The sequence below is a fragment of the Compostibacter hankyongensis genome (assembly GCF_039541075.1).
Taxonomy (GTDB): domain Bacteria; phylum Bacteroidota; class Bacteroidia; order Chitinophagales; family Chitinophagaceae; genus Compostibacter; species Compostibacter hankyongensis.
Window position 1 is genome coordinate 865071 of record NZ_BAABFN010000001.1, and the last position, 57671, is coordinate 922741.

A 57671-nucleotide genomic window follows, 5' to 3' on the forward strand; every position below is an offset into this window, starting at 1 on the left:
CCCATTATCCGGCTTGCGGACCTGTATCTCTATTATGCCGAAGCGCTCAACGAAGTGAACGGACCTACCGCCGAAACGTTGAAGTGGATCGATCTGGTGCGGGAAAGGGCGGGTATACCCACGGTAGAGGATGCCTGGACCAACTATGCCAAAAATCCTGGTGCATACCAGTCCAAGGATGGATTCAGAAAAATCATCCACCAGGAACGGCTGATTGAAATGGCGTTTGAAGGAAATCGTTACTGGGATCTGCGGAGGTGGAAGGAAGCCGAACGGGTGATGAGCCAGCCCGTCAAGGGGTGGAACGTATCTCAGCAGGACCCGCTTTATTATTACCAGGTCACTTCTCTGTTTAACCAGACCTTCAAAAAGCGAGATTACTTCTGGCCGATCGAGGAAAAGAGCACTATTGTAAATACCAACCTTGTTCAGAATCCCGGATGGTAATCTTCGGGAGTACAAAAAACATACGCATGAATATACTTAAACATAAAAATATCGTTTGCCGGTGTCGGGTGGCCGTTGTAATGGTTGGCTTGGCCCTGGTCTTGTTGCCGGCCTGTAAGCAGGATAGCCCCAGAGGATTTCTGGAGCACGACAATACGGTACCGGGCGCGGTCAGTAACGTCAGTATAGTGCCGCTCAGCGGAGCCGCAAAGATCAGCTACGATCTGCCGGAAGACCTGGATCTACTGTATGTGGAGGCTAATTATGAGATCCGCCCGGGAGTAAAGGAGCAGGTAAAGGCTTCCTTTTTTGATCACTCCCTGACGGTCCAGGGATTCGGGGATACCATTGAATATCCCGTAGCGCTTTATGCCGTAGACCGGAGCGGAAACAAGTCACAACCGGTGACGGTTAATGTAAAGCCGCTTCTTTCCGCAGTACAACAGACTTCTGACTCCTTGTCGTTTTCGGAGGACTTTGGCGGTATATACGCGACTTTCCAGAATAAATCCATGTCCAATATTGTCATTACCCTGTCCATAAAAGACAGCCTGGGTGATTGGATGGATTATGATAAATATTATACAAGCCTGTCCGGTGGCAGCTTCTCTATGCGTGGATTGCCGCCCGTTCCGACCACGTTCGGCATGTTTGTCCAGGACCGGTGGGACAATTATTCAGATACGCTTATCAAACAGCTTACCCCCCTTTTTGAAAAGGAGCTTGAAAAATCCAAGTTCAAGAATCTTATGTTGCCGGGAGATGCTGAAAATATATGGGACTGGGCCAAGCTCTGGGACAACAAGATGGGACCGACAGACCGGAGCGGCTGGCGCTCGGATGCAAAAGACGGTCTTCCTGTGTCCTTTACCATGGACCTTGGCGTTACTGCCCGTCTGAGCCGTTTCCGGATATGGCAAGTGCATGACGGCAGGGAATACACCTCAAGTAATTTTAAACAGTTTGAAATATGGGGAAGCGCTACTCCGCCCAGCGGAGACGGGAGTTGGGACGGATGGACCCTGCTTAAGGAATGCGAGGTGAAGAAGCCTTCCGGTCCCGGTCCGGATCTCACAGACGATGATATCGCCACAGCAGCGGCCGGAGATGAATTTGTGCTGCCCCTGGATGTTCCGGCAGCAAGGTACATACGGTTTAAGGTCATTTCCACCTTTGCATCGCCTCCCAATTCCGAGAATGCGGGGGCCTGGGTGACCGAGGTTTCTTTCTGGGGACAGGACCAACCTTAATCTGCGATTTTTAAAGCACAATAACCATTAGCTTACAAAAAAGATGATAATGACAACTTCAATATATCGCAGATTATTTCCGCTCCTCGCTGCGCTAATCTGCGGGCTATCCGCTTGCAGCAAAATGGACGCTACCTATGAAGGATTTCTCAAGGGCGGTGAGCATATTTACCGGGAATTGCCAGACTCTATACAGGTATTCCCGGGGCATAACCGTATAAAGATATCCTGGCAGCTATTGGCGAATCCGGCTATTGTAAAAGGGAAGATATTCTGGAACAATGGTAAGGATTCCGTCGAGGTACCGGTAAGTCAGGCTTCCGGAAAGATGAAACTTAGCGCGGTTATCAACAGTCTGGATGAAGGCTCTTATACCTTTGAGATCTATACTTATGATAAAGCCGGAAATGCCTCCATACCTGTAGACACTACGGGAAATGTTTATGGCGACGCCTATATCAGCTCGCTTGCCAACCGCTTGATACAGAACGCCTCTATTGTGGGGGATAAGGTGAAGATACTCTGGTATAAAGCACCGGAGGGAAGGGTGCTGGGCACGGAACTGTCTTTCACAGACCAGGACGGGGATACCCACCTCATGGAAGTGCCGACAGATAGCGATACTACCACGTTCAATATTCATCCGCAAGGAGATTCGTTGAAGTACCGGACCCTTTATATTCCAGATTCCCTTGCAATAGATACATTTTATACTGCTTATCAATCATTGAAGCTGGAGCCGCCAATTCCATTGGAGCTGAACAAGAGCGGGTTCAGCGAATTCCCGCTTCCTACCGACGCTGCTTTGTACAGCGCCACAACTGTAATGCCCAATCTTTGGGATAATGATCCGGCTACTTTTTATGAAACCAAAAAAGGTTCGGGTAGCCCCCACTGGTTCACCTTTGATATGGGGGTAACCGCTTCGCTGGACCACTATACTTTATGGCAGCGGGGAAATCCGACAAGCTTGTTTTATGCCAATTCGAGCCCGAGAAAATGGGAGATATGGGGCAGTAACGATCCTAACCCCGATGGGAGCTGGGATGATTCCTGGACGCTGCTGGGTAGCTTTGAATCTGTGAAGCCATCCGGCCAGCCTTTGAATACAAATACCGATGAGGATATTGCGCAGGCCCAGGCGGGAGATGCATTTGCTTTTCCTGCTCCTACGAAGCCTGTGCGATATCTACGTATCAAGATATTGCAAACATGGGATCCCGGCGGTTCCGATCATGCATTCATTTCAGACATTACGCTTTACGGAACAGCAGAATAGACCGAAAAGAGGAATGATGGACCATAAAAACAGAAATATAAAAAGTGTTATACTGCTAACCTGCACGCTAAGTCTGGTGTTGACGATCTCCGGTATGGCAGTATCGGCGGTTGCAGAACAAGCGAATAATACAATAGTCTTGTCGAAGGATGTTCAACATAATAGGACGGATAGCGTTAAGCCCATAGACTGGTCCCGTTTTAAGAAGGATACCACGCAGGACGGCGCGTCGCTGCGGTTGAAGCATATTCTTCTGAATGCCATCCGGTACAACTTCACCGTATGGTATGCGGAGAAGTTTGCCTCGCAGACCGGCGAGTACCTCGATCTGGGAGGGATCAGGCCTCCGGTATGCGCCGCATTGGCTTTGGCCACGGCGGTCCGGTTCGGGATATATGACGCTTCGGTAGCGGGTCTAACCGAAAAGGAAGCGGTAAAAAGGGCCGTCAGGATCATCGCATCAGCAGCATATTCCCATAAAGCAAACACTCCCAAAGGGTGGGGGAACGACTGGCAGACAGCCATGTGGGCCAATCTGGCCGGCACTGCCGCCTGGCTGCTGTGGGATGAGCTTTCTGCCACCGATCGGGAATTAGTCCGGAAAATGGTGGAATATGAAGCCGATCGTTTTCTGACCTATGAAGTGCCCTATTGCGTGGACGACTCCGGTAATATAAAATATCGTGGAGATACCAAAGCGGAAGAGAATGCCTGGAATTCAGGCGTCCTGCAGCTGGCCACCGCCATGATGCCGGATCATGTAAACCGGAATGTCTGGATGGACAAGAACATCGAGCTCATGATCTCGGCCTATGCCAGGCCCGATGATCTTGCCAGTACGAAAATGCTGCACGGCCGGCAGGTGAAAGACTGGCTTAAAGGATCCAATGCGTATGATGAAGGTACGGTGGTCAATCATTCCATCATCCATCCGGATTATATGACTTCCATAGGGCAGGTAGTGAACGCCCCCTTTCCGTACACCCTTGCCGGGATGACTACCCCTGCAGCGGCGCTTTTCAATGCGGACTATGTGTATAAGTCACTGGTTGACCTGAACTTCAAAAGCCCTCCTTACCGCGCCCCGGGAGGGACCATATATCAGGATGGTTCCCCGGATATCTATTATCCCCAGGGGAATGACTGGGGTACCCACAGGAGGATGAATTTTGCCATGATAGATGTATATGCGGATGTGCTGGGATTTGACAATCTCGTTACGCAAAAAGGGGCTTACTGGGAACGCTATCATGACCAGATGGTCCTGGATATGCAAAGCCGGCATGCTGACGGCAGAACGTATTCAGCGCGTTCGGAAGATACCAATGCCGGAAGGGAGCAATGGGTAGCCCTGCTGGCAGCAAGGGCCTATGAGGCGATGTGGCTGAAACATCAGCATAAAATGACATTCTCCAATGAACCTTATACCTGTTTGTGGCCCGCTGGATGGAAGGGGGAATCCATAGGCGGCGCGGCTGGCTCCTGCCGTTATTCGGGTAATCGTTTTAAAATCGAAGGAGCCGGAAGTATCAAAGGCGCCGCTGATAAGGTGAAATATATTTACCGTCAGATACGCGGAGATGCGACGATCAGCGTGAGGATTGACTCGATGGAAGGGGCGGATGAAAAAGCCATTGCCGGTATTATGTTCAGAGCGGACCTCGATGACGATGCACAGGAAATATGCATCGGCTATACCGCTGCGGGCCGGATCAGCATAAGCTATCGTAGTAAAAAAGGAGAAGATACGCACAGGGAGGAGATACCGATAGCGGCCGGCCATCATTTGCCGGTCCGGCTTAAGCTCGAGAGGCGCGGAGGTGAGATAAAGGGATATTATGCTCCGGACGGTGTGCAATGGAAGCTTGTCGCCACCCGGGTTATTACAGCAGATCCGGTTGATGAGGGAAACAGCATGGGGCTGATGACCGTACCTGATCAGGCAAATACTTCCCAGGACAGGAGAACGATCAGATATACGGATCCTTATGAACCATCCCGGATATCCGGAGCAGTGTTCAGCTTTGTGCATATCAATGATTAGAAAGGTTATCCGGAAATATCGCCGGCCCTTGCCCTTGGAAAAAAATAAATGCTATTCTAAATCACATAATGTCTTGCTTATGAAATGCCGCATGATGAATTTTATTGGGATCTTTGTTTTATCTCTGACCAGCCTTTTATGTATTGCCCCGCATGCATACGGCAGGCATCCCGCTGAGGACTCTCTCGTCCTGATCCGGAAGGAAAATTATACCATCCGGGTGGTCAAAAAGGGATTCCGGTATGCCCTGCTCAAACCCGATGGTACTGTGCTGCTGCAGGCCCACGACCAGTCGGGTCTGACCCTGCTTCATTCGCAGGTCTTGGATACCCGTCTGCTCAGCCAGGACGACCGCCAGGCCTCTTTTATGGTGACCAATGATATCGGTGTACAGGCGCGCGTGCAGTTTACCTTGTTTGATCATTATTTCAAACTGTCGGTGCATTATACCGGAGACGTTCCTGTCACCGGCAGCATCGTAGCCAGGACGCAGGGTCTTTCCCCGGCTTACGGGCTGGCCGACCATGCCGGTTTCCGTACGCCCTACAGCACGGAAATAACCGGATATAAGAGCCGTTATTTCGGGGCGGGATCGGATCATGGGGAAAGGCTGGTCAGCAATTTTGTGATCTTTCCCCGGCAGGGGGTTGCCTGCATCAACCTGGAGCCGCACAAAAAGATCATCAGCGTGAGCCCGAAGGAACTGGCCCAGGGAGATGTCTATGCCAGCGAGATGCCCGCGCTCTATTATTTTACCGGAAGCGTGAAGCAGATCTATGCGGATTATCTCAAAGTGAGAAACGAAGAAGGTTATAAGGTATATCTTCCCAAGTACGCCTGGTTTGGAGTGGGCTGGGAGGCCTTTGGCGCACTTGGTTGGAACACGAACCATGAAACGGTAACATCCGACGTGGACCGTTATCTCAAGGCGGGCTTTCCCCTGACCTGGATGGTAGTAGGCTCCGGCTTCTGGCCCAATGATCAGCCGTCCTATTTTGCTACCACGAGCTTCGGCTTCTGGGACAAGCAGCGCTATCCCGACCCGAAGTCATTTATCGCACATTTTCATCAGGAAGGATTGAAGTTTATCCTGGGCCTGAGGATCGCATTTATCCCGAACGGTCCCTTTACCGCGGAAGGGCTTGCAAAAGGATATTTTATAAAGAAGGAGGGCCAATCCCGTCTCTTTAGGGTGGGGTTCCCCAAAACGGAATGTTATTTCCTGGATGCGACAAATCCTGAAGCGGTGAAGTGGTATGTCCGCCTCTGCGACAAATGGAAGCAGTATGGTGTGGACGGATATAAGGAAGATCTCTACGGATACGAAATAGACGGCTTCCGGGACGATAAGCTGGACCCCGTGAACGAGCTGCTCATGGATGAAGGGGTTTATGTGATGGGTCGGAACGGCTATGTCGGTTCCCCAGCTGATATACACCGGTTCAATGATTTTAACTACAACCAGAATCAGGATCGCGGACCTGTCAACGGACTTGCTTTTGCCTACAGCGGCTTCCCCTATGTGTATCCGGATATCATCGGGGGGACCGGCCTGACCAATAAGCAGTTTGGGGGTATGCAGCAGGAGAAGCTGGGCAAATACCTCATGCGCGAGGCGCAGTATGCCGCCCTCAATCCTTCGCTGTCTTTCGGATATGGCCCCTGGAATCTGGACGATAAACAGGTGATGGAGGTATGTCTTGCGGCTGCCCAGCTGCACGACAGGCTGCTTCCCTATATCTACAGCGCGGCCATCGCTACCTATCATACCGGTTTTCCCTATACGATGACGCCGCTGCCGCTGGCTTACCCGGATGACAGCGCCACCTATTACCGGGAAAACGACCGCGTAAGAGGCTACGAATGGCTGATCGGCACCGCATTGCTAGCTACGCCGGTGTATGGAAACGACTATGCCACGGCTACCGGCCGCGACGTTTACCTGCCCGCAGGAAAATGGATGGACTACGACAGCGGTAAGCTTTTTGAAGGACCCAAGATGCTGAAGGATTATCCGTTGCCGGTGGGTAAGACGCCTCTTTTTGTCGGCGGCACGGGCATTGTGGTGGAAAAGGAAAACGGACGTCTGGTAGCACGGATCTATCCGGTAACAGACAGCAGCAGCCTGGATTTCTACGGCTCGGACAGCAAGCAGGCCAACCATATAGCAGTAGATCATCCGGACTGGAAGCGCGTACGGGTCATCGACAAGCAAACCGGGAAAAGAGTAAAAGTAGCGCTGAAGCGGTATGCCTGGGAATTTGTACTTGAGAACGGCCATGACTATACGGTGAAATAAACGGAATAACAAACATCATCTAAAAACGCATGCATATGGTTTCACGCAGAAAGTTTTTCGGAAATTTCGGACTGACCTTTGTCGGCGGCCTTTTGGGATGGCCGGTCCGGGCGGCAACAGCAGCGGCCGCAGCCGGTAGTACAACATCCGGTGGCATTCTGCCGGACGATAACACCCTGGAAGCGCACTACGATTTGGTAGTGGTCGGCGGGGGGATCTCCGGGGTCAGCGCCGCCATCAGCGCGGCGCGTAACGGGCTGAAGGTGGCCCTGGTCCATAACCGGGCCATGTTCGGCGGCAACTCCTCCTCCGAGGTGAAGCTGTTCCCGGAGAACAACAGTGGAACGCAGCCCTGGATCAAAGAAGGCGGTCTCAATGATGAGTTCCATACCGAAGAACGGGTCCGTAACCATGCGCCCTATATGGAGGGGACCATGAATGCGCATTGGGACCTGGTATTGTACGAGTGGGTGATCCGGGAAAAGAACATTACCCATTACCTGAATACCCATATGCACAAGGTATTCATGAAAGATAAGTCGCGTATTGCATCAGTATTTGCCATACAGCTGGGTACCGAAAAATCATTCACCCTTTCTGCGCCGCTTTTTGTGGATGCCACGGGCGACGGGGTGCTGGGCGGACTGGCCAAGGCGGATCACCGATGGGGAAGGGAAGCCAGAGCGGAGTATAACGAATCGCTGGCGCCCGCAAAAGCGGATGAAACGGTAATGGGGAACACCCTGTTTTTTCAGGCCAAGGACATGGGGACACCCGTACCGTTCAAGGCTCCGGATTGGGCGGTAAAATATACGGACGATGCCAGCTTTTCCGGAAGAGGGCATAGTTATTTCGAGGGCGGATACTGGTGGATCGAAGTGGGGATGCCCTACCATCCCATCAAAGACAATAACGAAACCCGGCATGAAGCGCTTCGCCAGCTGCTGGGGGTATGGGATCATATCAAGAACGGTCCGTGCAAAATGGTGGATCGTAAAAAAGCAGCAAATTACGGCCTCGAGTTCGTGGGTTTCTGGCCTTATAAACGGGCTTCCCGCAGGATCATCGGGGATTATGTGCTGACCCAGCGTGATGTGCAGGATCCCAAGTCCCTCCCGGATGCGGTAGCTTACGGCGCCTGGCATATCGACGTGCATGTGCCGGGCGGTATCCTGGCCGCCGATAAGGAATCTTATCCCCCGCCGGGGAAAGAAGCCAACTGGCAGGACCTGTGCACCATGGCCTACAGCATACCGATACGTTCGCTTTATTCCCGGAATGTGGAGAACCTGATGATGGCCGGCCGGCCCATCAGCTGCTCTTACCTGGCTTTCGCCTCTTCCCGCGTGCTCTCCACAGGTTCTATCTGCGGACAGGCAGTGGGCGTGGTGGCTGCACTGGCAAAGAGATACCATACCCTCCCGCGGGAAATAGCCCGCTCCCATGCATCCGAAACACAGCAGCTTATCCTGCGGCAGGACGGACATATACCGGGCGTGGAAAATACGGATGCGGCGGACCTGGCCAGAAAGGCAAAGGTGACGGCGGAGAGCCATGCCGCATTGAGCTTTCCCGAGCCCAACGGCGAGCGGGACCTTTCGCTGCCGCATGCCCAGCTGTTTCCCGTTTCTGCCGGACAGATAGAAAAGGTAGCGCTACTGCTGAGATCCACCCGCAATACACCCACCCGCATCCGGGTGGGACTCAGGCCGGCTCCCGACGTGGGGGATTTCCGCGCCGAAGAAGATTTGGGCACGGCGGAAGTCGTTGTGCCGGCGCATCACGACGGATGGGTGCAGGCGGATTTTGGCGTGCATGTGGAACCCGGGAAGCTCTATTACATCCATACAGACAAGCAGCCCGGTATCTTCTGGAAAGCATTCCGGGAAAAAGAAGGAGATCCCAACCGGCTGCCTCCGGCTACTACCGCGGCCTTCCTGCCGGAAAAAACAGGATTCGGAGATAAATCTTCCGCTTTCCGCGAGCTTTTCCCCGATGTGGAGCTGAAAGATATCCCCGGTGCCGGCAAAGCCGGCCACTGGAGGCCCCTCACCATGGGTTATGGCCTTTGTATGCGTCTCACGCCGGACAGCCATCCCTACGGCCCGGAAAACGTCGCCCGCGGTGCTAACCGGCCGGATAAATGGTCCAATATATGGGTCTCCGACCCCTCCCGGCGGCTGCCGGCCTCACTGCAGCTTAGCTGGCCCTCGCCGGTGGCATGCAACACGGTGCAGCTGACCTTTGACACGGATCAGAACAGAAGGGTGACCCTGCCGCTTTTCCGGTATCCGGATTGTGTAAAAGATTACAGCGTGGAGTACCACGACGGCAGCGGGTGGAAACAGCTCCTGAAAGAAGAAGGCAATTATATGCGCCGGCGGGTACATCGCTTCGATGAGATCAGGACCGACCGGCTGCGCATCAATATCCTGGCTACCAACGGCGGGCCAAGCGCCCGGGTGTATGAGGTCAGGGTATATAACGACAAGGAAGTATGACAGCCGGTAGGACGATAACGGGCTTCCTGCCGGTAAGCATCTTTGTTTTGCTGGTCCTGCTGACAGCCGGCACCCGTCTGTCGGCACAGGGCGGCCATGCCATGCCCGTGGGTGGTCCTTTTGTCAACCAGGCCGGATACAATCTGCATGAAGCCAAACGTTTTACGGCGCCGGGCGTGGCAGATGGAACGCCTTTCCTTATCTACTATGCGAAAGATACCCTTGACCCACAGCGAAAAGCGCTTTATACGGGCAGGGTGAAGGACTATGCCGGCGAGTTTTCAGCCTTTGATCCGCAGGCAGCAGACCGGCAATATGTGATCGAAGTGGAAGGATGTGGTCGTTCGGTGCCTTTCTGGATCGCGGATCACCTGATGGAAAAGCTGTCTTCCCGTCTTGCCTATCAGTTCTTTATTGATGTCAGGGGATCGATGGACGATCGCCTGAGCCCGGCCAACGCCACCGGTGGCGGTCCTTCCCGGGACGGGGGCGGGCAGACCCTGGAAGCCGTGTTCGAAGGGTTGCTTTATGCTTCCAACCCGGCGCTGTATGACCGCTGGACCCATGAATTGTATCATCCGTTTGGTAACCGGGATATCCTTGTCGCCGATTTTCCGACGGATACCCTGAATAACTACCTTACCTATACGGTTACCAACGACAGTACGGTGACGGACCCCGCCCGGGTGCCTGATCTGATCAAGCTAATGCTCTGGCATGCCGCCTTCTGCTATCATAACCTGTCCTATCATGGAACTGCCGGCGGCGGCTTTTCCTCCTGGCTCAGCTATAATCAGGTAAGGATGTTCGGGTACAAGGGAGATACGCTGCAAAGCTTCGATTATCAGAACATGCTGGACCAGCTTGCGGCTGTCTGTGCATTCTACCACGCTTTTCTGAAGCCTTACCTCGATAAGGAAACGTATGAAAAATACCGGCAGGCCTGTCTCGATCACTGGGAGGCTTACGACCGTCAGCAGGAAGTAAGATACTGGGTAAAAAGCTTCAAATGGATCGATAAAGGATACCGTGAATTTAACGAGCAGGGAAACGCCTACGGGCAAGGTCTGCTGCGCAATATGCTGATGTATTGCTGCGAGCTGCACGAACCGGACGGCCATCCCGAAAAATTCCTGCGTTATGCCGTGCAATGTGCAGAAGATATTGTGCAGCACTGGGATTTCAATAATCCCTGGCACATGTGGGCCATGCGGAATGCCGAACATATCACGCCCCAGGCGCTCGCGCTGTTCTACCTCATGTTCCCGGACAAGGCGCCCGCCGGCACACTGGCCAAGCTGAAAGCCTACCGGGACTATGCATTGAAAAGAACGGCCAATCTGTGGCAGTACCGCACCCACGACGACGACGAATGGGCAAACCCGCGAAGCAAGGAGATCGGTACCGTATGCGGACTTGGCGGATGTTTTTTTGCTGTCGGGCATATCCTGCAGGATAAACAGCTGAGGGAGGTGGGCTGGTCGCAGGTCAATTTTGTATTCGGTTGCAATCCCGCGGGGGCATGCCTCAGCAATAAAAGCCGGCAGAGAACGGCGCTCGGGGGATACTGGGAGGGGGTTGAATACGGCTGGCCCCATGCCTTCGAATTCGGAACGGGGGAGCTGGGTCCCTGCAGGGGAACCATGGACGGCTCGCCTACGGACCAGGCCTTTCCCTATCATCCGGATTCCGCGGCCCTGGCCGATTCACCCGGCATTTACGGCACCGAGGGCTGGGCGATCAGTAACCGCGCCTGGATGAGCACCGTCACTTTTTCGCTACTGGGTACACAGAAAGTATCCTTTAAGAATGAGCAGGGCGCGGTCATCACCCGGACAGCCGCAGGCGACAGCATCACGGTGGAGCTGAAAGCAGCGCTGAACATGGACTGGCACACGGCTGAAAAGGGATGGGTCATCCTGAAAGCCGGAGATAAAACAGAGAAGCTGCTGCTGACCGAAACGGGACCCGACACCGGAGTTTTCCGTGCGCGCTACCGGGTTCCCGCAGGGACCGACCGGCTGACCGGCTCTTACGGTTACCTGGCGTTTGAAACCAAGACAAGTATATCTGTAAAATGATCAATCTATTAAATCCAATATTATGCAATCCTTAAAAATCACTCCGGAACAAGTGAAGGCTTTTCAGGAAGACGGATACCTGTTCATCAGATCGCTCTTTACCGGAGAAGAGATCCGGCTTATCTATGAAACCTCTACGGAGGATGAAGCCATCCGGCAGCATAGCTATGATCTGCTGGACCGGCAGGGCAACAAAACAAAACTGGCCATGTGGTATACGCCGGGAGACGATGTGTTTGGCATGCTGTCCCGCTGCAGTCGTATGGCCGATACCGTAGAAGCGCTGCTCGGCGGACCGGTAGCTCATTTTCATTCCAAGGTCATGCAGAAGGAGCCTCGCGTAGGCGGAGCCTGGGAATGGCATCAGGATTATGGTTACTGGTACAAAAACGGATTTTTGTTTCCCGATATGCTCAGCGTATACGTGGCGCTTACGCCCGCAACGAAAGAAAACGGTTGTCTGCAGGTGATCAAGGGTTCCCATAAGATGGGACGTATCGGTCACGGCAACTCCGGTGAGCAGGTGGGCGCCGACATGGAAAGGGTGGAGCAATGCCTGGCGATCCGGGAAAAGATCTATTGTGAGATGCAGCCGGGGGATGCCCTTTTCTTTCATTCCAACCTGCTGCATACCTCGGCGGCCAACCATTCGGAACATCCGAGATGGTCTATTATATCGGCCTACAATCTGCTCGCCAATGTACCCTACAAGGAAAATCAGCCCTCCTGTACGCAACCCCTGCAAAAAGTACCGGATGAGATGATTCTCAAAACCGGGAAGAAAGGACTGGATACCGAGGTAAACCAGATGTCGCAGAAAAAGAATACTTCTAAATTACAGAGCAACTGACCTATCCTATTATCCGATCCGTTTACGGAAAAAAACAGAAAAGAAAATGAGGAAAAAAAACGCAGTTCTTTTAAGCGCCGCGATGGCGTTAGGCATGCTTATCTTACAGACCGGCCTGTGCCCGGCACAAAGCACGGGACGTCTGGAAAATGACGCTTACCGGATCACAGTCTTGCCGGATAATGCCATTTCGCTGATGGTGAAAGGAACCACCTCCACCCATCGCTTCGCACCCGTCTTTATGGTCATGCACCGGGATGATGATCCGCATCTGGTCATCGGCTCGGCAAAAGGCTTGGCCTTCAAAGTACCGGCCTGGAAGCTCCTGACGGGGAAAGGAAACACCATGGATTTTTTTAGTATTTCCGATACCGTTAGTGTAAGCGCGACAAGGTCTTCTGTTTCCGGTAACCGCCTCAGGTGGAACTTTCCGCAACGTCCCGGCTTCAGTCTGGAAGCAGAGCTGTATCTCCCGCCAGGAAAGGAAGATCCCGTTATCCAATACCGGATGAAGGCGAACCAATCCGGATGGTATTCGGTGGGCTATACCGGGGCGCCGCAAACGGATACCGGACAGGTGAATGCGATCTGGCAGCCGCTTATCTGGCAGGAACGCCGGTTCCCATATATGCCCTTCCTTTCTATGGAATTTATGTGCAGCATACCGGGAACGCTGGTAAACAGTAACGGATATACGACAGGTGTAGTGGCCGATCCCTCGGAAATACCCTTCCGTTTCTCAAACATCAAAAACTCCCGTTTCGGAGTATTGGTGAGAAATCCGGCAGGTGAAGCGCAGCCCATGCTTTTTGCGCCGGTGCCGGGCGGTGACGCCTCTCATCTGCAGCCGGGAGATACGGCCGGTTTCCGGTTCAGGATCATCGTCAGGAAGGATGACCTCTTTGATGCCTACAAATATGTAGCCCAGCATGTAATGGGCTTCCGCGACTACCGGCAAAATGCCACCTGCTCCCTCAACGAGACGCTGGAGAACATGATCGATTATGCCATGAATGATGAATACAGCGGCTGGAACAAGGAACTTAAAGCCCCCGATTATGCAACGGACGTTCCGGGTACGGTAAAGGCTGTGTCGGCGCTGCACCCCCTGTCTATTGCGATGATCACGGACAACAAGCAAGTCTATACCCGGCGTGCCCTGCCCTCTATCGAGTATCTGATATCGAGAGAGAAATATCTTTATTCGGAAGATACCGCCATAAAGAGACAGAGCCCTTCGCATTATCTGAAAGGTCCGGCTGCGGAAGTATCTGAGCTGGCGGCACTGTATGAGATGTCCGGCGACCGGAGCCCGGTATTTAAACATTATGCTGAAGATCTGTACGGGAAGCCCCGCGTGCTGAACCTGAAGATGGTCAGCAAGGGAGAGAGCTGGCAGAATGCCCTGGCGCTTTACCGGATGAACGGTAAGCAGGAATACCTGGATAAAGCCAAAGCCGGTGCGGATGAATATATACAGCAACGCATTACCACCCCGCAAACGGATTTCAGCGATGTGCATATCGAGACGGGCGGTCAGTTCTGGACCGACTTTGCCCCCAAGTGGATCGATCTGCTGGAATTGTATGAGGCCACAAAAGAAAAGCGTTATCTCGATGCCGCCACGAAGGGAGCGCAGCTGTTTGTACAATACATCTGGATGGAGCCCACCCCGCCCGCCGGGGATGTGCTGATCAATAAGGAGGGAAACGTAGGAATGTATGCTCATCAGAACCGGCTGAATCCGGACCCTCAGCCGATGAAGGCTCCGGAACAGCGGGTGCCGGCCTGGCGTGTGGCGCAGACCGGGCTTGTATCCGAGGCTGCCACCACCTATACAGCCAACCGGGCCGTATTCCTGGCCCATCATGCCGCCTATCTGCTGCGGCTGGCTTATTATACCGGGGACACCTACTTCCGGGATATCGCCCGCGCCGCCATCGTCGGCCGCTATGCCAATTTCCCGGGATACAGCATCATGGGAGAGTACACCACCTTGTATGGCCGGCCGGACTATCCCCTGCATTCTCTGCGGGAGATCACCTACAACAATATTTACTACAACCATATCTGGCCGCAGATCACATTGCTCATGGATTATCTTCTTTCCGACGTCCTCACATCCTCCAAAGGAAAGATCGATTTTCCGGATCATTATGCCCAGGGATATGCCTATCTGCAAAGCAAGGTATACGGCGATCGTCCCGGTACATTCTACGGCGACCGGAACGTCCGTTTGTGGATGCCGGCAAAGCTGATCAGGATGGACAATATACAGGCCAACTATGTCGCCGGTTACGGCAATGGCAATCTCTATATTGCGCTCATGAACCAGTCCGCCGAACCGCAGCAGGTAACGCTCCGGCTCAATCCGGACCTGGTGCCGCTGGATCCGGCCCGTAGCTATAAGGTGCGGATATGGCAGGAAAATAAGTCCGCTGCGCCTGCCGTGCTGCGACAGGGGGCGGTCACGGTTTCTCTCAAGCCGCATGGCATCACTGCTCTTGCCATAGATGGCCTCCGGGTAACACCGGAGTTTACGGGGACGGAACAGGCAAATACTGCTCTTCCGGAACAAAGCTATGCCATCAGCGAAACGCCCCTCGGAAAAGTAACGGGTATGATCCTTACCATGGGTGCCAGCATGACGAATGCCTACATCTGGCTGCAGGCTACCGAGAAAGAGCTGAAGGAAGTGAGCCTGCATTATCTGAAGGAGGGGAAATGGGAAACGGTAACGGATACAGCCTATCCTTACGAATTCAGCATTCCGCTGACCGGTGATGACGCTGATTTCTCTTACCGGCTGGAAGGGATAGATGTAAAAGGTGCACCGCTAAAAACAGAGACCGTACGCCTTCGGTTGAAATAATGCGCATGAAGCGGATGCTGCCTGTAATATCGCGGATTATGGTCTTTTGCGGGATGACGTTGGCCGCCGGTTCCTGCTCGGCCCAGTCCGGCGGTATCGGCGGAGCGGATGCCGTTACGGACAGCCTTATTGCGGCCAGCCAGGCGGGCGCCATGCCGGTGTTTTTTGACCCGGGCAGCCCGCAGACTTCCCTGGTTGCACCGGGCAGCTTCAAGGATGACGGGGAGTGCAGGGTACGCGGAGGGCTATCCGGTTTTTTTGATAAGGCGGAGGCGGGGAAGCCCCTCACCATCGGTTTTATCGGCGGCAGCATCACCCGGGCGGACGGTATGTACCGCAACCAGGCGGCGAAGTTTATACAGCATTTGTACCCCGCTGTAAAAATAAAGGCCGTCAATGCAGGAATTGCCGGCACCGGCACCGATTTGGGCGCCTGCCGTATCCGGGAGCAGCTGTTAAAATATCATCCCGATCTTGTCTTTATTGAGTTCGCGGTGAACGGCGCTTTCCGTCCCGGCATGGAAGGAATCATTCGGCAGATCAGGAAGTGCGATCCGAATACGGACATCTGTCTCCTATATACGATTGCGGGAGAACAGAGCAGGATATACGCGCGCGGACAGATACCTCCGAACATCCGGGGGCTCGAAGAGATCGCCGCCTATTATCACCTGCCCTCCGTGCATATGGGCATGGAAGCCGCCATGCTGCAAAAGCAGGGGAAGCTCCTGTGGAAAGCGGACACATCCGTCCCCGGGAAGATCGTATTTTCAAAAGACGGTACCCATCCCCTGGAGACAGGGGGCGACCTGTATGCGAAAGCCATCGCCCGCGCCCTGCTCAAGATAAGGCAGGCGGGTATCCCGCAAAAGCAGGCTCATCCGCTGCCTCCTCCGCTACTCGACGACAACTGGGAGGATGCCTGCATGCTGGATCCCCGGGAAGCGGCCACATTCAGCAGCGGATGGAAAGCCGTGGACCCGGCGGGTGTCCCGCTTTTGCAGAGCTTCAAGCCCTGGTTCCCCTATATCATGGCAGCGGATACTCCCGGCGCTTCCTTCACCTTCCGGTTCAGGGGAACCATGGTCGGCGTCTTTGATATCGGCGGACCCGGATCGGGGCAGCTGTTGCTGACGGTCGACGGTAAAACGGTGAAGCAGATCAACCGCTTTAACCGTTATTGTAACAACCGTTACCGGGGACAATGCGAGTTTATCACCCTTCCCCCGGGTCTGCATACGGTCCGTTTCAGCATCTCGCCGGTGAAGGCAGACAAGGCGGCTATCCTGGGACCCGGGCAGCAGCAGGACATTACCCGGCACCCGGAGAAATATGACCGTACGGCCGAGCTGCTGGGAAAGCTGCTGATCCGGGGAACGGTGGTCGTGTCTGATGCCTTATAGTACGGCGGCCACCAGGATGATAAAAGCGATCAGGGCAAGACCGGCATGTGCGCCGATGACCAGCGGGGGCAGCCGGTTCTTCTTTGTCCCGGAAAAGTACAGCACAAAACCCATCAATACCGCCGGTGCAAAATTTACCAGGCTGAAAAGCTGCATATAGTGTCTCCCCTGCAGGTGCTGCAGGATATCTACCCCCAATACGATACAGGCGCTTATCGCAAAGGCCCCGTGGGCGTATACCGCCGCTTTCGGAAGACTTTTCTTTCGCGTTATCCGGTAGATAAAGCCAAGGCCGAGAAGGATAGCCAGTGAGAACAATATAATAGCCACATAGATCATGATAGTACCTACCTGTAGAGACGGGTGGCACAAGAGCCGTGCCATCGTCTGCCTGCGGCAATCGCATTTTCGGGAGCGGCCTCCCGTATGCTGCTGCTGCCGGTGCGGCGCCGGCATATGCATTGTCTCACGGTGATGGAATATTTCTTCCCGTATCCGGAGCGATGGGGATTTATTTCAGCAGTCCCTTGATCTCGCTGAGCTTGAGCAGGGCCTCCACGGGCGTAAGCCGGTCGATGTCGATGTCGGCGAGCAGCCTGCGGATATCCTGGAAGGTTTCGGTATGTGCATCGAAGATGTTGAGCTGGTATTCCGGCGTCCGGGTAGCGGCCTTCTTTAGCTTTTGTGCGGCCGGATCGGCAAGATGCTTGTCTTCCAGCTGTTCCAGCAAAGCGTTGGCCCGTTCCAGCAAAGCCGGCGGCATACCGGCCATGCGGGCCACATGTAGTCCGAAGCTGTGGCGGCTGCCGCCCGGCGCCAGCTTTCGCAGGAAGATGATCTTGTTGCCGGCTTCCCGGTTGGCAATATGAAAATTACGTACCCGGTCCAGCTTATTCTCCAGCTCGTTCAGCTCATGATAATGCGTGGCAAAAAGCGTCTTGGGACGGTGCGGCGTATAGTCGTGCAGGTATTCCACGATGCTCCAGGCGATGGATATGCCGTCGTATGTGCTGGTGCCCCGGCCGATCTCGTCGAGCAGGATCAGGCTGCGGGGGGTGATGTTATTGATGATGCTGGCTGTTTCGTTCATCTCCACCATAAACGTGGATTCCCCGCCGCTCAGGTTGTCCGAGGCGCCCACGCGGGTGAATATCCGGTCGGTCAGTCCCACCTTTGCCGCCGCTGCCGGTACATAGCTGCCCATATGGGCCATCAGGGTGATCAGCGCGGTCTGCCGCAGCAAGGCCGATTTCCCGCTCATGTTCGGTCCGGTGAGGATAATGATCTGCTGGGTGTCGGGGTCCAGCTGCAGATCGTTGGCGACATAAGCCTCTCCGGGCGGAAGGGCGGATTCGATGACGGGGTGGCGACCCGCTCTGATTTCCAGACCCCGGCCTTCGTCGAGCTCCGGCCGGTGATAATCCGATTGCCGTGCATTGCCGGCAAAGCAGAGCAGGCAGTCCAGCCGGGCCAGCACCTGGGCATTCGTTTGAAGCGGAGTAATATAGGCCTGCAGCGCTTCCAGCAGCTGCTCGAACAGGCGCACCTCCAGCGCGAGTATCCGTTCTTCGGCGCCCGTTATCTTTTCTTCATAGGTCTTGATCTCCGGGGTAATATACCGTTCCGCATTGGTGAGGGTCTGTTTGCGGATCCAGGTCTCGGGAACCTTTTCCTTGTGCGCATGGGTTACCTCCAGGTAGTAGCCGAATACGTTGTTAAAGCCGATCTTCAGGGAGGAAATACCCGTGGCGGCGGCTTCCTTTTGCTGGAGCTCGGTGAGATAGGCCTTTCCGTTATGGGCCATTTTCCTGAGCTCATCCAGCTCTTCGTTTACCCCTTCCCGTATCACCCCTCCCTTGTTGACCTGCACGGGCGGATCTTCCGCAAGTCGCTGCAATATGCTTTCCAGGATAGGGGTGCAGGGCTGCAGCTGTTTCAGGAGCGCTGTCAGTCCTTTGTCGTCTGCGCCGGCGCCGGCTTCCTGTATGGCGGCTACCTGCTGCAGTCCTTTAGCCAGCTGCATGACCTCGCGCGGCGAGATCTTCCGCAACGGGACCTTGGAGACGAGCCGTTCCACATCCCCGGTTTGCTTAAGGGCGTGGAGCAGCTGTTGCGAGAGGTCCGGGTGGGCGATAAAGAAGGTCACCAGGTCCAGCCTTTCGTTGATGCGGGCGGCGTCTTTCAGCGGGAAGACGGTCCAGCGGCGCAGCAGACGGGCGCCCATGGGGGATACGGTATGGTCCAGCACATCAAGGAGACAGCGCCCGTTTTCCGTGGCCGGCTGCAGCAGCTCCAGGTTGCGGATGGTAAACCGGTCCATCCACAGAAAATCTTCCCGGCCGATGCGCTGCAGGGCGGTGATGTGCTGCAGCTGGGCATGTTCGGTATCCTTCAGGTAATGCAGGGCCGCGCCCGCGGCGATGATGCCCTGCCGCATCTCCTCGGTGCCGAATCCCTTCAGGGAATGGGTGCCGAACTGCCGGAGCAGGATTTCGAGGGCATAGGTTTGGGTGAAGATCCATTCATCCAGCGCATAAGTATAAAAACGGCTGCCGAAAAGCTGGCGGAATATTTTTTGCTTGCTGCGCTGAAAGATCACCTCTGCAGGCTGAAAGCTCTGCAGCAGCTTGTCGGTATATTCGTCGTTGCCTTCGGCAATAAAAAATTCTCCCGTGGAAATATCCAGGAAGGCCATGCCGTTGCCGGCAGGATCCAGGTACAAAGCGGCCAGGAAGTTGTTGGATTTGTTCTCCAGCAGCTTTTCGTGGGTAGCCACCCCGGGTGTGACCATCTCGGTAACGCCCCGCTTTACCACGCCCTTGGCCGTCTTCGGGTCTTCCAGCTGATCGCATACTGCTACCCGGTAACCAGCCTTCACCAGTTTGTGGAGATAGGTATCCAGCGCATGGTGCGGAAAACCGGCGAGGTCCATGTGAGCGGCCGCGCCGTTGGCCCGTTTGGTCAGCACAATGCCCAGGACCCGGGATGCGATGACGGCATCTTCGTTGAACGTTTCATAAAAGTCACCTACCCGGAACAGCAGTACTGCATCGGGATATTTTGCTTTGATCGTCTTATGCTGCTGCATCAGCGGGGTTTCCGCGGATGTGGGTCGGGATTTGGCCATTTTTTGCTGAAAAACACAAACCTACAGGAAAAATCTTGCACGGCCGGAGATACCGGGAAAACCTTCTCCCTTTGTTCGATCGTGTCCGTCCGCTGCGCACCTAAAATTAACGTTTTTCAGCCGGCATCAAAGTCGATCTCCACTTCGGGCGTTTCGGGTATGCCCACGCAGGTCAGCACCAGGCCCGCTTCCAGATCTTTATCGGTGAGCACCTCGTTGACCAGCAGGTGTACCTTTCCGCTGCGACAACGGGCGACGCAGGTGCTGCACATGCCGCCCCGGCAGCTGTAGGGGAGGGGGATGCCCTGGTCCAGCGCAGCCTGCAGGATATTCTCCCCGGCAGGTACAGCCACCCGGTAGGTTTTCCCCCGTTGGTGCAGGATCGCCAGGGATTCCACGGCGGCCCGCGCATGATAATGTCTTAACGGGGTCGTCACCACCGGGCTGGTAAAGATCTCCCGCCGGAGCTGCTGCTCGGAGAATCCCATAAAAAGCAGCGTCAGCTGCGCCATGCGCATGAGGCTGCCCGGCCCGCAGAGGTAGAAAAGCGCTTTTTCTCCCGGGTAATGAAGACTGCTCCTGATGATTTCTTCAAAAAGCGCATTGTGGAGACGCTGCGGGGGATAACGCTGCCGGTCACGGGGAGCGCTGAAGAAGTACCGGCAGGAAAACCGGCCGGCATGTTCCTCCCGTAATGCATTCAGCGCTTCGAAATAGATGCACCGGTCTTCGCTGTGGCTCGCATACAGCAGGGTGATGCGGGTCTCCGGGGCGTATTTCAAAAAATGCCGCAGCAGCCCAAACAGGGGGGTAATGCCGCTGCCCCCGCCGACCATCAGAATATCCCGGGGACCTTCGTCTATCGGCGGCGGAATAAACCGGCCTGCCGGATACAGGGATTCCAGCAGGTCGCCTTCTGTCAGGTGGTCGAACAGATAACGGGATACCTCTCCGTTCTCGATCCGCCGGATGGTGATCGCCAGGTCGGGGTCCAGGCCGGCCACCGAGCTCAGGGAATAGGAGCGCCGCAGGGGGCGTCCGCCCATGTTCAACAGCAGGGTAAGAAACTGCCCCGGCCGGTAATCGATTGCCGTTCCCGCAGTATTTTCAAGGAATACCGTAATGGCATCCGGGGTCTCGCGGATGATCTTTTTTACCCGCAGGCTGAGCAGCGTTTCCATCGGCATAAATATCCGAAGTATCGCGGAGCTAAAAAAGGCCGGGCGGGGATAGAGAAACATTTTGCTTATTTTGTGCGATAATAGCTATACTGGACGTACTGATAACTGATGAACATGAATAAAACCTGGTTACTCTTTTTGCTGCTCCTCGGGAGCCTGACCTCGCGCGCCCAGATGCCCGAAGCACCGGCCTATCCGCTGATCACGCACGACCCTTATTTTAGCATCTGGTCTTTTACGGACAGCCTGCCGGCCTCCACGACCCGTCACTGGACGGGAGCCGACCGGTCCCTGGTCGGGATATTACGGGTAGACGGACAGCTCTACCGGTTTTTGGGAATGGCCCAGCCCACCTATAAAACCGTATTGCCGGCCGCAGATGAAGAAAGCTACAGCTGCCGGTATACCGAGCAGCAGCCGGCGGGCGACTGGATGAAAGCGGGTTTTAACGATCGCGGCTGGAAGGCCGGTATCGCGCCTTTCGGGGACAACCGCAGGGCAAAGACCGCCTGGAAAAGCAAGGATATCTGGATGAGGAGAACGTTTAAGGGCGGCAAAGCCGATCTCCATAAGCTGTTGCTCAAGATCAACCACGACGATAATGTGGAAGTATATCTGAACGGACGGCAGGTGTATACCAAGACCGGCTGGCTGAACAAATACGGCTATTTTGCCATCGACGGCAATCCCGGGGAGCTCCTCCGCCGCGGCACCAACGTGCTGGCGATCCACTGTGCCAATACGGCCGGCGGCGCCTGGCTGGATGCCGGTATCGTGGATGAGCAGCCGGCAAAGACAGCCGGAACGGTACTGACGGCGGTTCAGAAAAAAGTGGAGGTAAGCGCCACCCAGACCCGCTACTGGTTCAGCTGCGGCAAGGTCGATCTCACCCTGACCTTTACCTCCCCGCTGCTGGCGGATTCGCTGGCCCTGCTGGCCCGCCCCGTATCCTATGTCACCTTTGCGGTACAGTCCGCCGATGGCGCAGCACATGATGTGAAGGCTTATCTCGGCGCCTCTACGGACCTTGCGGTGAACGAGCCTTTCCAGGAGGTGACGGCCAAGACCTATACTTCCGGCTCCCTCTCCATCCTGAAAGCCGGCACCCGCGAGCAGCCGGTGCTCCAGAAGAAGGGGGACGACCTGCGGATCGACTGGGGTTACCTGTACATGGCCGTCCCCCGCTCGGGCCAGGCGATGCAGTATGTTTCGCCGGCAGCCGGCAGCCTGAGCCGGCTATCGGGAAATATTGTTGCCGACGAAGTCGCATCCACAGCGGGAAAATCCCTCATGCTGAATACGGTATTGACCTTTGGGAAGGTTGAAAAAACGCCGAAGAGCGCCTTTGTCATGCTGGGCTACGATGAGCTGTTCTCTATCCAGTATTTTCATCAGAACCTGAAGCCCTGGTGGAAGACGGAAGGTAATATGCCGACCATTGAAGCGCAGCTGGAAGCTGCGGCCCGGGATTACAAGACAGTGTTGCAGGAATGTGATGCCTTTGATAAAAAATTATACGACGAGGCCCTCGCGGCCGGCGGGGAAAAATACGCCAGGCTCTGCGCGCTGGTGTACCGGCAGAGTCTGGCTGCCCACAAGCTCGTCAAAAGCCCGCAGGGCGAGCTGCTGTTTCTCTCCAAGGAAAACTTCAGCAACGGGTCCATCAATACGGTGGATATCACCTATCCTTCCGCTCCGCTCTACCTGCGGTACAACCCGGAGCTGCTGAAGGGCATGATGAATGGGATCTTTTATTACAGCGAGTCCGGTAAATGGGCCAAGCCTTTTGCCGCGCATGACCTGGGTACCTATCCGATCGCCAACGGGCAAACCTACGGCGAGGATATGCCGGTGGAAGAGTCCGGCAATATGGTCATTCTATCCGCAGCTCTTGCCAAAGCGGAAGGGAATACGGATTATGCGAAAAAGCACTGGAAAACGCTGACCACCTGGGCGGAATACCTGGCCAAAGCAGGATTCGATCCCGTGAATCAATTGTGCACGGACGACTTTGCCGGACACCTGGCCCGTAACGCCAACCTTTCTATAAAGGCCATTGTAGCGCTGGGTTGCTATGCCGCCATGGCAAAGGACCTGGGCGAACAGGCCACTGCGGATAAATACCGGCAGCTGGCGAAAGGAATGGTGCAGCAGTGGATGCAGCTGGCCGACGACGGCGATCATTATGCCCTTACCTTTAATGACAAGGGCACCTGGAGTCAGAAGTATAACCTGGTATGGGATAAGGTGCTGGGGCTGGATCTGTTTCCGCAGGAGGTGTACGACAAAGAGATAAAATATTACCTGACCAAGCAAAACGCCTTCGGACTGCCGCTGGACAGCCGGAAGACCTATACCAAATCGGACTGGATCATGTGGACCGCCGTGCTGGCCAAGGATCAACAGGACTTCCTGGCCCTCACCGATCCTATCTATAAGTATGCAACGGAAACGCCTACACGCGTGCCGCTGAGCGACTGGCACGAGACCACCGACGGCAAGCAGGTGGGCTTCCAGGCCCGCAGCGTGGTGGGCGGTTATTTCATGAAGGTACTGATGCAGTATTTTTCCCGCTCCCGCAGCTTTAAGAATCCGTTGCTTTCTTCCGGCCCCGATCCCTGGGCGATCTATCACAACGGCTACTATTATTATATGCATACCACCGGGCATGACCTGCGGCTCTGGAAGGCGCGGCGGATCACCGACCTGAGACATGCCGAGAAAAAGATCATCTGGACGCCCCCTGCATCCGGCGAACATTCGAAGGAGGTCTGGGCCCCCGAGATCCATCTGATGGATGGTAAATGGTATGTGTATTTCACGGCAGACGGAGGCAGGAATGCAGGCCACCGCATCTGGGTGCTGGAGAACGCCTCCCCCGATCCGATGCAAGGCAGCTGGGTAATGAAAGGGAAGGTCAGCGACCCTACGGATCAGTGGGCTATCGACGCCTCTGTTTTTCAGGAAGGCAAGCAATGGTATATGATCTGGTCCGGCTGGGAAAAGCGGGTTCCTCATGAAGAAATGCAAAACATTTATATCGCCCGGCTGAAAAATCCCTGGACGGTGGACGGCAAAAGAGTAAAGCTCTCTTCGCCGGAACTTCCCTGGGAACGGATATGGGATGCAGGCTCTGCCAACCGTCCCGATCACCCGGTATATGTGAATGAAGGGCCGGAGTTGCTGAAACACGGCAACAAGCTTTTCCTGGTTTATTCGGCCAGTGGCTGCTGGACGAACAGCTATGCCCTCGGGATGCTTACGGCTTCCGCCGGCAGCGACCTGCTGGATCCGGCTTCCTGGAAAAAATCCCGGACACCGGTTTTCAGCCAGTCGCCCGAAAACGGGGTGTACGGACCGGGCCACAACAGCTTTTTTCCTTCACCGGATGGCAAGGAGACCTGGATCCTGTATCATGCCAACCCGGCTCCGGACCAGGGCTGCGGCGGACACCGCTCCCCACGGGCGCAGCTGGTGCACTGGCAGCCGGACGGGACGCCTGATTTCGGAACTCCCGTTGCCGCAGGAACCCCCTTGCCGCTGCCTTCCGGAACATAGACTGGAGGGGTGATTTCCCGTCCGTATGCTATGATGAAGGTGTAAACAGAAAAACAAAATCGTTTTAGCTATGAACCATTCCCGCAGAAACTTCATCCGTACCACAGCCGCGCTGGCTGCGGGTACCGGCCTGGCAGGAGGCCTCCCTGCCTCGCTTTACGCCTCCCATGGTAAAGTTGCCCCTTCCGACCGCATCCGGGTCGGCGCCATCGGTATCAACGGCATGGGCTGGGCCGATCTGAGCGCGATGCTGAAAAATCCTCAGGCACAGTGCGTGGCCCTGTGCGATGTGGACAAGAACGTGCTGGAGAAACGAACCGCCGAGCTGGCAAAGCAGGACATCAAAGTAAAAACTTACGGCGACTACCGGAAGCTGCTGGAGGATAAAGATATCGACGCTGTGATCATCGGCACGCCGGATCACTGGCATTGTCTGGTGATGACCGATGCCTGCGCGGCGGGCAAGGACGTATACGTGGAGAAGCCCATCGGTAACTCTATTGCCGAATGCCGCGCCATGGTGGCGGCGCAGCAGCGCTACGGGCGCATGGTGCAGGTAGGGCAGTGGCAGCGCAGCCAGCAGCACTTCAAGGATGCGGTGGATTTCGTGCATTCCGGGAAGCTGGGCAAGATCAGGCTGGTCAAGGCCTGGGCCTACCAGGGCTGGATGAAGTCGATTCCCAAAAAGCCGGACAGCGCGCCGCCGCCCGGGGTGGATTATACCATGTGGCTGGGCCCGGCCCGGCAGCGGCCCTTTAACCCGAACCGTTTTCACTTTAACTTCCGCTGGTTCTGGGATTATGCCGGCGGGCTGATGACCGACTGGGGCGTACACCTGCTGGATTATGCCCTGCTGGGCATGCAGGCGGAAATGCCGTTGTCCGTAATGGCCTCCGGTGGTAAATTTGCTTATCCCGACGATGCAGCCGAAACACCGGATACCCTGACTACTGTATACGCTTTTGACGGCTTCAATATCCAGTGGGAGCATGCCAACGGCATAGACGGCGGACCTTACCGGCGCGATCACGGCATTGCCTTTATCGGCAACAACGGCACCCTCGTGCTGGACCGCGGCGGCTGGGAAGTGCTGCCCGAAGGAGATAAGATGGAAGCTGTTCCCCGGCGCAAATCGGTGGACAACGGCGTGGAACAGCATACCAAAAATTTCCTGGAAGTGGTACGGTCACGCCGTGCTGCGGACCTGCATGCACCCATACAGGCCGGCGCACATATCGCCGTCTTTGCCCAGATGGGGGATATCGCCTACCGTACCGGTCAGAAGCTTTACTGGGAAGCGGACAAGGACAGGTTTAAGGAAGCGGAAGCCAACCATTACCTGGCCGCCACCTATCACAACGGCTATCATCTGCCGAAGGCATAAAGTGCTTTCCGCATTTTTGTATTTATCTTAAATTGTAACATGGTATACACGATCCGGTCATTCCTATCCTGCATGGCGCTGCCGGTAACAGCGGCCCTGCTCCTTGCGGGATGTCAGCGCAAGCCTGCCGTCGTTACCCTTGTCCGCGCAGACACTGCTGCAAGAAACGATTATTATATTTCCAACCGGGCGCCTCTGGTGCCCTCGCAGTTTGTCAAGCTGCCCGCGGGCAGCATCGTTCCCGGCGGCTGGATACGGAAATACCTCGAACTCCAGCGCGACGGCCTCACCGGTCATCTCGGCGAGATCAGCGCCTGGCTGGAAAAGAAAGACAATGCCTGGTTCAGCGGCGACGGTACCGGCGACCATGGCTGGGAAGAAGTGCCTTACTGGCTGAAAGGCTACGGCGATCTCGGCTATGAGCTCGGGGATAAAAAAATTATTGCGGAAACAAAACGCTGGCTGGAAAAGGTCTTCGAAAGCCAGCGTCCGGACGGCTATTTCGGTCCGGCCGTCATTCCGGACAAGGCCAAGGATTCCATACCGGACCTCTGGCCCAATATGATCATGCTGTGGTGTATGCAGACCTATTATGAATACAGCCGCGACCCCCGCGTGATCCCCTTTATGACCGCTTATTTCAAATGGGAAAACACCATTCCCGAAGACAAGCTGCTGACCCTTTACTGGGAAAACAGCCGCGGGGGCGACAACCTGTACAGCATCTACTGGCTGTATAACCGTACCGGTGAAAAATGGCTCCTGGACCTGGCCGCCAAGGTCCACCGTCATACGGCCGACTGGATGCAGAACGGCAACCTCCCCAACTGGCATAACGTAAATGTGGCGCAATGCTTCCGGGAGCCCGCCACCTATTATATGCAAACGGGCGACAGCAGCGCCTTAAAAGCCACCTATGCCGATTTTCACCTGATCCGCAACCTGTACGGGCAGGTGCCCGGCGGGATGTTCGGCGCCGATGAGAATGCGCGGCCCGGCTACAGCGATCCCCGGCAGGCCGTGGAAACCTGCGGCATGGTGGAGCAGATGGCCAGCGACGAGCTGCTGCTGGGGATCACCGGCGATCCTTTCTGGGCCGACCATGCCGAAAAAGTAGCCTTCAATACTTACCCTGCCGCGGTGATGCCGGATTTCAGGGGACTGCGTTATCTCACCGCCCCCAATATGATCGTCAGCGACAGCAAAAATCATTCTCCCGGCATTCAGAACGACGGGCCTTTTCTGATGATGAACCCTTTCAGCAGCCGCTGCTGCCAGCATAACCATGCGCAGGGATGGCCTTATTATGCCGAGCACCTGTGGATGGCTACGCCGGACAACGGCCTGGCTGCCATGCTGTACAACAGCTGCAAGGTTACCGCCCGTGTGGGCAAAGGCGACTCGGTAACGCTGGAAGAAAGCACCCATTATCCGTTTGATGAAAAAGTAAAAATAACGGTGCACAGCGCAGGAGCGAACGAATTTCCGGTCTATCTCCGTATTCCCGGCTGGTGCAAGGGAGCAAAGATATATGTGAACGGCAAGGCGCTGGAACACAGCAATACGCCCGCCTCCTATACGCGGATATCCCGCACCTGGCAGGATAAGGACGAGATAACGCTGGAGCTGCCCATGCAGGTATCGGTGCGCCGCTGGGCCGAAAACAAACAGAGCGCCAGCGTCAACTACGGCCCCCTGACCTTTTCGCTGCAGATCAAGGAGCACTATGAGCAGGCAGACAGCAGGACCTCCGCCATCGGCGACAGCAAATGGCAGAAAGATGCGGATGCGACAAAATGGCCCGCTTTTGAGATCTACCCGGACAGCAAATGGAACTACGGGCTGGAGCTGGACCAGGCCGACCCGGCAAAAGCATTTACCGTGGTGAAGAAAAGCTGGCCGGCGGATGATTTCCCCTTCAGCCAGCAGCACGTGCCCCTGCTGATAAAAACGAAGGGGAGGGAGATACCTTCCTGGACCATCGACCAATACGGGCTCTGCGATACGCTGCCGCCCAGTCCGGTGGCCGTGAGCACGCCCGAAGAGTCGCTGACCCTGATACCGATGGGTGCGGCCCGGCTCAGGATATCGGCCTTCCCGGTGGTAAAAGGTCAGTCGCAGTAAACCATATGATAATTAAAAACCGGAGCCGCAGCTCCGGAGCCGTATAAACATACCTAACCCGATAAACATTCAATCTATGAAAATACATCAGCGGTCACTCACCTTTACCTCTTCCTTTGCCCTGGCTTTCTTCGCCGGCATTCTGCTCCTGGCATCCTGCCAGCCCGGCGCTCCTTCGGGAGAAGCGCAGGGCGGGGACAGCGCAGCAGCCGGATCAGCCCTCATCCCGGATGCCGCCGGCTTCCGCGACACGATAAACGGCAAGGCTACCAACCTCTATGTTTTAAAAAACCACAGCGGCATGCAGGCCGCCGTTACCAACTACGGGGGAAGGCTGGTGAGCCTGGTGGTGCCGGATAAAAACGGGACCCCCACCGATGTGGTGGCCGGGTTTGATAACGTGGAAGGCTATGTGAAATCTACGGAGCCGTATTTCGGCGCTACCATCGGCCGCTATGGCAACCGGATCGCCAAAGGTAAGTTCAGCCTGGACGGTAAGTCCTATACGCTGTTTATCAATAACCCGCCCAATGCCCTCCATGGCGGAAAGCCCGGGTTCCAGGAGGTGGTATGGGATGCCAGCCAGCTCAATGATTCCACGCTGGAGCTGCGCTACCTCGCCAAGGATATGGAGGCGGGCTTTCCCGGCAACCTGCAGGTGAAGGTCACCTACGCCCTTACGGCAGACAATGCCCTCAAGCTGGATTATGAGGCGGTCACCGACAAAAAGACCGTGGTCAACCTGACCAACCATGCCTTCTTTAACCTGAACGGCTGGGGCAGCGGCACCATCCTTAACCATCTTTTATGGGTTAACGCCGACCGTTATACACCGATCGATTCCACTTTTATTCCTGCCGGCAAGCTGGCTTCCGTGGAAGGAACCCCCTTTGATTTCCGGAAAGCCACCGCCATCGGCGCCCGTATCGGGGAGGACAATGAGCAGCTGAAGAACGGTCGCGGCTACGACCATAATTTTGTGCTGAACGAAGACAAGGGTTCGGGGCTCAACCATGCGGCCACCGTAACCGGCGATCAGTCCGGCATCGTCATGGATGTATATACCCGGGAGCCCGGTCTGCAATTTTACAGCGGTAATTTTATGGAAAGCAAGAATGCCATGAGCGGCGGTCACAAGGATGATCCGCGCACCGCGTTTGCGATGGAGACCCAGCATTTTCCGGATTCCCCCAACCGGCCGGACTTTCCTTCCACTGTGCTGAAGCCGGGAGATACCTACCGGACCGAATCGCTGTACAAATTTTCGGTGAAGCCATGACGGGAGACGCCGGCAATGGTACAGCCGGCCGGAGGCCGCCGGAAAGATGCCGGGGGCCGCTGCCGGGCTTTTTCGGTTATCTTTGCCCCCTTGTACACGAATCTTTCAAAGTGATGCGGTCATAGCTATGGAACAAAAAGTGCGGTTTGCCGTAATCGGCTGCGGGCATATCGGGAAAAGACATGCCGAGATGATATCCCGGAATCCGGAAAGCGAGCTGGTGGCGCTGGCCGACGTCAGGCCCCGGGAAGCCCTGGGGCTCGATAAGTTCTCCGTTCCCTTTTTTCCTTCGCTGGAAGCCTTCCTGCTGGAAGGTCCGGAGGCGGATGTGATCAACATCACTACGCCCAACGGCTTTCATGCGGAGCAGGCCATGCATAGCCTGGAAGCCGGGCGGCATGTGGTGATCGAAAAGCCGCTGGCCCTTACGCGGCAGGATGCCGAAAAAGTGATCTTTAAGGCCCTGCAGGTGCACCGGCATGTATTTGCCGTGATGCAGAACCGGTATTCGCCGCCCTCGGTATGGATCAAGGAGCTGGTAACGTCCGGAAAGCTGGGCCGCATCTATATGGTGCAGCTGAATTGCTACTGGAACCGCGATGAAAGATATTATGTACCCGGCAGCTGGCATGGCACCCGGTCGCTGGACGGGGGGACGCTCTTTACCCAGTTCAGCCATTTTGTAGATATCCTCTACTGGCTGTTTGGAGATATCACCCATATCCGGACAAGGCTGGCCGACCACAGCCACAGCAGCCTCACCGAATTTGAGGACAGCGGTTTTGTCAGCTTTGATTTTGTAAACGGAGGCATGGGCAGCATCAACTTCTCCACTTCCGTCTGGGACAAAAACCTCGAAAGCAGCATGACCGTCATCGCGGAGAACGGCTCAGTAAAGATCGGCGGTCAATACATGGAGCAGGTGGAATATTGCCATGTAAAGGACTATGTGATGCCTGAGCTGGCCGCCACCAACCCCGGGAATGATTACGGCGCCTATAAGGGGTCCGCGCAAAACCATCATTATGTCATCGAAAACGTCGTGGATGTGCTGAAGGGGCGCTCCGCCATCACTACAAATGCGCTGGAAGGCATGAAGGTGGTGGATATCATCGAACGTATCTATGAAGCCGCAGACGCCGGGTCGCGTAACAAGGCCGGATAAAGCGGTGGTAATAAAGACGAATGCATTTTATCCTCCCAGCTGTTCCAGGGCTTTGGTCAGCATCGGATCACCGGCATTGCTGACCTCATAGTAGCCTTCTGTGCTCCAGCGCTGCCTTGCAAAAAAGGCTTTCAGGCGCTCCCGCAGCTCCGGCTCATCGGCGGACCCTGCCGCCGGCAGGCTGTCCTTCCCCTCCTTGCGGGCATATTGCCGGAAGGCCTGCATGATATCGTCGGAAACATGAAAACGCTTGCTGAAATCGGCCGCGTCCTGATACTCGTCAAAAAGCTTCCGGTGCCGGCTGTAGTATGCATACACGAAATTATACAGGGTGTTCTGGGTATATAGCAGCGCAAGCGCGCCGTTTATATGGGTAGTATCCAGCGGCACAAACACGTCCGGCGTAATACCGCCCCCGCCGTAAACCACACGGTGCTTGATCCGTGTATAGTAGTGCGTGGTATCGGCGAAATGAATGCTGTCTGCCGTGGAAAGCTCCCCGTGCTGGTACCGGTGCAGGATATCCTCGTCGTAATCCTCGATTCCTTTTTTATAGGATTTCTGAATGCAGCGGCCTGAGGGGATATAGTAGCGGGCAACGGTAAGCCGCAGCGCTCCGCCGTCGTACAGGGGAAACTGTTCCTGTACCAGCCCCTTTCCGAAGGTCCGCCTGCCGATGATGGTGCCCCGGTCCCAGTCCTGGACGGCCCCCGAAAGAATCTCGCTGGCAGAGGCGCTGCCTTCGTCCACCAGCAGGGCCAGATTGCCCTTTTCGAAGATGCCCGGCTTATCGCAGCGGTAGTCGGTGCGGGGATAGCTCTTGCCCTGGGTATATACGATGAGCTTGTCGTCGCTCAGCAGCTCATCCGCTATCTTGGTCGCGGCATCGAGATATCCGCCGGGATTCTGTCGCAGGTCGATGATCAGCTTTTTCAGACCCTTTTGCTGGAGGACCAGCATGGTGTCCATAAACTCCCGGTAAGTATTGGCTGCAAAGCGGTTGATGCGGATGTAGCCGACATCCGGTGTAGCCATATATCCGGCGTCGATACTGTGCAGCGGAATGATGCCGCGGTGGATCTCCACCGGCAGCAGCTGCCCGTCGCGCAGCAGCGTCACCTTCACGGCGGAGCCTTTCGGTCCCCGCAGCAGCTCCCGGATACGATCTGCCGTGATACCGTTACCCGCAACCAGGGAATCCCCGACACGGACGATCTTGTCGCCCGTCTGCAGCCCCGCTTCCTGCGACGGTCCCCCGGAGATCACCGAGATGACGTTGACGGTATCGCTGAAGATGTTGAATTCTATACCGATGCCCTGGAAGTTTCCTTCCAGGTCCTCGTTGACCGAGCTCAGCCGGGAAGGGGCGATATAAAGCGAGTGCGGGTCCAGGTGCCGGAGTATGCCGGCGATGGCGTCGGCGTTCAGGTCTTTATCGTGCAGGCTGTCCACGTATTTTACCCGGATCAGGTTGAGGATTTCCTGAACCGTATTGCGCTGTCCCGATGAGAAGAAGTAGGACGCTTTATAACCCTGTTTATCGCGCAGCTTAAATCCCAGCAACATGCCGGCGGCCAGCGTAACGGAAAACAACAAAGGGATGAAAACCTTGAATTTTTTACCTGATTGCCTGTCAGCCATGTTATTATACCCGTTTAGGCTCCTTTTTTTTATTTTAGCATCTGAATTCGGCCATTTGGCAAAAATAACATAAAACAGCCTGATTCGATATTTAACATTTCATCCGGCTACTCCAACCTGTTCCTATGATGACGCCGCAACCTCAAATCCTGATCGCCGACAGCGGTTCCACCAAAACAACCTGGTGCCTGCTCTCCGGCAACCGTAAAAAAATGGTGCGCACGCAGGGTATCAGTCCCTATTTCCAGACCGGCACCCAGATGGAAGATATTTTTAACAAAGAGCTGCTGCCCGGCCTGGGAAGGGCCGCTGCCCGGGTAGAACGCGTCTGTTACTACGGAACGGGCTGTGCCGATCCGAAGAATGCAGCCGTGGTAAAAAGAGCCCTGCGAAAAGTATTTGCCGGGGCAAAGCTACAGGTGACACACGACCTGATGGGGGCCGCCAGGGCCCTCTGCGGACGCAGCGCCGGCATTGCCTGCATCCTGGGAACGGGCTCCAGCATCTGTTATTTTAATGGCAGAACGATCCCGGAGAGCGATCCCGGTCTGGGTTATATTTTGGGCGATGAGGGCAGCGGCGCATATCTGGGAAGGAAGGTATTGCAGCATTATCTCTACCACTTTTTTGACCCGGAGCTGACAGCCCGCTTTGAGGAGAAGTACGACACGGACCGCAGCGAGATACTGGATAAGATATACAAGGAGCCGCTGGCGAACCGTTATCTCGCCTCCTGCTCGCTTTTCCTGCAGGAGAACAGGGGGCATAAGGCCGTCGAAAGTATCCTGGAAGAAGGGCTGGATGACTTTTTCTTTCGTCATATCTACCGTTATGCCGGGCGCCGGAAGGCGCCGGTTCATTTTGTGGGCGGCATAGCCCATGGATACCGCGACGTGGTGCGGATGCTCTGCAAAGCTTACGAGCTTACCTGCGGCAATATCCTAAAGGCGCCTATGGACGGGCTGGTTGCCTATCATAAAAAAGAAGCGGCGGGCTGAAAGGCTTATTCGTGTAAATTTGCGTAATTTATGTTCGTCATGTTTGAAAAGATAACGGAACAGCCGTCTACCTATCATCACCTGGAGAAAATGAGCGTGGCGGAGCTGCTTCGTAATATAAATGCGGAAGACAGTATGGTGCCGGCTGCTGTGGAAAAGGTCATTCCCGATATCGAAAAGCTGGTGCTGGCCACGGTAGACAAAATGCTGGCCGGCGGAAGGCTTTTTTATATCGGCGCAGGCACCAGCGGACGCCTCGGTGTGGTGGATGCTTCGGAATGTCCGCCCACCTACGGGGTTCCGGCCGGTCTGGTGATCGGACTGATCGCCGGCGGGGAAACGGCCATCCGGCAATCCGTGGAATTTGCGGAGGACAGCCGGGAGCAGGGCTGGGAAGACCTGCAGGCTTACGGAGTTTCGGAAAAGGATGTGGTGGTGGGCATCGCCGCCAGCGGTACTACCCCTTACGTGATCGGGGCGCTGGAACAATGCCGCCGGCAAGGAATTGTCACGGGCTGCATCACCTGCAATCCCGGAGCGCCCGTTACTGAACATGCAGACCATCCGGTTGTTGTAGTGGTAGGACCCGAGATCATTACCGGCAGCACCCGGATGAAAAGCGGTACCGCTCAGAAGCTCGTGCTGAACATGCTGTCCACCTCCGTGATGGTACAGCTGGGCAGGGTGGAAGACAATAAGATGGTCAATATGCAGCTTAGCAATGAAAAGCTGGTGGACAGGGGGGTGAAGATGATCATGGAGCGGCTGCAGCTTACCGATTATGAAGGTGCCAAAAACCTGTTGCTGAAGTATGGTAGTGTAAAGCGGGCCGTGGAAGCCTATGCAGGATATTGAACCATATTACAACTGGCGCCATTTGTATGTTCCTGAAGAAGACGAGCTGTCGCCGTTTTATGGCAGCGAGCACAACGAATTTGCGTATTCCCAGACCGTATATAACTATTATATCCATCCCCAGTGGGATGATTTCGGCGCGCAAAATCTTTATCTAAAGGTGCTGTATGCAGACTACCAGCTGAACTTTGCGGTGATCGAGCTGATCGGCGAATGGAACGACTGTATCGAAAACGATATCATGACCCTCAAGCGGGAGGTGATCGATGATATGATCGCCAAGGGTATTTACAAGTTTATCCTCATCGGTGAAAATGTGCTGAACTTCCACAGTTCGGATGATTGCTATTACGAAGAATGGATCGAGGATATCCGGGACGAAGGAGGCTGGGTGGTGCTGCTGAACCTGCCGGAACATACGGCGCAGGAATTCCGTTCGGCCCATCTGGATCATTTTGTAAACTTCCTGGATAACGACCGCTGGCGTACCTATCTTCCGCATCATCTCTTCAACCTGGTGGACAACTGGATGCTGAGGCGGCTGCAGTAGTTGCGCCTTTCAGTTTTATCTTTACCTTTGTCCCGGCTCTTTGGTTTATTATCTGTGCAATGGACAGGACGGCCGTCGTCGCCGTCCTTTAAAAAGGAACCGTGTGGGAATCACGGGCTGTCGCGCAACTGTATGTTTCCGGTGAACGGGTAACCGTTCATCTCTGCCGGACAAAAAGGCCACTGTCGGTAGCGGTAATAACGCTGCTCCGTTGGGAAGGCCGTTCTGCAGCAGGAAACAAGCCAGGATACTTGCCCTTGCATAAAGACAAATGCTTTCGCGGAATAAAGCAATAGTCGGGCCTGCCTCTTTCCGATATGAACTACCGCTATCCACAGGAGACAGGAACAGGAAGCTGCGGGCGAAGTGTGTCCGCTGCAGACGTATTCCCCCCTTGCTATTTTCTTTTTTTCGCGTACATCCGGCATGCCGGGTTGAACGGGCATTTGTCTTTTCCGGTATAGAACCACCGGGCCGGCAGCGTCGCCGGTCCATGACAGGTCATTGTTATACCATAACCCAATACATACAATGCTCAAGAACAACCTCGGCTATCCCCGCATCGGGGCACAACGCCAACTGAAAAAAGCCTGCGAACAATACTGGGCCGGAAAGACCGGCCGCGAAGCGCTGTCCGGCGTAGCCCGGCAGCTGCAGGAAGAACACTGGAAGCTGCAGCTGCAGGCCGGCATAGACCTGATCCCCTGCAACGACTTCAGCTATTACGATCATGTGCTGGACATGTCGCTGCTGCTGGGCGCTATTCCGGAGCGCTATACGCCGGTGGTGACCGACGTAAAGGGAAATACGGAAACCGATCTTTACTTTGCCATGGCGCGCGGTTATCAGCGCGACGGCCTCGATATCACGGCCATGGAAATGACCAAGTGGTTTGATACCAACTATCATTATATCGTGCCGGAGTTTACCGCCGGACAGCAGTTTCGTCTTTTCTCCAACAAGGTATTCGACGCCTTCAGCGGCGCCCGCCAGGTGACGGGAAAAATACCCAAGCCGGTGCTGATCGGCCCTGTATCCTATCTGCTGCTGGGAAAAGAAAAGGAGGCCGGGTTCCGGAAGATCGACCTGATCAGCCGCCTGGTACCGGTATACGTAGAACTCCTGAACCGGCTGCAAAGCTACGGCGCCGGTTGGGTACAGCTGGATGAACCCTTTCTGGCCATGGACCTCGATGAAGCCGAAAAAGCCGCTTACGAGTATGCCTACCGCGAGATCAGCCGGTCCTGCAAAGGCATTAAAATACTGCTGACCACCTATTTTGAAGGTCTTCGCGAAAACGCTTCCCTGGCGGCCGGTCTGCCGGTAAGCGCCCTGCATATAGATCTGGTAAGGGCTCCGGAGCAGCTGGATGCCGTGCTGAAGACGATCCCCGGCTCCCTTTCGCTTTCCCTGGGCGTAGTAGACGGCCGGAACATCTGGAAAAACGACTATCGCTCATCCCTGGCGCTGATCGAAAAGACGGTAGCGGCCATCGGCAGCGAACGTACGATGATCGCTCCCAGCTGCTCGCTGCTGCATACCCCTTTTGACCTGGATCTGGAAACGGATATTCCCGGTGAAGTAAAAAACTGGATGGCCTTTGCCCGGCAAAAGCTGCAGGAGCTGGATGAGCTGTATCGCATTGCAGCAGGGGAGACGGCGCTCCTCGAAGCCAACCGCCTGGCCCGCGAGAGCCGCCGTGCCTCGGCGCGCATTCATAATCCGGCCGTAAAGGCGCGCATAGCCGCCATGAGCGAGGCAGATGCCCGGCGCCACAGCGGCTTTGACGTCCGCCAGCCGCTGCAGCACAAACGGTTCGGGCTTCCCCGCTTTCCCACGACCACCATCGGCTCCTTCCCCCAGACCGATGATATCCGCCGGCTGCGGGCCGCGCTGAAGAAAGGCCTGCTGACACCGGAGCAATATGATGCCGAGATCGAAAAAGCTACCGTGGAGGTGATCCGCTGGCAGGAGGAGGCCGGTCTGGATGTGCTGGTACACGGAGAATATGAGCGCAACGATATGGTGGAATATTTCGGGGAGCAGCTGGACGGCTTTTTATTTACCCGTAACGGATGGGTGCAGAGCTATGGCAGCCGCTGTGTGAAACCGCCGGTGATCTATGGCGATGTCAGCCGCCCGGGGGATATGACGGTGCGCTGGAGCCGCTTTGCCCAGTCGCATACGGAGCGGCCGGTGAAGGGCATGCTTACAGGGCCGGTCACCATCCTGCAGTGGTCTTTTGTACGCGACGATCAGTCCCGCCGGGAGACGACCAACCAGATCGCTTTTGCCATCCGGGATGAGGTGAACGCCCTGGAAAAAGCCGGCATCGGCATGATCCAGATCGATGAGCCGGCTATCCGCGAAGGATTGCCCCTGCGCCGGGAAGACCGGCAGAACTATCTGGAATGGGCCGTGAAGTCGTTCCGGATATCGGCAGCCGGCGTGCAGGATGAAACCCAGATACACACCCACATGTGCTACAGCGAATTCAACGACATCATCGAGCATATTGCGGCAATGGATGCCGATGTGATCACCATCGAAACCTCCCGTTCGCAGATGGAGCTGCTGGAAGCCTTTGCGGGTTTCCGCTATCCCAACGAGATCGGACCCGGCGTGTATGATATCCACTCTCCCCGCGTGCCTTCCGTGGCAGAGATGCTGGGTCTGCTGGAAAAAGCCGCCGCGCTGCTGCCCGCGGGCAATCTCTGGGTAAATCCGGACTGCGGATTGAAAACCCGGAAATGGCCGGAAACGGCGGCTGCGCTGGAAAACATGGTACAGGCCGCCCGCGAGGCAAGACGCAGGGTAGGCTCCGGCGTTGCATAAGCACATTTTCATTTTCCCCTCCCTCGTCGGCGGGCGGGAAAGAACCTGGGGGATGCCGGCCGGCCCGGCATCCCGTAAACGGTTCGGCTCAAAGTCCGGTCGATGATCTGCCGTCCTTCCAACCCGGGCTGATCCGGGCTTTATGCGTCCGCTTTCCCGGCCTCCGCAGAAATCAGCCCCAACATTACCAATTAACATGTAAATTTGTAACGGTTTTTGACAGATCGTTTTACTAACACATTTTATTTTATAAAATTTCAATATGAAGTGGGGTCAGTTCTTTACTTCCGCCATCGGCAAGAAGATCGTGATAGGGTTTACCGGTTTATTTCTCATTCTTTTCCTGATCGTTCACTGTAGCATCAACGCCTGTATTTTTGTTCCGGACCATGGTGAGACCTTTCTGAAGGTGGCTCATTTCATGGGGACCAACTGGATCATGCATATCCTGGAGGTAGGTCTTATCGCGGGTTTCGCGGTGCACATCATCCAGGCGCTGGCCCTGCAGTTCCAGAACCGGCGGAAACGGCCGGTGCGGTATGCGATGAACCGTGAAAGCCAGGTCACCAACTGGTATTCCCGCTCCATGGGTCTGCTGGGAACGCTGATCCTGATCTTCCTGATCATCCACTGGTCCAATTTCTGGATCCCCAACCGCAGCAACCAGATCCTGCACGGGGAAGAGCTCAACCTGTTTGAAAGAATGAAGGACACCTTCAGCCACGGCTGGCTGGTGATCGTTTATCTGGTCGGGGTAGTCTCCCTCTCTTTTCACCTGATGCACGGTTTTCAGAGCGCCTTCCGCACCTTCGGGATGAGCTCAAAAAAATATATCCCCATCGTAAGGGGTATCGGTACGGCCTTTTCGATCCTTGTGCCGCTGATCTTTGCGCTGATGCCGGTGCTGATGTACTTTAATGTGATTCGCTAAACGTTTTATTAATACCATTGTCCTTAAAAAGGAAGGAAGATTATGGAATTGGATGCTAAAATACCGGCAGGTCCCCTGGAAGAAAAATGGACCAAGTATAAAAGCACATGCCGGCTGGTGAACCCGGCCAACAAACGCCGGATAGAAGTAGTGGTGATCGGAACGGGTCTGGCCGGCGCTTCGGCTGCCGCTACCCTCGCCGAGCTGGGATACCAGGTAAAAGCATTCTGTTTCCAGGACAGCCCGCGCCGGGCGCACAGCATTGCGGCCCAGGGCGGCATCAACGCCGCCAAGAACTACCAGAACGACGGTGACTCCGTGTTTCGCCTTTTTTATGATACGGTGAAAGGCGGCGACTACCGCTCCCGGGAATCCAACGTATACCGGCTTTCGGAAGTGAGCGCCAATATCATCGATCAGTGCGTGGCCCAGGGTGTGCCCTTTGCCAGGGAGTACGGCGGTCTGCTGAGCAACCGCTCCTTCGGGGGCGTGCAGGTGCAAAGGACTTTTTATGCCGCGGGGCAAACCGGTCAGCAGCTGCTGCTCGGCGCCTATTCGGCCCTGGAACGGCAGGTGGCCCTGGGAAATGTAACCATGTATGCCCGTCATGAGATGCTGGACGTGGTGATGATCGACGGTAAGGCCCGCGGCATCATCGCCCGCAACCTTAAGACCGGCGGGCTGGAGCGCCACTTCGGCCATGCCGTGCTGCTCTGCACGGGGGGGTACGGAAACGTCTTTTACCTTTCTACCAATGCCATGGGCTCCAATGTGACGGCAGCCTGGAAGGCGCACAAGAAAGGCGCTTACTTTGCCAACCCCAGCTATACCCAGATCCATCCCACCTGCATACCGGTATCCGGCGACCATCAGTCCAAGCTCACCCTGATGTCTGAATCGCTGCGCAACGACGGCCGCATCTGGGTGCCCAAGCAGAAGGACGATCCCCGCAAACCCGGTGATATCCCCGAAGAGGAGCGCGATTATTACCTGGAAAGAAGATATCCGGCCTATGGCAACCTGGTACCGCGCGACGTGGCCTCCCGGGCTGCGAAAGAGCGCTGTGATGCCGGCTATGGCGTAGGACCTTCCAAGATGGCCGTATACCTGGATTATGCCTCGGCCATCATCCGCTACGGAAAGGCCGCCGCCCACAAGCAGCAGCTGCACGATCCTTCCGACGATACGATCCGCGAGCTGGGGAAAAAAGCAGTGAATGAGAAATACGGTAATCTCTTCGAGATGTATGAGAAGATCACCGGTGAAAATCCCTATGAAACCCCCATGCGCATCTATCCTGCGGTGCATTATACCATGGGCGGGCTATGGGTGGATTATGAGCTGATGACTACCGTGCCGGGCCTCTATGCCCTGGGCGAATGCAACTTCTCCGATCATGGAGCCAACCGCCTCGGCGCCTCCGCGCTCATGCAGGGGCTGGCGGATGGTTATTTTGTGATCCCCTATACCATCGGCAGCTATCTGGCCGACGAGATCCGCACCGCTCCCATCCCGACCGACCACCCCGCATTCGAAACGGCGGAAAAGCAGGTGCGGGACAAGCTGGAAAAGCTGATGAACATCCGCGGAAAACATTCCGTGGATCATTTTCATAAAGAGCTGGGCAAGATCATGTGGAACAAGTGCGGGATGGCCCGCAATGCGCAGGGGCTGAAGGAAGCCATCGAGGAGATCAGGGCCCTGCGGAAAGCTTTCTGGGAGGATGTACGCATACCGGGTGAAATGGATGAGCTGAACCCTGAGCTGGAGAAAGCCGGCCGGGTGGCCGACTTCCTGGAGCTGGGCGAGCTGGTATGCCGGGATGCCCTGCACCGCGAAGAAAGCTGCGGCGGCCATTTCCGGGAAGAGTATCAGACCGAAGAAGGAGAGGCCAAGCGCGACGATGAGCATTTCTGCTACGTGGGCGCCTGGGAGTATAAAGGGGACGAGGCCGTGGCCGAGCTGCACCGGGAGCCGCTGAATTACGAGGTGATGCATCCGACGCAGCGGAGCTACAAGTGATGATTTGGTAATTTGATGATTTGATGATGAGGAGATGAAGTGATTGGATATAATTGGTTTGACTTATGCAGACAAATAAGGAAAATCTGATCCTTTAACCATAGGAGTAACGATATGAACTTGAAACTAAAGGTCTGGAGACAAAAAAACGAAAGTGCCCGCGGCGGGTTCGAAACGTATGATGTACCGGGTATCTCGGAAGACATGTCTTTCCTGGAGATGTTTGATGTGCTGAACGAGCGGCTGATCAACGAAGGGAAAGAGCCGGTAGCCTTTGATCACGACTGCCGGGAAGGCATCTGCGGTGCCTGCTCCATGTATATCAACGGGCGGGCGCACGGCCCCAACCGGAGCACCACCACCTGCCAGCTGCATATGCGCTTTTTTAAGGACGGAGACACCATCGTGGTGGAGCCCTGGAGGGTAGGACCTTTTAAGGTGGTCAAGGACCTGGTGGTGGACCGGAGCTCGTTCGACCGGATCATCGAAGCCGGAGGATATATCTCTGTCAACACCGGTAATGCGGTCGACGCCAATGCTATTCCCGTGGAGAAAGATAAAGCGGATGCCGCTTTTGCCGCCGCTGCCTGTATCGGATGCGGGGCCTGCGCGGCAGCCTGCCCGAATGCATCTGCCATGCTGTTTGTATCCGCCAAAGTAACCCAGCTGGCGCTGCTGCCCCAGGGCGATCCCGAAAGACATTCCCGCGCGCTGAACATGGTGGCCCAGATGGATAAGGAAGGCTTTGGCAGCTGCACCAATATCGGAGCCTGTGAGGCCGAATGTCCGAAAGACATCGCCATCACCAATATCGCAAAGCTGAACAACGAATACCTGAAAGCCGGATTGACGACATAAGGATTCCGGACTTTGATCTCAAAGCCCGCTGGCCGGATGAATGATTATGTTGGTAAGGCGGCTATTCATCGCTTTGCAGACGTATGGGAGCAGGACTTTTGATCTGTTTCCAGTCCAGCCTCCGGAAACGGGCCACGGCAGCTTTTATATCGCTGAAGATCTCATAATCCGTCGCGCGCCGGACAAAAAGATAGGAGGGGCGGTACCAATACATGAACATGTCCAGCGAATCCCCTTTGAGGCCGGTAAGGATTTCCACCTGTCCGGGCCGTATCCGGGACTCCGTAAATTTTTGCTGCTCGTAGGCGGCATATTCTTTCTGGAAACGCCATTTTCGCTTCTGTCTGCCGCTGAAGGCATCATAAAGACCGGAAACGGGACTGAATACGGCGCCCAGGCCGTGCGTTTTTTGCTCATCCAGCACATCCCCGAAAAGATTCCTCCGCTGCGCCGAGTCCCGCGAATAGTCTATACGGCGGCCGCGGATCTCTACTTCCGCGAGATTGTAAGGATTTTTCCGGAGCTCGATATCGAGCCGCTGACGGGGAAAGAGGGAATTGATCTGTACGCTGTCTGCATAGTAGCCCAGGTACGAAAATACCAGCCAGCGCCCCGGCAGGGCCTGGATGGAATAATTGCCCGCACTGTCGGTGAGTGTGCCGTCTGAGGTGCCGCGCACATGTATGCTTGCCATCCGGAGCGGGGTTTTCGTGTCCTGGTCGCGGATGGTACCGATCAAGCTGACGGGCGACTGGGCGGCAGCCCGTTTTACAATCCCCCCCAGCGCCAGCACACAGATGATATAGGCAAGATAGCGGCGCATAATAAACCAGCTGTAAACATACGTATTTCGCTCATAATCATGAACAAGCCGGTGTTAAAATTCTCATAAAGGGGAAAGCGCATTTCAGGATAAAAAGGGGGAATGTAAAAGATTCAGATTTGCGTCAATATTTGTTCTGCTTCCTGAATAAGGCTTTCCAAATAGTCTTCTTTGATGATCCAGACAATCTGGTAATCGATGCCAAAATAATCGTGAACAATGCGATTCCTGAATCCCCGGACCCGATGCCAGTCAATCTGGTTAAATCTATCTTTGAAATCTTCAGGAAGCCGGTTCGCCGCCTCGCCTATGATCTCAAAATTGCGGATTACTGCATCTATAGTTTTGTCATCAGCAATAAAGCTTTCGTAAGTAAGACCATGGGTATACTTCACTATTTTATGCGCACATTCCAGGATATCCTCCAATAAAAGCCGGGGAATTCTTTTAGACATAGATGATCTCGGGTTGAATAGCGCTAAAATATTTTTTTTTCATACCCCTGGCAGAAATTAAGTCCACTTTATGCTGGAACCGCCTTTCCAGCTCGTTTGCGAGATCAACAAATTCAATCCCTACGGGCTTGTAGAAATCTACAATAATGTCAATATCACTTTCCGGGCCGAAGTCTCCTCTTGCCATAGACCCAAATAAGCCGATTGAGGCAATGGGATATTTCATGCTCAGTTCGGGTTTGAGCTTCATAAGGAGTGTCTTGACGGTTTCCGTATTCATATATGCAAATATAAAAAATAAAAGCTGAGCTTGCTTTTCCGGTGATCCGAGACTGTTTCCTGGTTTTCGCAGCTATTCTTCGTTATTCAGCGTCCAGAAGGCCGGAAACCCCTAATTTTGGAGCGATCAAGTACCGTCTGTATATGAAAAGATACCCTTTCCTGCCCCTCCTGCTGATCGGGGCCTTATTGCTGCCCTGCTCCCTGCTGCTGGCCTGGGGCCGGTGGGGACATCAGCATATCGACCGGGCCGCCATATTTGCCCTTCCGGAGGGGATGCGGGCCTTCTTTTTCAATCATGCCGACTTCATTACCGAAGAATCCGTCCTGCCCGATGTGCGGAAATATACGATCAACGACCGGGCGGAACCGGACCGGCATTATATCGATCTGGAAGCCTATGGCAAAGACCCCTTCAAAACGCTGCCCCACGACTGGACGGCGGCAAAAAAGAAGTACGGTGAGAAAATGCTGCATAAGAACGGTATCCTGCCCTGGTATGTTCCAGAAATGATGGAAAAGCTGACCCGCGCCTTCCGGGAACGGGACAAAAGCAATATCCTGTTTATTGCCGCCGATCTGGGCCATTATCTCGGGGACGCCACCCAGCCGCTGCATACCACGCTGAACTACGACGGGCAGCTGAGCGATCAGAAAGGGATCCATGCCTTTTTCGAATCCCAGCTGCCGGAACGGTTTGGCGCTGCATATAACTTCCATGTGTCCCCGGCCCGGTATCTCGACGATCCCGTCAAAGAAATCTGGAATATACTGCAGGAAAGTCATGCGCTCGTCGATACCGTATTGCTGGCGGAAAAGCGGCTGGCTGCGCAATTTCCCGCTTCGCGGAAATATGTAACGGATGCTTCCGGTAAGCCGGTAAAAAATAGCTACGGGCAGCCCGTGCACAGCCTTGAATACGCAAAGGCGTACCACGACGCCCTGCAGGGCGCCATTGAAAAGCTGCTGAGACGGGCCGTGCAGGCCACCGCCGACTATTGGTATACGGCCTGGGTAAATGCGGGTAAGCCCCGGCTTGACAGTCTGGATGCCGCCGCATTGACAGCGAGAAACAAGCGTTTTCTGAAAAAGGAGTACCGGCGCTGGCAAAAGCAAGGCAAGCTTTGGGGCCTGCATGCCGGAGCGGAGTTCTGAGATCGTTAGCCTTACCTACTGGTCTCCTAAAGGGTGAAGGCGAAAGGCGGAAGGTCTTTTGTGGCCATTGGCCAGTAGTCAAGGGTATCTCATCATGACTATTGACCAATGACCCGTGACTATCTATTGCAGCACAAAGCGGATGGGCATGTGGTATTCCACGCTGACGGCGGTCCCGTTCTGACGGCCGGGTTTCCAGTGCGGCATTTCCTGTACTACACGGATGGCCTCTTCTTCCAGCCCCCCGCCCAGCGGCGCATTGTGGGTGCCGATGTTGCTGATGCTGCCGTCTGCCCCTACGATGAACGATACCAGCACATTGCCGCTGATATGTGCTTTCCGGGCCGCTTGCGGATACCGGATATGATCACGAAGGTATTTCATCATTTCCCCTTTTCCGCCGGGAAACTGCGGCATCTGTTCCACAAAGGTAAATACTCCGTTCGCGGGATGCTTCGCCGGAGCGGCCTCCTGGCTTTGCGCCGTATCCGGAGCGGCATAGCCCACTACCACCACATTGCTGACATCCACTGCCTGCCGGTTCAGCATTACGGTCAGGTGCGTATGGCCTTTTACCGCGAGGGTCTGGCCCGCATAACCCACCCGGGTGAATCGTAAAAGGCTGTTTTCAGATACATCCGGAAGGGTAAAGGTGCCGTTCTTGGCCGTAACGGTCCCCCGGGTGTCGCCCAGGATCATCACAGTGACCCCGGCGAGGGCATTGCCCTCGTCGTCTGCCACTTTTCCGCTGATCAGGATGCCGGCTGTCCGGCCGCCTTTCAGCGCTTCCAGACTGTGCTGCATGTTGTCCCGCAGGGCAAAGGCCGAGGCGGAGATGCCCAGCAAAAGGGCAAACAGGGGTAGGGAAAGCGCGTACTTCCGCCGCGCGGTTTTCCCGGATTTTGTTTTCTGTAGCATAATCAATCGGTTTTTGAGTTGGGAAGGACTGGAGAAAGTATGCAAAAGCGCTACCGGCAGATCAAAGGACTGCGCAGCAAGCAGGTGGGCGTAAGCCTGTTTGCTGTAAGCGCGGGTAACCGTTTCGTCGGCAGTATATTCATGTACCAGCCTCAGGGCGCGCTGGTAGAGATAAACCACGGGATTGAACCAGCAAGCTGTTTTTACCAGCTCCAGCAGCAGGTTGTCCAGGCTGTGACGTTGCCGGATATGCACCGCTTCGTGGGCGCTCACCAGCGGGGAGACATCGGCCGGCGCAAAAAGATAACGCCAGAAAGAAAAGACCGCGCTGCCTTTCCCGGTAAAGACATGTATGCAGATCTCCCCCCGTTCCCGGGGATGGGAATGTATCATCCGGAAGGTGCGACAGACCTTGTAAAGCAGCAGGGCGCCGGAAACCAGCACGCCGGCCAGATAGAAGAGTACCAGCAGAGAGAACGGGTTAAAGGCCGGCTGCGCCGCCGGAACCGGGTGCGCTGCAAGGGGCAGAGTGGCCGTGGTGAAGGAAGCGATCATCCGGACGGGCGCTGCCGCCGGACTGTCCGGAAAGACCGGTCCGGCCAGCCGTAAAAAGGGCAGCAGGGCGGAGCAGGCGATTCCGCCCAGCAGAAACCACCGGTGAAAGACAAAGAAGGTGTCTTTCCGGAAGAGCAGCTGGTACAGGAAAAAGAACAGCAGCAGGTACAGGTTGAACTGTGCCAGATAGATGAAGTAGCTCATGATTCCTCTTTTTTAAAGTCCCGCAGCAACTTGATGATCTCGTCGGCTTCCTGCACATCAATCTTCTTTTTATCCACAAAAAACGACACGAGGCTGCCGACCGAGTTGTCGAAATAATGCTGCAAAAGTTTTTTGGCCGTGTGGCTGCGGTAAGCTTCCCGGCTGACCAGCGGAAAATATTCGTGTGTTTTTCCATAGGCCCTGTAGCCGGCGTATCCCTTCTGTACCAGTATCCGCACGATGGTGGAAACCGTGCTGTAAGCCGGCTTGGGAGGAGGAAGCCGTTGCAGGATATCCTTTACAAAACCCTTCCGGATATCCCAGAGGATCTGCATGATCTGTTCTTCCGCGCGGGTGAGTTCTTTACCGTTGATGTCCATGGCCTGTGTTTTTATCAAATGTATAACTAAATATTTAACTGAACAACTAATTTTTTAGCTGAAGTAAATGACCGGAACAGTTTTTCGTTAAAATGCCCTTGGCCCTTGGTTGTTTACCTTTTGCCTTGCTTTTCGTCTTTTTCTCTTCGACTTTACCGTTTACCTTTGGCCTTTTCAATCCATGCACACCCCGCTTCCCGCACATAAGGTTTTTGCAGCGATGAACAGGCTGGGCGCTGCGGGTACGCCTTTCTTTTTCCTGCTGGACTTTTCCCTGACCAGTGGTATGGCGCTTCCGCTTTCGGAGATAGACGACGCTGAAATACGCTATATGCTGCCGGGAAAAACCAACGCTTCCCGGCCCCCGGCTGATCCGCCTCCGTTTTTCCTGAAAAAAGATCCGCCTTCTTTTGCGGATTACCGGCTGAAATTTGACCGGGTCAGGGCGGCCATACAGGCCGGGGACACTTACCTGCTGAACCTTACCGCGGAAACGCCCGTTGAAACCAATTATACCCTCGAAGAATTGTTCCGTTACGGGAAGGCGAAATACAAATTATGGCTGCGCGACCGCTTTGTGCATTTTTCTCCGGAGCCTTTTGTAAAGATCCGCGACGGGCGTATTTTTTCCTGTCCCATGAAGGGTACCATCGATGCCGGCCAGCCTGATGCTATGGAAAAGATACTGGCCGATCCCAAGGAAGAGGCGGAGCAGTACATTATTGTAGACCTCATCCGCAACGATCTTTCGCGGGTAGCGAGGGAGGTCCGGGTGGAGGACTTCCGGTATGTAGAGCGGGTACAGACCCACCGGCAGGAACTGCTGCAGGTGAGCTCGCGTATCGGGGGACGGCTGATGGAATCTTATGCCCGGGCCTTTGGCGATCTTTTTGCCGCCCTGCTGCCGGCCGGCTCCGTCAGCGGAGCACCAAAGCCCAGAACGCTGGAGCTTATCCGTTCGATCGAGGGATACGACCGCGGCTTTTATACCGGCGTATGGGGCATTTACGACGGCGCCGGGCTGGACAGCTGCGTCATCATCCGCTACCTGGAGCAGACGCCCGCAGGGTTGGTGTTCCGCAGCGGGGGCGGCATCACCTCGGGCAGCGTGGCAGAAAAGGAATTTTTAGAACTGACCGATAAAATATATGTGCCGGTTTATTGAAAGCATCCGCTGGAAGAATGAAGAAATGCCTTTGCTGTCCTGGCATGAGCAGCGCTTTGCCCGTACACAGGAGGCCGTATGGGAGCGAACGCAGCACCCTTCGCTGGATATCCTCATCCGCAGCCGGCGGCATGCTGTTGTGCTGCAGCCGGATGTCCTATACAAATGCCGGGTCGTATATGGGCGGACGGATGTTCAGATAAGCTGGGCGCCTTATCAGAAACGGATCATCCGGCGGCTGCAGCCCGTAACCGCAGACAAGCTGGATTATGCCTTCAAGTATGCCGAACGCGGGGCGCTGGACGGGCTCCGTGCCGGATGGCCGGAAGATACCGAGCCCCTCATCATACGGCGGGGGCTCATCACCGATACAACATTCAGTAACCTGGCTTTTTTTGACGGAGCGCATTGGCTGACGCCCGCCGAACCGCTGCTGCCGGGTGTGCGGCGGGCGAGTCTGCTGGCTGCAGGAGTGCTGAAGACGGCTATGCTTACGCCTGCTTCGCTGAAGTCTTTCACCCGGGTAAGACTGCTGAATGCGATGATGGAATGGGAGGAGAGCTGGGAATTGCCGGCCGGCGGGATCTTTTAGCGCCCGTTTAGATCAGCTTTCTTCTTTCCAGGGCGCTGCGGAGGGCGGCGGGAGTAGTAAAAAGCTCGGCATCCAGTCCCGCCTGTTGGGCTGCTGTAATGTTGCGCAGATTGTCGTCGGTAAAAAATGTTTTTTCCGGTATCAGATGGTACCGGTCCAGCAGCAGCTGGTAAAACAGGGGGAAAGGCTTGCGGGTCTTTTCTGCACCCGATACCACGATGCCGTCAAACCAATGCAGGAAATCATACCGGTCGTAGGCGATGGGAAAGGTTTCCGCCGACCAGTTGGTCAGCGCGTACAGGGGATGATCCCCTTGTTCCTTCAGTGTGCTGAGAATGGCGATGGTATCTTCGAAGGGCTCCCCCAGCATTTCTTCCCAGCGGCCGTAATAGGCGCGTATCGCCTTTTCGTAATGCGGATAGCGGCCCACCAGCAGCTCGGTGCCTTCCCGGACCGAACGGCCTTCATCCTGCTGCTCGTTCCAGTCCGGTGTGCAGACTTCGTTAAGAAAATAGCGCATCTCCTTTTCGTCGGAGAAGATCTTCCGGTACAGGTATTCCGGATCCCAGTTGACCAGTACGCCACCCAGGTCAAATACGATGGCTTGCCGAGCTGATGATGTCATAAATTTTTCCGTTCTTGCCTGTGTCAGAACAGGCCGCCTTTGCGCATGCTGATATTTCCGTTGCCTATCTTATAGCCTTCGTGATAGATCTCCACTTTGTAATCTCCGGGCTTGAATTCCACATCCTGTTTCCAGTCGATGCTTACCGCCTGTTTTTCTCCGGTCACGTAGTCGATGGTTTTCTGTGCGGTAAAAAGCTTTTCCGTACCGTCTGCCAGCGTAAAGCGGCCGGAGCCCAGGGATTCTACCGCCAGCGGCGAGCCGTCGGGAGCGGTCACGCACACATAGATTACCTTTTGACCCGAATCGGCGATGCGGTTCTCGTCGATATCAAAGGATATCCGCATCATATCCGCCCGGGTGGCCTTGCTGGTCTCCACCTCCCGGCCGTTCTTCCGGAGGTGCATGGGGACGATACGGATGTTGGAAGCATGTAAAACGGATCCCAGCTGTACCTCCTGGTTCAGCTGCTGGTTTTGCAGGGATACGGTATCATAGTTCCGGCGGATGGAATCGCGCTGGGTGACCAGGACGATCTTTTCGCCCTGCAGCTTTTCTATTTCCGACTTATAGCCTTCTATCCGGGAGTTGAGACGGGCGATCAGCGTTTGTGCTTCCTTGAGCTCGGCCGCGCTGGCATTGCTCTTGTTGAGGATGCTCTGGATGCGCGCCTTCATGTCGGCGATCTCCTTGTTCTTGGTATGGATCAGGCTGTCGTTTACCGAAGTCAGCTGGTCCAGCCGGGCCAGTGCTGCCTGATATTGCTCCTGCACTACATTTTTGCTGGAATCGGTGGTGGTGACCTGCGTTTGCAGGGTCTCGACCTTCTGGTTGGACCGGGATTTATCCCATATCAGGTATCCCCAGGTACCCGCCAGGGCCACGATAAGTATCCCGTAAAGGAGACCCCGGTTTCCACCGCGGGGTTTTTCCGGGGTCGGTTCGGGAGGAACCGGGTTGGGTGTTTCGAAGCTGTTGGACTCGGTCATGATAAGCAGATTTTTATCTATGGAAAAAGGCACGGCGCCCATACAGATATTACCGGGTACCGCGTAATCCGGTGCGAAATAAATGATTTTTAGATAAAAGTAAAAACATATAGGTGAACATGCCGGGTGCCTGCGTTTCCGGTCCTGCCTTTTCTGAAAGGAATGATTTTCAGCAACTTTCGACCCCAAACAGGCAAACGGCCCCGAGAATTTTGCAAAAACTGCGCCAGATTCCTTTCGGGTAGCCCGGGAGGCGTCCCCGGTCTGTCCGGTGGGGGCGGCGGGCAAGACCGGGTTTTTCCGCTAACCGCAATTGCTTTAGTTTCGTGGTCCCGCGAGCGCGATTGCGGAGAAAATATACCCTTGTTCATGAGCTATGAAGTAATCATCCGGGAGCTGGAAGCCCGGAAATTCAAACCCGTATACCTGCTGGAAGGGGAGGAGGATTTTTTTATCGACCAGGTGGCCCGTTATCTCGAGCACGAGGTGCTTTCGGACGCGGAGAAAGAGTTTAACCTCACGGTCTTCTATGGCAAAGACGCCGCCTGGAGCGATGTGGTGAATGCCTGCCGGCGCTATCCCATGTTTGCCGAACGGCAGGTGGTCATGATAAAGGAAGCCCAGGCCATGCGCGACATCGGGAAGCTGGAGGTATACCTCGAAAAGCCGCTGAACAGCACCCTGCTGGTGCTGGTGCATAAGCAGGGCAAGCTGGATGGCCGCACCCGGGTGGCGGGCCTGATCAAAAAGAAGGGAACGGTGCTGACCACTAAAAAGCTGTACGACAACCAGCTGCCCGCCTGGATACAGGGTTATGTAAAGCAGCGGGGGATGCAGCTGACGGACAAGGCCGTGCTGCTGCTGGCGGATCATATCGGCAACGACCTGTCCCGCATGGCCAATGAGCTGGATAAGCTGCTGATCAATGTACGCGGCAAAGACAGGCTGGACGAAAATGATATCGAGCAGTATGTAGGGATCAGCAAGGAATACAATTCCTTTGAGCTGCAGTCGGCCATCGCCCGGCGCGACCTGCCGGGAGCGATAAAGATCATCGCTTATTTTGACGCCAATCCCAAGGCGGCTTCCATCCTGATGATCATACCGCTGCTCCATTCCTTTTTCAGCAAGCTTTACCTGCTGCTTACCCAGACGGCCGGTTCGCAGGTATCGTTGAGCTCGCTGGGCGTTCCCCCGCGGTTTCAGGCTGAATATACCCGCTCGGCCCAGGCCTACGGGCGGGAAGGCGTTGAGCGTGCCATCCTGCTGCTGCATACCTATAACCTTCGCAAGATAGGTATAGACGATGCCGGTTACAGCGATGCCGAGCTGCTGAAAGAGCTGGTGTTCAGGATCGTGATGATTTGATAATTACTCCATCATCAAATCAACAAATCTCCAAATCATCGAATCAACATCTCCCGTGCGGTCTGTGCATCCTGCTCTATCTGCCGGACCAGCGCCTCCGCATTTTCGAATTTCAGCTCGGGACGTATAAAGTCGCACAGGCTGACGGTGAGCATGCGGTCGTAGATATCGGCGCTGAAATCAAAGATATGTACTTCCACACGCAGGTCCGTGCCGTTGAAAGTGGGGCGGTAGCCGATGCTCATCACCGCGGGAAGCCAGGAAGATGCCTCCGGGAGGGCGGATCCGTCGCCGCCTGCAGGATCCAGCCGGGCCCGCACGGCATAGATGCCGCTGCCGGGGATCAGCTTCCGCTTGTCGGCGGGGCGGATGTTGGCGGTGGGATAACCCAGCTCCCTTCCCCGCCGGTCACCGTGAACGACGGTGCCGGACAGGAAGTAGTCGTAGCCCAGGAGCTCGTTGGCCAGGGCGACGTGGCCCGCCTCAAGATGCTCCCGTATCTTGGTGGAGCTGACAGTCAGATGATGTACCACCTGCGGCGGGATCTCCACCACCCGGAATCCGTACCGCGCCTCGACTTCCCGGAGCAATCCGATATTGCCCTGCCGTTGGTGCCCGAAATGATGATCGTAGCCGATGATGATGCGGTAAGGGCAGAAGCGGCGGACCAGGAAATCCTCGATATAGGCGGCAGCCGGCTGAGATGAAAAAGCGTTCGTAAAAGGTACGATCACCAGGTGGTCCACGCCCTGCTGTTCCAGCAGCCGGATTTTCTCATCCAGGGTGTTGAGCAGGTGCAGGTCGTTGTTACCGGGAAAGAGCACCTCCCGGGGATGGGGCTCAAAGGTGATGATCACGCTTTCGCCGTTACAGGCGGCGGCGGTTTCCCGCAGCTGACGGATAACCTGCCGGTGCCCGCAGTGTACGCCGTCAAAAGTACCGATCGTCAGCACGGCGCGCTGAAAGGCAGGCAGGTGATCCAGGTCGCGGTGAACCAGCATGGAAGGTTGTCTTTTATGGCTATTGAGGTGTGCAAAGCTACGTTTTAGGACAGAATAACCCAAGTAGCGCACGGCAGGTCCCGGCCAGACCTGTAAAGAAAAGTTAAATATGAAAGCGGGCTTTGAAAAACCAGCTAAAAGACATAAATTAGAATTTGCATTTCATATCAGACGTTCACGGCGTAAACCGGCATGTATGTCACACAGCTACCCTCTTTTTTTCATCGTCACTAACTTCTAAATGCTTGAGCTATGAACACACGGATTAACACGGTGCATTTTGATGCAGATGCAAAACTGATTGACCACGTTAATAAGCGGCTGGACAAGCTTCCGGTTTTTCATGACCGGATTACGGGAGTGGAGGTGTATTTGAAACTGGACAATATCGCCCACCAGATTAAGGATAAAATTGCCGAAATAAAAGTATACGTACCTCATCATCAATTCTTTGTAAAACACGAATCCAAATCTTTCGAAGAATCCTTCGACCTGGCCTTCGACTCCCTGGTCACCCGGATGAAGCGCCAGAAGGAAAAGGTGCAGCAAAACTAAGCAGACTGACCGGGTAACCGGCTTTCGCTGTCCCGTTTCCTGCCGGGGAAGGGGCCGGGATACTTTTTTCCGGTCCTTCTAAGAATATTTTGCTTTATTGGCTTACTTTACTACCTTTGCCTTCCCAAAAAATCGGGGGGTATTCGTGTATCCGTTAAGTTCTTGTTTTTACGGCAGGAAATTTTTTGCCAGCATAGCTCAGTTGGCCAGAGCAGCTGATTTGTAATCAGCTGGTCGGGGGTTCGAATCCCTCTGCTGGCTCCGGAAAAATTCCCGGAAAGGAGCACTGGGAGAATGATCGTTATCATGTGCTGCGGCGTTGCCGCAAGGCGGCTCACACCGGAGCCCGCACAGGATCCGGATGTAATCAGGGCAGGTACCAGAGTGGCCAAATGGGGCGGACTGTAAATCCGCTGTCTTTCGACTTCAGTGGTTCGAATCCACTCCTGCCCACCCATCTGTAAGTGGCTTATTTGAAATTTCAGATTTTCAGATCGGACACCTCAAATGGTTTTTTTGCGGGAGTAGCTCAGTTGGTAGAGCGACAGCCTTCCAAGCTGTAGGTCGCGGGTTCGAACCTCGTCTCCCGCTCTTTTTAAAGTCTGAAGTTTGAGATTTGAAGTTTCTGGTTTGAAGTTCCATTCCGGACGGATTGCCGGAAACGGGGAGCCGGAAATCAGAAACCGGAGACTACTGACGAATGACTAAAAAAAGCCGTTGTAGCTCAGTGGTAGAGCACTTCCTTGGTAAGGAAGAGGTCGTGAGTTCAATTCTCATCAACGGCTCGGCTTTGTGTGTATTACTTTTCATATAAAATTTAAAAACAGTTCAAACATCTCTTTTAAAATCCAATAACAATGGCAAAAGAAACCTTTAAACGGGATAAACCCCATGTTAACATCGGCACTATCGGCCACGTAGACCACGGTAAGACTACCCTGACCGCTGCCATTCTTCAGGTACTTTCTGATAAAGGGCTGGCACAGAAAAAAGGATATGATGAGATTGATGCTGCCCCCGAAGAAAAAGAACGTGGTATTACCATCAATACGGCTCACGTGGAATATCAGACCGATAGCCGCCACTATGCCCATGTGGACTGCCCCGGTCACGCTGACTATGTGAAGAACATGATCACCGGTGCCGCCCAGATGGACGGTGCTATCCTGGTAGTGGCCGCTACTGATGGCCCGATGCCGCAGACCCGCGAGCACATCCTGCTGGCCCGTCAGGTAGGCGTACCCCGTATCGTGGTATTTATGAACAAGGTTGACCTGGTGGATGACCCCGAGCTGCTGGAACTGGTGGAAATCGAAATCCGCGAGCTGCTCTCCAAGAACGGTTTTGACGGCGACAATACCCCGATCATCAAGGGTTCTGCTACCGGTGCTCTCGCCGGCGATGCAAAATGGGTAGGTGCCGTGAGCGAACTGATGAATGCAGTGGACAGCTACGTTCCTCTGCCTACCCGTCCGATCGATCAGCCCTTCCTGATGTCTGTGGAAGACGTGTTCTCCATTACCGGCCGCGGTACCGTGGCTACCGGCCGTATCGAAAGAGGTAAGGTAAAGGTGGGCGATAACGTGGAAATCATTGGTTTGATCCCCGAATCGCTCAAATCCACCTGTACCGGTGTGGAAATGTTCAAGAAGATCCTGGACGAGGGAGAAGCCGGCGACAACGCAGGCCTGCTGCTGCGCGGTATAGAAAAGAAAGATATCCGCCGCGGGATGGTAATCTGTCATCCGGGCACCATTACCCCGCATACCGAATTCAAATGTGAAGTATACGTGCTGAGCAAGGAAGAAGGCGGCCGTCATACCCCCTTCTTCAACAAATACCGTCCCCAGTTCTACTTCCGTACCACGGACGTAACCGGCGAAGTAAAGCTGCCCGACGGTGTGGAAATGGTGATGCCCGGCGATAACGTATCGCTGGAGGTGACCCTGATCGCCCCCATCGCTATGGACAAAGGTCTGAAATTTGCCATCCGCGAAGGCGGCCGTACAGTTGGCGCCGGACAGGTTACCGAGATCATTAAATAAATAGTTATCTTTGCCATTGGTCATTAGTCATTGATTAGCGGCCCCGGTCACGCCCCAGGCGGGACCGGCTGGCTGCCGTCAATGACCAATGACATTTTGGTATACGGGTGTAGCTCAATTGGTAGAGTACCGGTCTCCAAAACCGATGGTTGGGGGTTCGAGTCCCTCCTCCCGTGCAGCGGTCCGCACGAGCGGAATGCAGGTGCTGCCCGCCCGCCCCTCCGGGCAGGACGACGGCAAATCATAAATCGATTACGACGGTGAACAAGATCAAGCATTATATTCAGGAATCGTACCACGAAATGGTGCACAAGGTGTCCTGGCCCAGCTGGGAACAACTGCAATCTTCGACCATGATTGTGTTGATTGCCACGATTATCGTGACCATCCTGGTATGGATCATGGATCTGTGTTCGAACTCCGTACTGGAAAACTATTATAAATTTTTCGTATAATGGAAGCGGCAGTAACCCCAAACGAAGAGACGAAATGGTATGTGCTGCGCGTGGTGAGCGGCAAAGAGAAAAAAGTAAAGGAATATCTCGATATCGATATCCGCCGTTCCGGCTGGGGGGAAGCGATCACCCAGGTGTTCGTGCCCATGGAAAAGGTCTATAAGGTACAGTCCGGCAAAAAGGTGATGCGCGAACGCAATTTTTATCCCGGGTATATCATGATGGAAGTGGTGGAAGGAAAGCTTACCGACGAGATGGTATCCCATATCAACAATACAACCAACGTCATTCATTTCCTCGGTAAAGACAAGCCCATCGCCCTCCGCCGGGCAGAGGTGAACAAAATGCTCGGCAAGGTGGATGAGATGAGCGATGAGGAAGTGACCATGAGCGAACCCTTTATCGTGGGAGAGACCATCAAGATCATCGACGGACCGTTCAACGACTTTAACGGGGTGATCGAAGACGTCAATGAAGAAAAGAAAAAGCTGAAGGTGACCGTAAAGATATTTGGCCGGGCTACCCCCGTGGAGCTCAACTTCATGCAGGTGGAGAAGCTGTCCTGAGCTCGTTTCCGGGTTTCTGGCTTCTCCGGTTCTGGTTTGAGATTTGAAGTTTACTTCGTTCCAAAGTCTTTAAGGATCTCCGTGAAGACTTCGCCTTTCGGGTTCCCGGTAGCGCTTCGTATTTCCGGCCCGGGTTTTTCCCGGTTTTTGGCGGTCCCGACGGAGCATTTCAGCCGGGAGGGAGGCCATACAAAAATTCTTCCAGAAAAGCACGTCCCCGAAAGAAAATTTTCCACATTTCGGAATATATTACCTACCTTTGCACTCCTTTATTTATTTTATCACCTATCTTGGAAGTAATGTCCCCGGACAGTACGCTAACACCAAGAAAATCAGTTTCAATGGCAAAAGAGATTGCAGGTTACGTCAAATTGCAGGTAAAAGGCGGACAAGCCAACCCTGCTCCCCCCATCGGACCGGCACTTGGTTCTAAAGGGGTGAATATCATGGAGTTCTGCAAGCAATTCAATGCGCGGACCCAGGATAAGATGGGCAAAGTACTGCCCGTAATATTAACGGTGTACTCCGACAAATCGTTTGACTTCGTCATCAAAACGCCTCCGGCCCCGGTTCAGCTGCTGGAAGTTTCCAAGCTCAAAGGCGGCTCCAAAGAGCCCAACCGGACCAAAGTCGGCAAGGTGACCTGGGAACAGGTTGAAGCGATCGCCAAGGACAAAATGGCCGATCTGAACTGCTTTACCGTGGAAAGCGCCATGAAAATGGTCGCCGGCACAGCGCGAAGCATGGGCATAACCGTAGAAGGAGATGCTCCTTGGGTAAAGTAAGTCTTTCAACTTATTAAAAACAGGAAACGATGGCAACAAAAAAGAGAAAAACCGCGGACGCCCAGGTGGATAAAAACAAACAATACAGCCTGCAGGATGCCGCCACGCTTGTTAAAGATATCAATTGTACAAAGTTCGATAGCTCTGTAGATCTTCATATACGGCTGGGTGTGGATCCCAAAAAGGCCGACCAGGCCATCCGCGGATCGGTGACCCTGCCGCATGGTACGGGTAAGACCAAACGGGTGCTGGTGCTTTGCAACCCCGATAAAGAGGCCGAAGCGCAGCAGGCCGGCGCCGACTATGTCGGGCTGGACGAATATATCCAGAAGATCGAAGGCGGCTGGACGGATGTGGATGTGATCATCGCTGTTCCCGCCGTGATGCCGAAGATCGGCCGGCTGGGCAAGATACTGGGTCCCCGCAACCTGATGCCCAACCCGAAAACGGGCACCGTCACCAACGACGTGTCTGCCGCGGTGAACGACGTGAAAGGCGGAAAGATCACCTTCAAGGTGGACAAGGCCGGCATTATCCATGCCTCCGTGGGCCGTGTATCCTTCCCTCCGGAAAAGATACAGCAGAACTCACAGGAGCTGATCAATGCCATTGTACGGCTGAAACCGGTGACCGCAAAGGGCACCTATCTGAAAGGCGTTTCCATGGCCAGCACCATGAGTCCGGGAATAGCCATTGATACTAAATCCGTTCAAAACTAAGCGTATCATGACGAAGACACAGAAAAACGAAGCCATAGAACTGCTGAAGGATAAGTTCTCTCAATATAATAACTTCTACCTCACCGACTCCTCCTCGCTCAGCGTGGCCCAGATCAACAAACTGAGAAGGGTATGCTTTGAAAAACAGGTGGAAATGAAGGTGGCGAAGAACAGCCTGGTGCAAAAAGCGCTCGAGGCCCTGAACAGCGATAAATATGCCGGCGTGTACGAAGCCCTCCACGGCCAGACCGCCATCATGTTTTCCGAAAACCCGAAAGAGCCGGCTGTGATCATCAGCGCCTTCCGCAAGGATACCAACGGGGAACGCCCTGTGCTGAAAGCTGCCTTTATCGATACGGACGTATTCGTGGGCGACGAACAGCTTACCGCGCTGAGCCAGCTGAAGACCAAGAACGAGCTGATCGGCGAAATCATCGGTCTGCTGCAGTCTCCGGCCCAGAACGTGGTCAGCGCCCTGCAGTCCGGCGGCAACAAGCTGGCCG

The 57671-nt window shown here is 55.0% G+C and carries 44 protein-coding genes, 5 tRNA genes, 2 pseudogenes and 1 riboswitch (2 of these 52 cut by a window edge); of the genes and pseudogenes, 39 read left to right on the forward strand and 12 right to left on the reverse strand.

From position 1 onward, the window contains the following. The 10 genes from ABD851_RS03605 to ABD851_RS03650 all read left to right on the forward strand — a co-directional run. Positions 1–447 carry the final stretch of a RagB/SusD family nutrient uptake outer membrane protein gene (locus ABD851_RS03605; protein WP_344975469.1) on the forward strand. The gene continues 1482 nt to the left of window position 1, outside the view, so 447 of the gene's 1929 nt are visible here — the last part of the coding sequence; its start codon lies beyond the left edge, outside the window; its stop codon occupies positions 445–447. Positions 448–473: 26 nt separating this feature from the next. Beyond that, entirely contained in the window at positions 474–1697 is a 1224-nt protein-coding gene (locus ABD851_RS03610; RefSeq protein WP_344975473.1) for a DUF5000 domain-containing lipoprotein, read from the forward strand. Positions 1698–1821: 124 nt separating this feature from the next. Beyond that, positions 1822–2976, forward strand: a complete 1155-nt coding sequence (locus ABD851_RS03615) for a DUF4998 domain-containing protein (RefSeq protein WP_344975476.1) — start codon at positions 1822–1824, stop codon at positions 2974–2976. 139 nt (positions 2977–3115) lie between these two features. After that, positions 3116–5020: a hypothetical protein gene (locus tag ABD851_RS03620; protein WP_344975479.1), complete on the forward strand. Its 1905-nt coding sequence runs from the start codon at positions 3116–3118 to the stop codon at positions 5018–5020. 91 nt (positions 5021–5111) lie between these two features. Beyond that, positions 5112–7319, forward strand: a complete 2208-nt coding sequence (locus tag ABD851_RS03625; protein WP_344975485.1) for a TIM-barrel domain-containing protein — start codon at positions 5112–5114, stop codon at positions 7317–7319. Between the two features lie 35 nt (positions 7320–7354). Next, positions 7355–9820: an FAD-dependent oxidoreductase gene (locus ABD851_RS03630; RefSeq protein WP_344975488.1), complete on the forward strand. Its 2466-nt coding sequence runs from the start codon at positions 7355–7357 to the stop codon at positions 9818–9820. Beyond that, positions 9817–11901, forward strand: coding sequence for a hypothetical protein (locus ABD851_RS03635; protein WP_344975490.1), 2085 nt, complete (start codon positions 9817–9819; stop codon positions 11899–11901). The genes ABD851_RS03630 and ABD851_RS03635 overlap by 4 nt, the downstream gene beginning before the upstream one ends. A gap of 22 nt (positions 11902–11923) precedes the next feature. Further along, complete coding sequence (locus ABD851_RS03640; RefSeq protein WP_344975493.1) at positions 11924–12751, forward strand: phytanoyl-CoA dioxygenase family protein; 828 nt, start codon at positions 11924–11926, stop codon at positions 12749–12751. Positions 12752–12797: 46 nt separating this feature from the next. Continuing rightward, positions 12798–15623, forward strand: coding sequence for a hypothetical protein (locus ABD851_RS03645; RefSeq protein WP_344975496.1), 2826 nt, complete (start codon positions 12798–12800; stop codon positions 15621–15623). A gap of 5 nt (positions 15624–15628) precedes the next feature. After that, entirely contained in the window at positions 15629–17026 is a 1398-nt protein-coding gene (locus ABD851_RS03650; RefSeq protein WP_344975499.1) for an SGNH/GDSL hydrolase family protein, read from the forward strand. On the opposite strand, the gene ABD851_RS03655 is transcribed toward ABD851_RS03650, so the two are convergent. From ABD851_RS03655 to ABD851_RS03665, 3 genes are all read right to left on the reverse strand, one after another. After that, entirely contained in the window at positions 17021–17488 is a 468-nt protein-coding gene (locus ABD851_RS03655) for a hypothetical protein (RefSeq protein ID WP_344975502.1), read from the reverse strand. The two genes, ABD851_RS03650 and ABD851_RS03655, sit on opposite strands and share 6 nt — an antisense overlap. A 49-nt stretch (positions 17489–17537) precedes the next feature. Then, positions 17538–20153, reverse strand: a complete 2616-nt coding sequence (gene mutS / locus ABD851_RS03660) for a DNA mismatch repair protein MutS (RefSeq protein ID WP_344975505.1) — start codon at positions 20151–20153, stop codon at positions 17538–17540. Between the two features lie 116 nt (positions 20154–20269). Then, a complete protein-coding gene (locus tag ABD851_RS03665) occupies positions 20270–21340 on the reverse strand; it encodes a 2Fe-2S iron-sulfur cluster-binding protein (RefSeq protein ID WP_344975508.1) in 1071 nt (356 codons plus the stop codon). A 102-nt stretch (positions 21341–21442) separates the two neighbouring features. Here ABD851_RS03665 and ABD851_RS03670 point away from each other — a divergent pair. From ABD851_RS03670 to ABD851_RS03690, 6 genes and pseudogenes are all read left to right on the forward strand, one after another. Further along, positions 21443–23890: pseudogene (locus tag ABD851_RS03670) on the forward strand (glutaminase family protein); the annotation flags it as partial. Between the two features lie 39 nt (positions 23891–23929). Next, a pseudogene (locus ABD851_RS18005) lies at positions 23930–24892 on the forward strand (glycoside hydrolase family 43 protein); the annotation flags it as partial. A 70-nt stretch (positions 24893–24962) separates the two neighbouring features. Beyond that, the gene (locus ABD851_RS03675; protein WP_344975514.1) at positions 24963–26276 is read left to right on the forward strand and encodes a Gfo/Idh/MocA family protein; all 1314 of its coding nucleotides are present in this window, start codon (positions 24963–24965) and stop codon (positions 26274–26276) included. 39 nt (positions 26277–26315) lie between these two features. Further along, positions 26316–28400, forward strand: a complete 2085-nt coding sequence (locus ABD851_RS03680) for a beta-L-arabinofuranosidase domain-containing protein (protein ID WP_344975516.1) — start codon at positions 26316–26318, stop codon at positions 28398–28400. A gap of 76 nt (positions 28401–28476) precedes the next feature. Next, on the forward strand, positions 28477–29679 hold the full coding sequence (locus ABD851_RS03685; RefSeq protein WP_344975519.1) for an aldose epimerase family protein: 1203 nt from the start codon (positions 28477–28479) through the stop codon (positions 29677–29679). Between the two features lie 127 nt (positions 29680–29806). After that, positions 29807–30844, forward strand: a complete 1038-nt coding sequence (locus tag ABD851_RS03690; RefSeq protein ID WP_344975523.1) for a Gfo/Idh/MocA family protein — start codon at positions 29807–29809, stop codon at positions 30842–30844. A gap of 27 nt (positions 30845–30871) precedes the next feature. On the opposite strand, the gene ABD851_RS03695 is transcribed toward ABD851_RS03690, so the two are convergent. Continuing rightward, positions 30872–32485 (reverse strand): S41 family peptidase, encoded by a 1614-nt coding sequence (locus tag ABD851_RS03695; protein ID WP_344975527.1) that lies wholly within the window; start codon positions 32483–32485, stop codon positions 30872–30874. 125 nt (positions 32486–32610) lie between these two features. Between ABD851_RS03695 and ABD851_RS03700 the strand changes: the two genes are divergently transcribed. From ABD851_RS03700 to ABD851_RS03730, 7 genes are all read left to right on the forward strand, one after another. Next, entirely contained in the window at positions 32611–33483 is an 873-nt protein-coding gene (locus ABD851_RS03700; protein ID WP_344975530.1) for an N-acetylglucosamine kinase, read from the forward strand. A gap of 30 nt (positions 33484–33513) precedes the next feature. Next, on the forward strand, positions 33514–34338 hold the full coding sequence (murQ, locus tag ABD851_RS03705; RefSeq protein WP_344975533.1) for an N-acetylmuramic acid 6-phosphate etherase: 825 nt from the start codon (positions 33514–33516) through the stop codon (positions 34336–34338). Further along, on the forward strand, positions 34325–34888 hold the full coding sequence (locus tag ABD851_RS03710) for a hypothetical protein (RefSeq protein WP_344975536.1): 564 nt from the start codon (positions 34325–34327) through the stop codon (positions 34886–34888). Before murQ ends, ABD851_RS03710 begins: the two co-directional genes overlap by 14 nt. 43 nt (positions 34889–34931) lie before the next feature. Further along, positions 34932–35161: riboswitch (cobalamin riboswitch) on the forward strand. Positions 35162–35419: 258 nt separating this feature from the next. After that, a complete protein-coding gene (metE, locus tag ABD851_RS03715; protein WP_344975539.1) occupies positions 35420–37723 on the forward strand; it encodes a 5-methyltetrahydropteroyltriglutamate--homocysteine S-methyltransferase in 2304 nt (767 codons plus the stop codon). A gap of 262 nt (positions 37724–37985) precedes the next feature. After that, positions 37986–38654, forward strand: coding sequence for a succinate dehydrogenase cytochrome b subunit (locus tag ABD851_RS03720; RefSeq protein WP_344975542.1), 669 nt, complete (start codon positions 37986–37988; stop codon positions 38652–38654). A gap of 42 nt (positions 38655–38696) precedes the next feature. Next, a complete protein-coding gene (locus ABD851_RS03725; protein WP_344975545.1) occupies positions 38697–40676 on the forward strand; it encodes a fumarate reductase/succinate dehydrogenase flavoprotein subunit in 1980 nt (659 codons plus the stop codon). 114 nt (positions 40677–40790) lie between these two features. Further along, positions 40791–41534, forward strand: coding sequence for a succinate dehydrogenase/fumarate reductase iron-sulfur subunit (locus tag ABD851_RS03730; protein WP_344975548.1), 744 nt, complete (start codon positions 40791–40793; stop codon positions 41532–41534). A gap of 61 nt (positions 41535–41595) precedes the next feature. On the opposite strand, the gene ABD851_RS03735 is transcribed toward ABD851_RS03730, so the two are convergent. The 3 genes from ABD851_RS03735 to ABD851_RS03745 all read right to left on the reverse strand — a co-directional run bounded on the left by ABD851_RS03735 (position 41596) and on the right by ABD851_RS03745 (position 43062). Further along, positions 41596–42357, reverse strand: coding sequence for a carboxypeptidase-like regulatory domain-containing protein (locus ABD851_RS03735; protein WP_344975551.1), 762 nt, complete (start codon positions 42355–42357; stop codon positions 41596–41598). Between the two features lie 113 nt (positions 42358–42470). Continuing rightward, a complete protein-coding gene (locus tag ABD851_RS03740; RefSeq protein ID WP_344975554.1) occupies positions 42471–42812 on the reverse strand; it encodes a HepT-like ribonuclease domain-containing protein in 342 nt (113 codons plus the stop codon). Beyond that, positions 42805–43062: a nucleotidyltransferase family protein gene (locus ABD851_RS03745; RefSeq protein ID WP_344975557.1), complete on the reverse strand. Its 258-nt coding sequence runs from the start codon at positions 43060–43062 to the stop codon at positions 42805–42807. Before ABD851_RS03745 ends, ABD851_RS03740 begins: the two co-directional genes overlap by 8 nt. Positions 43063–43235: 173 nt before the next feature. Here ABD851_RS03745 and ABD851_RS03750 point away from each other — a divergent pair, with 173 nt between their 5' ends. Next, the gene (locus ABD851_RS03750; protein WP_344975560.1) at positions 43236–44246 is read left to right on the forward strand and encodes a zinc dependent phospholipase C family protein; all 1011 of its coding nucleotides are present in this window, start codon (positions 43236–43238) and stop codon (positions 44244–44246) included. 123 nt (positions 44247–44369) lie between these two features. Here ABD851_RS03750 and ABD851_RS03755 read toward each other — a convergent pair whose 3' ends face one another. Together ABD851_RS03755 and ABD851_RS03760 are read right to left on the reverse strand one after the other, a co-directional pair. Next, positions 44370–45923 carry a TonB family protein gene (locus ABD851_RS03755; RefSeq protein ID WP_344975563.1) on the reverse strand — a complete coding sequence of 518 codons (1554 nt, stop codon included), beginning with the start codon at positions 45921–45923 and terminating at the stop codon, positions 44370–44372. Beyond that, the gene (locus ABD851_RS03760) at positions 45920–46321 is read right to left on the reverse strand and encodes a BlaI/MecI/CopY family transcriptional regulator (protein ID WP_344975566.1); all 402 of its coding nucleotides are present in this window, start codon (positions 46319–46321) and stop codon (positions 45920–45922) included. The genes ABD851_RS03755 and ABD851_RS03760 overlap by 4 nt, the downstream gene beginning before the upstream one ends. A gap of 163 nt (positions 46322–46484) precedes the next feature. On the opposite strand from ABD851_RS03760, the gene ABD851_RS03765 reads away from it, so the two are divergent. Together ABD851_RS03765 and ABD851_RS03770 are read left to right on the forward strand one after the other, a co-directional pair. Further along, positions 46485–47468, forward strand: coding sequence for an aminodeoxychorismate synthase component I (locus ABD851_RS03765; RefSeq protein WP_344975569.1), 984 nt, complete (start codon positions 46485–46487; stop codon positions 47466–47468). Then, positions 47452–48060, forward strand: a complete 609-nt coding sequence (locus tag ABD851_RS03770; protein ID WP_344975572.1) for an aminotransferase class IV — start codon at positions 47452–47454, stop codon at positions 48058–48060. Before ABD851_RS03765 ends, ABD851_RS03770 begins: the two co-directional genes overlap by 17 nt. Before the next feature lie 7 nt (positions 48061–48067). On the opposite strand, the gene ABD851_RS03775 is transcribed toward ABD851_RS03770, so the two are convergent. Further along, positions 48068–48685: an HAD family hydrolase gene (locus ABD851_RS03775; protein ID WP_344975575.1), complete on the reverse strand. Its 618-nt coding sequence runs from the start codon at positions 48683–48685 to the stop codon at positions 48068–48070. Positions 48686–48708: 23 nt separating this feature from the next. Beyond that, a complete protein-coding gene (locus ABD851_RS03780) occupies positions 48709–49674 on the reverse strand; it encodes a hypothetical protein (protein WP_344975578.1) in 966 nt (321 codons plus the stop codon). Positions 49675–50043: 369 nt separating this feature from the next. Between ABD851_RS03780 and holA the strand changes: the two genes are divergently transcribed. Continuing rightward, positions 50044–51042, forward strand: a complete 999-nt coding sequence (gene holA / locus ABD851_RS03785; protein ID WP_344975581.1) for a DNA polymerase III subunit delta — start codon at positions 50044–50046, stop codon at positions 51040–51042. Positions 51043–51077: 35 nt separating this feature from the next. Here holA and ABD851_RS03790 read toward each other — a convergent pair whose 3' ends face one another. Then, entirely contained in the window at positions 51078–52043 is a 966-nt protein-coding gene (locus ABD851_RS03790; protein WP_344975584.1) for a bifunctional riboflavin kinase/FAD synthetase, read from the reverse strand. Positions 52044–52295: 252 nt separating this feature from the next. Between ABD851_RS03790 and ABD851_RS03795 the strand changes: the two genes are divergently transcribed. From ABD851_RS03795 to rplJ, 12 genes are all read left to right on the forward strand, one after another. Then, the gene (locus ABD851_RS03795) at positions 52296–52598 is read left to right on the forward strand and encodes an HPF/RaiA family ribosome-associated protein (protein ID WP_344975587.1); all 303 of its coding nucleotides are present in this window, start codon (positions 52296–52298) and stop codon (positions 52596–52598) included. 187 nt (positions 52599–52785) lie between these two features. Continuing rightward, positions 52786–52859, forward strand: a tRNA-Thr gene (locus ABD851_RS03800). A 109-nt stretch (positions 52860–52968) separates the two neighbouring features. Next, positions 52969–53051 (forward strand) — tRNA-Tyr (locus ABD851_RS03805). Positions 53052–53116: 65 nt separating this feature from the next. Next, positions 53117–53189: transfer RNA gene (locus ABD851_RS03810), tRNA-Gly, on the forward strand. A 122-nt stretch (positions 53190–53311) separates the two neighbouring features. Next, positions 53312–53383, forward strand: a tRNA-Thr gene (locus ABD851_RS03815). 72 nt (positions 53384–53455) lie between these two features. Then, entirely contained in the window at positions 53456–54643 is a 1188-nt protein-coding gene (tuf, locus tag ABD851_RS03820) for an elongation factor Tu (protein ID WP_344975590.1), read from the forward strand. A gap of 103 nt (positions 54644–54746) precedes the next feature. After that, a tRNA-Trp gene (locus ABD851_RS03825) sits at positions 54747–54819 on the forward strand. A gap of 84 nt (positions 54820–54903) precedes the next feature. Continuing rightward, positions 54904–55098: a preprotein translocase subunit SecE gene (secE, locus tag ABD851_RS03830; RefSeq protein WP_344975593.1), complete on the forward strand. Its 195-nt coding sequence runs from the start codon at positions 54904–54906 to the stop codon at positions 55096–55098. Further along, a complete protein-coding gene (gene nusG / locus ABD851_RS03835) occupies positions 55098–55664 on the forward strand; it encodes a transcription termination/antitermination protein NusG (RefSeq protein ID WP_344975596.1) in 567 nt (188 codons plus the stop codon). The genes secE and nusG overlap by 1 nt, the downstream gene beginning before the upstream one ends. A gap of 341 nt (positions 55665–56005) precedes the next feature. Then, a complete protein-coding gene (gene rplK, locus ABD851_RS03840) occupies positions 56006–56449 on the forward strand; it encodes a 50S ribosomal protein L11 (RefSeq protein ID WP_344975600.1) in 444 nt (147 codons plus the stop codon). 29 nt (positions 56450–56478) lie between these two features. After that, positions 56479–57168 (forward strand): 50S ribosomal protein L1, encoded by a 690-nt coding sequence (rplA, locus tag ABD851_RS03845; protein WP_344975603.1) that lies wholly within the window; start codon positions 56479–56481, stop codon positions 57166–57168. 7 nt (positions 57169–57175) lie between these two features. Beyond that, positions 57176–57671: the 5' portion of a 50S ribosomal protein L10 gene (gene rplJ, locus ABD851_RS03850; protein WP_344975606.1), read on the forward strand. 35 nt of this gene lie beyond the right edge of the window; the window shows 496 of its 531 coding nt (coding positions 1–496); the start codon lies at positions 57176–57178; its stop codon lies off the right edge, out of view.

Bases quoted from the DNA above. Each gene is read 5' to 3' on its own strand.
- ABD851_RS03625 (WP_344975485.1), top strand. From the start codon at position 5,112: ATGATGAATTTTATTGGGATCTTTGTTTTATCTCTGACCAGCCTTTTA.
- ABD851_RS03770 (WP_344975572.1), top strand. From the start codon at position 47,452: ATGTGCCGGTTTATTGAAAGCATCCGCTGGAAGAATGAAGAAATGCCT.
- rplA (WP_344975603.1), top strand. From the start codon at position 56,479: ATGGCAACAAAAAAGAGAAAAACCGCGGACGCCCAGGTGGATAAAAAC.
- rplK (WP_344975600.1), top strand. From the start codon at position 56,006: ATGGCAAAAGAGATTGCAGGTTACGTCAAATTGCAGGTAAAAGGCGGA.
- ABD851_RS03775 (WP_344975575.1), bottom strand. From the start codon at position 48,685: ATGACATCATCAGCTCGGCAAGCCATCGTATTTGACCTGGGTGGCGTA.
- ABD851_RS03735 (WP_344975551.1), bottom strand. From the start codon at position 42,357: ATGCGCCGCTATCTTGCCTATATCATCTGTGTGCTGGCGCTGGGGGGG.
- ABD851_RS03685 (WP_344975519.1), top strand. From the start codon at position 28,477: ATGAAAATACATCAGCGGTCACTCACCTTTACCTCTTCCTTTGCCCTG.
- ABD851_RS03725 (WP_344975545.1), top strand. From the start codon at position 38,697: ATGGAATTGGATGCTAAAATACCGGCAGGTCCCCTGGAAGAAAAATGG.
- ABD851_RS03720 (WP_344975542.1), top strand. From the start codon at position 37,986: ATGAAGTGGGGTCAGTTCTTTACTTCCGCCATCGGCAAGAAGATCGTG.
- ABD851_RS03645 (WP_344975496.1), top strand. From the start codon at position 12,798: ATGAGGAAAAAAAACGCAGTTCTTTTAAGCGCCGCGATGGCGTTAGGC.
- ABD851_RS03610 (WP_344975473.1), top strand. From the start codon at position 474: ATGAATATACTTAAACATAAAAATATCGTTTGCCGGTGTCGGGTGGCC.
- ABD851_RS03635 (WP_344975490.1), top strand. From the start codon at position 9,817: ATGACAGCCGGTAGGACGATAACGGGCTTCCTGCCGGTAAGCATCTTT.
- ABD851_RS03675 (WP_344975514.1), top strand. From the start codon at position 24,963: ATGAACCATTCCCGCAGAAACTTCATCCGTACCACAGCCGCGCTGGCT.
- ABD851_RS03795 (WP_344975587.1), top strand. From the start codon at position 52,296: ATGAACACACGGATTAACACGGTGCATTTTGATGCAGATGCAAAACTG.
- tuf (WP_344975590.1), top strand. From the start codon at position 53,456: ATGGCAAAAGAAACCTTTAAACGGGATAAACCCCATGTTAACATCGGC.
- ABD851_RS03700 (WP_344975530.1), top strand. From the start codon at position 32,611: ATGATGACGCCGCAACCTCAAATCCTGATCGCCGACAGCGGTTCCACC.
- ABD851_RS03640 (WP_344975493.1), top strand. From the start codon at position 11,924: ATGCAATCCTTAAAAATCACTCCGGAACAAGTGAAGGCTTTTCAGGAA.
- ABD851_RS03630 (WP_344975488.1), top strand. From the start codon at position 7,355: ATGGTTTCACGCAGAAAGTTTTTCGGAAATTTCGGACTGACCTTTGTC.
- ABD851_RS03615 (WP_344975476.1), top strand. From the start codon at position 1,822: ATGGACGCTACCTATGAAGGATTTCTCAAGGGCGGTGAGCATATTTAC.
- ABD851_RS03730 (WP_344975548.1), top strand. From the start codon at position 40,791: ATGAACTTGAAACTAAAGGTCTGGAGACAAAAAAACGAAAGTGCCCGC.
- ABD851_RS03650 (WP_344975499.1), top strand. From the start codon at position 15,629: ATGAAGCGGATGCTGCCTGTAATATCGCGGATTATGGTCTTTTGCGGG.
- ABD851_RS03755 (WP_344975563.1), bottom strand. From the start codon at position 45,923: ATGAGCTACTTCATCTATCTGGCACAGTTCAACCTGTACCTGCTGCTG.
- nusG (WP_344975596.1), top strand. From the start codon at position 55,098: ATGGAAGCGGCAGTAACCCCAAACGAAGAGACGAAATGGTATGTGCTG.
- metE (WP_344975539.1), top strand. From the start codon at position 35,420: ATGCTCAAGAACAACCTCGGCTATCCCCGCATCGGGGCACAACGCCAA.
- ABD851_RS03780 (WP_344975578.1), bottom strand. From the start codon at position 49,674: ATGACCGAGTCCAACAGCTTCGAAACACCCAACCCGGTTCCTCCCGAA.
- ABD851_RS03690 (WP_344975523.1), top strand. From the start codon at position 29,807: ATGGAACAAAAAGTGCGGTTTGCCGTAATCGGCTGCGGGCATATCGGG.
- ABD851_RS03710 (WP_344975536.1), top strand. From the start codon at position 34,325: ATGCAGGATATTGAACCATATTACAACTGGCGCCATTTGTATGTTCCT.
- holA (WP_344975581.1), top strand. From the start codon at position 50,044: ATGAGCTATGAAGTAATCATCCGGGAGCTGGAAGCCCGGAAATTCAAA.
- ABD851_RS03790 (WP_344975584.1), bottom strand. From the start codon at position 52,043: ATGCTGGTTCACCGCGACCTGGATCACCTGCCTGCCTTTCAGCGCGCC.
- ABD851_RS03745 (WP_344975557.1), bottom strand. From the start codon at position 43,062: ATGAAGCTCAAACCCGAACTGAGCATGAAATATCCCATTGCCTCAATC.
- murQ (WP_344975533.1), top strand. From the start codon at position 33,514: ATGTTCGTCATGTTTGAAAAGATAACGGAACAGCCGTCTACCTATCAT.
- ABD851_RS03750 (WP_344975560.1), top strand. From the start codon at position 43,236: ATGAAAAGATACCCTTTCCTGCCCCTCCTGCTGATCGGGGCCTTATTG.
- ABD851_RS03680 (WP_344975516.1), top strand. From the start codon at position 26,316: ATGGTATACACGATCCGGTCATTCCTATCCTGCATGGCGCTGCCGGTA.
- ABD851_RS03665 (WP_344975508.1), bottom strand. From the start codon at position 21,340: ATGCCGATGGAAACGCTGCTCAGCCTGCGGGTAAAAAAGATCATCCGC.
- ABD851_RS03740 (WP_344975554.1), bottom strand. From the start codon at position 42,812: ATGTCTAAAAGAATTCCCCGGCTTTTATTGGAGGATATCCTGGAATGT.
- ABD851_RS03765 (WP_344975569.1), top strand. From the start codon at position 46,485: ATGCACACCCCGCTTCCCGCACATAAGGTTTTTGCAGCGATGAACAGG.
- ABD851_RS03655 (WP_344975502.1), bottom strand. From the start codon at position 17,488: ATGCATATGCCGGCGCCGCACCGGCAGCAGCAGCATACGGGAGGCCGC.
- ABD851_RS03695 (WP_344975527.1), bottom strand. From the start codon at position 32,485: ATGGCTGACAGGCAATCAGGTAAAAAATTCAAGGTTTTCATCCCTTTG.
- mutS (WP_344975505.1), bottom strand. From the start codon at position 20,153: ATGGCCAAATCCCGACCCACATCCGCGGAAACCCCGCTGATGCAGCAG.